The sequence below is a fragment of the Frigoribacterium sp. R86507 genome (genome assembly GCF_044597695.1).
Classification (GTDB): Bacteria; Actinomycetota; Actinomycetes; order Actinomycetales; family Microbacteriaceae; genus Frigoribacterium.
Window position 1 is genome coordinate 337,146 of record NZ_CP139002.1, and the last position, 55,577, is coordinate 392,722.

Below are 55,577 nucleotides of genomic sequence, written 5' to 3' on the forward strand. Positions count from 1 at the left end.
AGCCGCAACCTGATTCACCCGGTGTTGTCCGAACGATGAGCGGATCCTCTGGGGGTTCGTCGACGCGAACAATTACGAGGGCGCAGACGCAAACACGCCCAGCTCGCGATTTTGACGTTTCCGACCATGCCCGGGGCCTTGGCCTCGAAGCCCTTGTGCGCAGTTCCTGCGTGCCCCCTCAGGGTGAGCTCTATGTAGGCATGCTCACCCCGGTTTACCCCGAGCGAGACACCACTGCGCTTCTTGCAGAGCGCCTAAACCACGGTCTCACACTGGCTGCTTTCTTCGGAAAAGAGGGGACCTACTCATTCGAGTCAGTGGTCTGGCTTCCCAATCAGGCCAGAAGTCACCTTCTGGAATGGCTCAAGGTGGCACTGTCAATCTGGCACGAGCAAGACCCTGATCGGGTCCCGTCTTCTGACGTATGGGGGCATGACATTGGCTGGGCATCGCCTGCGGAGCTAGCAGCGAGACAGGAGTTGGACCGTTTCGACGTGGCAGAAGACGCGAGAATTCGGGAGGTGCGAGCTGATCGCCAGCGTCTCGTGGATGCAGTAGCGGCAAGTGAAACAGCCGGAACAAAATGGCGAGCCCTACTGACGGAAACAGGCGACAATCTCGTCAATGAGGTGCGCGTCATGCTCGAAGAACTCGGTTTCACGGTGGTGGATTCCGACTCATTACCTGAGCACAAGGGCTTGAAGCGTGAAGACCTGCGGGTAATGCACGCCGGATGGATCGCCCTTGTCGAAGTGAAGGGCTATACGAAAACAGCTAAGTCCCGAGACCTTCTACAGACAGGCTCCGTTGTGGCGTCTTATGCCGCGACCGAAGGTCGGCCACCGAACGCTCTTTGGTACGTCCCCAACACGGAGCGACTCACTGCCCCAGGGCAGCGAGTTCAGGTATTGCGCGGCCGAGATGAAGACGTCGAGACGTTTCGTGAATCGTTCAATGGATGCGTTATCGACACCCGCGAGCTTTTCGCGCTGAGACAGCAGGTAGCGCTCGGAAATATCGAGAAAGACCAGGCGAGGCAGGCCCTTAAGGATGCGGCGGGCCGTTTTCAAGTCCCGAAAGTTTAGGTCTCTTCTTCCCTGTCCGCATTCGTGTCGGCGGTCGGCTATAACGTCTGCCGGCATGGGAGTACGAGGGGCTGGCGAGGTCGCGGCGAAGATTCTGCGCCGGCCGATCCCGACGCACCCGTTCGCAGTCCCGCCGATCACTGGCACGTTCGGTGTCTGGCAAGTCCGCCGGGTGCGCTCTGCGCCCCTTGGCTGCGTCCTCTCGCGCCCCGAGCTGGGCGGCATCGCCTACCTCTGCTACGCCCACGGCCGAGACGATGCCGGCGGCCGTCCCTGGCTACGCCGAGAGGGCAGCTTGAACACCGCCGTCGCGTGGATGATCCAGCACGAGGCAGAGCTGTCGGCCATGACGGGCCGGCTGCACCCCGAGCCGGACGAGTGGCAGTCGTGACCGCGGTGCTACGAACATGACACCCGGTCCGCCCAACTGCGAGTCTGTTTGTCGCTTTCGACCGAAGGCGACAATCTGGACGGCATTTCGACAAACTAATTCACGGACGACAAAGCGGTTCGTTAGCTGGGCATGTCCACGAACCGCGAGAACATGCCGTGGAACGCCACCGTGATGGTGTCGGTGGGGCCGTTGCGGTGCTTGGCGACGATGAAGTCGGCCTCGCCCTGGCGGGGGTTGTCTTTCTCGTAGGCGGACTCGCGGTGCAGCAGGATGACCATGTCGGCGTCCTGCTCGAGCGAACCGGACTCTCGCAGGTCGCTGATCGCAGGCTTCTTGTCGGCACGCTGCTCAGGGCCACGGTTCAGCTGCGACAACGCGATCACCGGCACCTGCAGCTCTTTCGCCATCAGCTTCAACGCACGCGAGAACTCCGACACCTCTTGCTGACGGCTCTCGACCCGCTTGCCCGACGTCATCAGCTGCAGGTAGTCGATCACCACGAGCTTCAGGTTGTGCTGCTGCTTCAGTCGGCGGCACTTCGCCCGGATCTCGACCAACGTCATGTTGGGGGAGTCGTCGATGAACAACGGCGCATCGTTGATCCGCCCACGCACCTGCGCGATGTTCGTCCAGTCACGCGCGTCGACCGTTCCTTTACGCATGTTCTGCAGCGGCACACTCGACTCGGCCGACATCAGACGCATCGCGATCTCGCTACGCCCCATCTCGAGCGAGAAGAACACCGACGCCTGCCCGTGCTTGATCGACGCCGCCCGCGCCAGGTCGAGTGCCAACGTCGACTTACCGAGCGCCGGCCGCGCCGCCACGATGATCAGCTGACCCGGGTGGAACCCGTTCGTCAACGCGTCGAGCTGCGCGAACCCCGTCGGCACACCCGTCATCTGACCGTCACGACCCTTGGCCGCCTCGATCTCGTCGATCGCGACCGTCACCGCCTCGTTCAGTGGCACGTAGTCCTCGGTCTGCACCCCACCGGCCACGTTGTAGACCTCGGCCTGCGCGTTGTTGACCAGGTCGACGACCTCGCCCTCGCTCGCGTAACCCATCTGCACGATGCGCGTGCCGGCCTCGACCAGACGGCGCAGCACCGCCTTCTCGGCGACGATCGACGCGTAGTACCCCGCGTTCGCCGCAGTGGGCACGACGCCGGTGAGGGTGTGGAGGTACTCCGCGCCTCCTGCCCTCGACAGGTCGGCGGACTTCATCAGCTCGTCGCTGACCGTGATGACGTCGGTGGGCTCACCGTGCGAGTACAGGCCCAGGATCGCGTCGTAGATGACCTCGTGCTTGGGCACGTAGAAGTCCATGCCGCGGACCGTCTCGATGACGTCGGCCACGGCGTCTTTGCTGAGCAGCATGCCGCCCAGCGCGCTCTGCTCGGCGAGCAGGTCGTGCGGCGGGACGCGGTCCATGTTGACGGGGCCACCACGGTCGCGATCGCGGTTGTTCGACGCATCGGGAGCGAGACCGAGATGGGCGATCGACATGGGTCCTCCAGCGAGAGTCGGGTGGGTGCGGGGCAGCACCGAAGACGCTCAAGGCAGTTGTACGACAGACCCCCGACATCCCCCTGCCGAACCGCCGTGATCCACCCCTGACGAGCGCGGGTACACCTTATGGACACCGAGTTCTCCACAGCAAATGCACCTGTGGATAACTCTGGGGAGAACCGGTGAGCAACGCCGGACAACCCTGGGGAGAACTGTGGATCACGCTGTGGACAACGAGATACTTCAGTTCGCTTACCTGCCTCTGACCTGGACTTTCGTTAATCCACACCTGTGTGGAGAAAATTGTCTAAACCGGGGGTTGAGACATCCGATTTGACATCCGCCTGTGCACAAGGGATTTGACTTCGGGGCACGAGAACCGATAGCGACGCAGCCAGTGTTCAGCTTCTGGTAACCCCCGAAGGGGGGCCTGCGAAGAGGCTGGTCAGGGCGCTATCGGGGTCCGGCACCGCGCCTCCTGCCGGCCCCCGGACGACGAAGAACCCCGTTCCGTGCGATGAACCACGAAGCTTCGGGGTTCGTCGCACGGAACGGGGTTCGAGGGGGGAGCAGGTGCCTCAGAAGGGGACGCCGCAGCGGAGGACGACGTTCGCGTACGGGGTCGCCTCGCCCGTCCGGACGAGGAGGCGCGCGCCGCCCGAGAGCCGCTTGAGCTCGTCGTGCGAGACGTAGGCGACGTCGTCGAAGCGGGACGTGATCCAGTCGCCGGCCTCGCGGCCCTGGCTCTCGTCCGCGGCCGTGCAGGCCTCGAACACCACGTCGGCGGTCAGGGCGTCCAGCACGTCGGCGAAGGCGGGCAGGCCGTGGACGACGGCGAGGTCGACCACGGGGACTCCGGGGGGCAGGGGGAGTCCGCAGTCGGCGACGACGACGAGGTCGCCGTGGCCGAGGCCGCTGACGGCGTGGTTCAGCTGGGCGTTGAGGAGGCCTCCGCGCTTCACGAGGCCACCTCAGCCGATGACGCAGCAGCGGCAGGCAGCTCGTCCTCGAGCGTCGGGTACGACGCCTGCGTGCCCACACCCGTCACCGAGAAGGCCCCGACGCGCACGGCGTCCCGAGCGGCCTCGAGCAGCGACGAACCCGCGGCCAGTCCGGCGGCGAGGGCGCCGACGAAGGCGTCCCCTGCTCCGGACGAGTCGACGGCCGCCACCTTCGGCGAGGCCACCAGCACGGTGCCCGACGCATCGGAGACGATCGCGCCGGAGGCACCGCGGGTCATGACGACCGAGGTGACTCCCTGGGCGCGCAGGGAGGCGACGACCGACTCGTCGTCGACCCGCGCCTCCTCGGCTTCGGAAGGCTGCTCAGCAGCCCACGCGGCCAGCAGCAGCCGACCCTCGTGCTCGTTGACGACCAGCGGATCCGCGGCCTTCACCACGTCCGCCGGCACGTCGATCACCGGGGCGAGGTTGAACACCACCCGTCCTCCGGCGTGCTGCACGGCGGCGGCGATGCCGTCCACGGGGATCTCTCCCTGCAGGACGACGACCGCAGCGTCGGACAGAGCAGCAGCGTGCGATCCGACCGCCGCCGCACCGACCGCGCCGTTCGCCCCGGGGACGACGACGATCGTGTTCTCGCTGTCGCCTCCGACGCTGACGATCGCCAGGCCGGTGGGCCCGGGGACGGTGTCGACGCCGCTGACGTCGACACCACTCGAGCGGAGGTAGGGCAGGGCGTCGTCGGCACGTCCGTCGTCGCCGACCGCACCGATCATCACGGTGCGGGCGCCGCGACGGGCGGCGGCGACGGCCTGGTTCGCGCCCTTGCCGCCGGGGGAGAGGGTCATCGACGAGCCGATCAGCGTCTCGCCGGGCAGGGGCAGGCGGTCGACGGTCACGACCTGGTCGACGTTGATCGACCCGACCACGACGACCGTGCCGGCCGCGCCAGCCGAACCTGCGGCCGGAGCCGCACCCGCGCCTCCTACGCCCGAGGCGTCCGTACTAGAACCGGTCATTCGGTGAAGTCACCCACGTTCTCCTTCGTGACGGTGATGACCTCGACGGCCTGGTCCGAGGGGCCCTCGTCGCCGCTGCCACCGTTGACGGCCTTGACGGCCTGATCGACCGCGAGGGCGCCGAGCTCGGCGGGCTGCTGCGCGATCGTGCTCGAGAGCGTACCGGCCTCGATGGCCTTGAGGCCGTCCTCGGTGCCGTCGAACGCGGCGACCTTGACGTCGGTGCCGGCGCGCGAGCCGAGCGCCTGGATCGCGCCGAGGCCCATCTCGTCGTTCTCGGCGAAGACGCCCACGGCGTTCGGGTGCGCCTGCAGCAGGTTGGTGGTCACGTCGAGCGCGGTGGCGCGGTCGAAGTTCGCGGTCTGCTGCGCGACGACGGTGATGTCCGGGTACGCGGCGATGCCCTTGGTGAAGCCCTCACCGCGGTCGCGGCTGGCGGAGGTACCCGCGACGCCCTGGAGCACGATGACCTCGCCCTTCTCGCCGATCGCCTCGGCGAGGGCCTTGGCGGCCTGCTCGCCACCGGCGACGTTGTCGCTCGCGACGAACGAGGCCACGTCGGCACCGTTGACCGCGCGGTCGACGGCGACGATCGGCACGTCGGCCTCGTTGAGCGCCTTGGCGGCGGGGCCTGCGGCGTCGCTGTCCACGGCGTTCAGGATGACGGCGTCGGCGGTCGAGGCCGCGGTCGCCAGCTGGTTGGCCTGGGTGGCCGAGTCGTTCTGGGCGTCGACGATCTCGAGGTCGACGTTCTGCTTCTTCGCCTCGGCGGTCGCGCCGTCACGCAGCTCGACGAAGAACGGGTTGTTCAGGGTGCTGAGCGACAGGACCACCGTGGGGCGGTCCGCCTCTCCGGCGGGGGTGCGGTTGCAGCCGGCGGTGCCGGTCGCGACCAGGGCGGCGATCGCCGTGACGGTGGCGGCCTTGCGGAACGAGGTCAACTTCATCGTGTGTCCTTCGGGTTGGGTTGGGTTGGGTGAAAAATCTTCAGCTGCTGCGCGTCTTGCGGCGCAGCACGTCGACGCCCACGGCGAGGGCGATGACGAGGCCGATGACGACCTGCTGCCAGAACGAGGTGACGTTCAGCAGGTTGAGGCCGTTGCGGATGACGACGAGCACCAGGGCGCCGATGATGGTGCCCGAGATGCGGCCGACGCCGCCGGCCAGGCTCGCGCCGCCGATGACGACGGCGGCGATGGCGTCGAGCTCGTAGCCCGAGGCCGCCTGCGGCTGGGCCGAGTCGAGCCGGCCGGCGAGCAGCAGGCCGGCGAGGGCCGCGAACAGCCCGGCCAGGCCGAAGACGGTGACGACGATGCGCTTGACCGGCAAGCCCGAGAGGCGCGCGGCCTCGGCGTTGCCGCCGACGGCGTACATCGAGCGGCCGATGACGGTGCGGTTGAGGATGAACGAGGCGACGATCGCGGCCAGCACGAGCACGATGATCGGCACGGGCACCGGCCCGATGTTGCCACCGAGGAACGACACCGCCGGGGGAGTCGCGATCGGACGACCGTCCGAGACGACGAGGGTCAGGCCGCGCGCCACGCTGAGCATGGCGAGCGTCGCGATGAACGACGGCAGCTTGCCGTACGCGCTGGCGAACCCGTTGACCAGGCCGGCCACGAGGCCCGTGCCGAGCCCGAGGGCGAGCGCCAGGCCGCCGGGCAGCCCCGCCGTGGCGAAGAACCAGCCCGAGACCATCGCCGACAACGCGGCGACCGAGCCGACCGAGAGATCGATGCCGCCCGCGACGATGACGAAGGTCATGCCGAACGCCAGCACGGCGACGGTCGACACCTGGATGCCGATGTTGAGCAGGTTGCGGCCGGTCAGGAAGTCCGGCGTCGCGATGAACAATGCCAGGCACAGCACGACGAGCCCGACGAGGGCTCCGTTCGCGGCCAGGAAGGTCTTGATGTCGAAGGAGCGTCGCTGCGCCTTCACGGTGGTGGTGGTCATGGGTGTCGTCCTCGGGTCCGTGCTTCTCGGGTCAGTTCGTCAGGGGGACGTCGCGTGCCGCGAGCGTCATCAGGGTGTCTTGGGTGGCGTCGGCCGCGGCGACCTCGCCGGCGACGACTCCGTCGCGCATCACGAGGATGCGGTCGCTCATGCCCATCACCTCGGGCAGTTCGCTGCTGACCATCACGACCGCGCCTCCTGCGTCGGTGATCCGGTTCACCAGCTCGTAGATCTCGACCTTCGCGCCGACGTCGACGCCGCGGGTCGGCTCGTCGAGCAGCAACACCGTCGATCCGGCGATGATCCAGCGGCCGAACACGGCCTTCTGCTGGTTGCCGCCGGACAGCGAGCCGATCTCTTGATCGATGTCACGCATGCGGATCCGCAGGGTCGAGGCGACCTCGTCGGCCTTCGCGCGCTGGCCGGTGAAGTCGACCAGACCGGCCTTCGCGCTGCTGGCGAGCGTCGCGTAGCCGAGGTTGTCGTTGACGGAGGCGCCCAGCACGAGCCCCTGCGCCTTGCGGTCTTCCGGCACGTGGCCGACGCCCGCGGCGATGGCCCCGGCGACGTCGCCCTTCTTGAGGCGCTTGCCGCGCACGGTCACGGAGCCGGAGTCGTACTTGTCGACCCCGGCGATCGCGCGGACGACCTCGGTGCGACCGGCGCCGACGAGCCCGGCGATGCCGAGCACCTCGCCCGCCCGCACCTCGAACGACACGTCGCGGAAGGTCTTCGACGTCAGGCCCTCGACCTGCAGGACGACGGGGGAGTCGCTCTCGCTGCCGGGGGTGCGCGGGTACTGGTGCGCGATGTCGCGGCCGACCATCAGGCGGACGAGCTCGTCCTCGTCGGTCGACGCGGGCACCTCGGCGACGAACGCACCGTCGCGCAGGACGGCCACGGTGTCGCCGATCTCGGCGATCTCGTCGAGGTGGTGGCTGATGAACAGCATGCCGACGCCGCGGGCGCGCAGCTGCTCGACGACGCGGAAGAGGATCTCGGTCTCGTGCCGGGTCAGCGCCGCGGTCGGTTCGTCGAGGATCAGGATGCGCGCGTCGATGCTCAGCGCCTTCGCGATCTCGACCAGCTGCTGGCGGGCGATGCCGAGCTCGCCGACCTTCTGGTCGACGTCGACGTCGAGCCCGATCAGGTCCAGGGCCTCGCGGGCGCGCTTCTTCAGCTCGCGGCGGTCGACCAGGCCGAACCGGGTCGGGAACCGCCCCATCATCACGTTCTCGGCGACGCTGAGCGAGGCGACGAGGTTCAGCTCTTGGTGGATCGTCGCGATGCCGAGCTTCTCGGCGGCGTGCGTGTTCGGCAGGTGGACGGCCTCGCCGTCGACCAGCACGCGGCCGGCGTCGGGCTGGTACACGCCCGACATCATCTTGATCAGGGTGGACTTGCCGGCGCCGTTCTCACCGAGCAGCACCTGCACACGGCCGGGCCGGACGTGCACGGTGACGTCGTCGATGACCCGCACGGGGCCGAACGACTTGCTGACGTTCTCGAGCGTGAGCAGGGGGCGATCGTCGTCGATCGAGTGGGGCATGGGTCAGTTCCTGCCGGGGGTTCGGGGGCGGTTCGGGTCGGGGCGCTCGGCCGGCACACGCGCCGCCGAGCCGGGGGACGAGGAGGCGCGGGTCGCGTCGGTCTCGTGCGTCGCCGATGCGACGGCCGTGGATAAGCGACCCGCGCCTCCTGACGTCCCGCCGGAGGCGCGGGTCGTCGACTCGCGCACGATCAGTTCGCTGGGCAGCACGACGGAGTCGGGTGTGCGCCCGTCGATCACCTCGTGCAGCAGCTGGACGGCGATGCGGCCCATCTCCTCGACGCTGTGCGCGATGACGGTGAGGGCCGGGTCGAGCAGCGAGAACCACTCGATGTCGTCGAACGCGATGACCGAGACGTCGGTGCCCATGCGCATGCCGAGTCGGTTGAGCATGGCGATGGCTCCGACGGCCATGAGGCTGTCGGCGGCGAGCAGCGCGGTCGGCGGCTCGTCGAGCTCGAACAGGGCGTGCACGGCGGCCGACCCGCTGGCGGACTGGAAGTCACCGACGTAGACCAGGTCGGGGTCGGTGCTGAGGCCCAGCTCGGCGGCCGCGGCGGTCCACGCCTCGAGTCGCTCGCGCCCGGTGGACACGCTCTGCGGGCCCGCGACGTACCCGACGCGTTCGTGGCCGAGGTCGACGAGGTGTTGCACGGCGGCGCGGATGCCGGGGACGCTGTCGGTCGTCACGCTCGGCACGTCGACGCCGGGGATGGTGCGGTCGACGAACACCGTCGGCACCTCGCGGGCGAGCAGCGAGTCGATGCTGGCCGAGTCGGTGCCCTGAGGCGCAACGATGACGCCGTCGACGCGGCGCGAGATGAGGGTGTCGAGGTACCGGTCCTGCTGCTCGCGGTTCTCGTTTGCGTTGCCGAGGAGGGTGACGTATCCGAGCTCGAGCAGCGACTGCTCGATGGTGTGGGCGAGGTCGGCGAAGAACGGGTTGCGGACGTCGGAGACGAGCAGGCCGACCGTGTCGGAGCGGGTCGAGCGCAGGGCCCGGGCCTGGGCGTTGGGGCGGAAGTCGAGCTCGCGCACGGCCTGCTCGACCTGGGCCCTCGACTCGGCGGAGGTGGCCGGGTTGCCCGACAGGACGCGCGATGCCGTCGCGGCCGAGACGCCGGCGCGCTGCGCCACGTCCCTGATCGTCACGGTGTTCATCGGGCTCTACCTCGTCGTAGTGGTGCGGGTCGCAGGGTGCGTCCTCTGCGTGGAATCGATTCCATGGAACCGATTCCACGACAGTAGACGAGCCACCCCCTCCTGTCAACGCGAGTCCGCCTGCGCCCATGAACCCGGTTTCGAAACGAACACCCGGTTGCAACCGGGTGCATCGTTCGAAACCGGGTCCATCGCGACACGGGGACGACCCGATGAGCCGACGAGGAGGCGCGGTGCCCGCCCCAGCCGCCCCGCGCCTCCTCGTCCCCGCCCCGTTTGGTCCCCCGCCCCGCCCCGCGTCCTCGTCCCCTCACCGGCCCTCCGCTCCCTACCCCCACCGAAGAACCCGGTTTCGAACCGAACACCCGTTAGCAACTGGGTGCATCGGTCGAAACCGGGTCCATCGCGACACGGGGACGACCCGATGAGCCGACGAGGAGGCGCGGTGCCCGCCCCAGCCGCCCCGCGCCTCCTCGTCCCGCCCTGCCCCCCCGGCCGGCCCGCCCTGCCAGCCCTGCGCGCCCAACCAGCCCGCCCTGCCAGCCCTCCCAGCAAGCAAGCCAGCCCATGAACCCCGTTCCGTGTGATGAACCACGACGCTTCGTGGTTCATCGCACGGAACGGGGTTCGAGAGCGTCCAGCCCCCGGAACGCAGAAGAGCGGCGGCCCCCGAAGGGGACCGCCGCTCTCGCGTACAGCAGGCGCCGAGGCGCCGGGGCGTTACTTGGCCGAGACGACCGTCAGCGTGATCGTCGCGATGACGTCCTCGCGCAGGCGGAGGGTGGCTTCGTGCTCACCCGTCACCTTGATGGCCGAGGGGATCTCGACCTTGCGCTTGTCGATCGTCGCGACGCCCTGGGCGGTCACGGCGTCGGCGACGTCGCCCGGACGGACCGAGCCGAACAGACGGCCGTCGGCACCGGTCTTCACCGTGAGACGGATCTTCTGGGCCTCGAGGCGCTGCTTGAGGTCGTGGGCCTCTTCGATCGTCTTGAGCTCGCGGGTCTCGCGGGCCGTACGGATCTGAGCGACCTGCTTCTCGCCACCGCGGCTCCACGCCACGGCGAAGCCCTGGGGCACCAGGTAGTTGCGGGCGTAGCCGTTCTTGACGTCGACGACGTCACCGGCGGAACCGAGGCCGGAGACCTCGTGGGTCAGGATTACCTTCGACATGGTGGTCCTTCCGATCAGCGGCCGGAGCCGGCGTAGGGGAGGAGCGCCATCTCACGGGCGTTCTTCACGGCACGGGCGATGAGGCGCTGCTCCTGGACGGAGACGCCGGTGATGCGACGGGCGCGGATCTTTCCACGCTCCGAGATGAACTTGCGCAGGGTCGCGACGTCTTTGTAGTCGATGACACCGACGCGGATCGACTTCGCGGGAGCGGCGTTCTTGCCGCCCTTGCCGCGGAGGGGCTTGCGGCGGTCGCCGCTGCTCTTTCCAGCCATTGGTTTCTACTTTCGATGAATGAAGAAGTACTAAAAGGGAACGGCGATGCCTAGAAGGGCGTCTCGTCGTTGTAGGTGCCGTTGCCACCGGGGGTGTTCCACACGTCGCCGCCAGAGGTGTTGCCACCCTGCTGGCCGCCGGCGGGCTGACCCCACGGCTCTTGCGCCTGACCGCCGCCGACCTGAGCCGGCTGGCCACCACGGTTGCCACCGCCGTTGCCGCCCCCGAAGGAGCCGCCACCGGCAGCGCCGTCGCGGGAGGACGCGGCGCGCGTCACCTGAGCGGTCGCGTAGCGCAGCGAGGGGCCGATCTCGTCGATCTCGAGCTCCATGCTGGTGCGCTTCTCGCCCTCTTTGGTCTCGTACGAGCGCTGCTTGAGTCGACCCTGAGCGATGACCCGGCTGCCCTTGGTGAGGCTGCTGGCCACGTGCTCGCCGAACTCGCGCCACACGCTGGCACGGAGGAAGAGCGCCTCGCCGTCCTTCCACTCGTTCGACGCGCGGTCGAACGTGCGGGGGGTCGACGCGATGGTGAAGTTCGCGACCGCGAGCCCGTTCTGCGTGTAGCGCAGCTCGGGGTCACTGGTGAGGTTTCCCACCACTGTGATGACGGTCTCGCCAGCCATCGGACTACTCGGCAGCCTTCTCGGCGGCGGGAGCAGCCGGGGCAGCGGGCGAAGCGGCGGGAGCAGCAGCCGGAGCGGCAGCGGCGTTGGCGGCCTTGCGGGCGGCCTTCTCGTCGCTGACCTTCTTGGCGGCGGCGACCATGGCGATCGCCTCTTCGGCACGCAGGACCTTGGTGCGCAGAACGGCCTCGGAGAGACCCAGCTGGCGGTCGAGCTCGACCGTGGCGGCCGAGTTCGAGGTCAGGTTGACGACGGCGTAGATGCCCTCGGTCTTCTTGTTGATCTCGTAGGCCAGGCGACGACGTCCCCAGATGTCCACGTTGTCGATCGTTCCGCCATCGTTGCGGATGACGTTGAGGAACTTGTCCAAGCTCGGGGCGACCGTGCGCTCATCGATCTCGGGGTCCAGGATGACCATCAGTTCGTACTGGTGCATGACTAACCCACCTCCTTCGGACTTAACGGTCACAGACGGTCTGTGACAGGAGGGTATTCATGTCGCGGCGTCGGCCGTGAGGCAGACGCAACCTTCCCAGCGTAGCCGAGCGCGCCTCCTGAATCAATGCCGCCGCAGCGGCCACCGGCCCTGGAGAGCCGAGGAGGCGCGGGTCGACACCCGCAGGACGGGTTACGCCCCAGCACCCTCGCGTGCGTTCCACCAGGCGAGCAGGCGCTCGGTGGCGACCTCGGCCCCCAGCGGCCCCTCTTCGGTGCGCAGCTCGAGCAGGAAGCGATAGGCCTCGCCGACCTCGCGGCTCGGCCCGATGCCGAGGACGCGTTGGATCTCGTCGCCGTCGAGGTCGGGCCGCAGCGAGTCGATCTCTTCGCGTTCGCGCAGCTCGGCGATCCGCGCCTCGAGGTCGTCGTAGGCGAAGCCGAGCCGGTCGGCCTTGCGCCGGTTGCGCGTGGTCACGTCGGCGCGGGTCAGCATGTGCAACCGCTCGAGCTGGTCACCGGCGTCGCGGACGTACCGGCGAACGGCCGAGTCGGTCCAGCCGCCCTCGGTGTAGCCGAAGAACCGGAGGTGCAGCTCGATCAGGCGGGAGACGGCGGCGATCGTGTCGTTGTCGAAGCGCAGCGCCTTCAACCGCTTCTTGGCGAGCTTGGCGCCGACGACGTCGTGGTGGTGGAAGGTGACGACCCCGCCCGGCTCGAGGCGGCGCGTGGCGGGCTTGCCGCAGTCGTGCAGCAGGGCCGCGAGGCGCAGGGTGAGGTCGGGCGCCTCGCCCGGGTGCCGTTCGCGCTCGTAGCCGATGGCCTGGTCGAGCACGGTGAGGCTGTGCTCGTACACGTCCTTGTGGTGGTGGTGCTCGTCGACCTCGAGGCGCATGGCGGCGAGCTCGGGCATGACGTGGTCGGCCAGCCCCGTGTCGACCAACAGTCGGACACCGTCTCGGGGGGTTTCGGTCTTCAGCAGCTTCGACAGCTCGTCGGCGACCCGCTCGACCGAGACGATCGACAGGGTCTCGGCCCGGGCGGTCATCGCCTCGCGCACCTCGTCGGACACGGTGAAGCCGAGCTGCGCCGTGAACCGGGCGGCCCGCATCATGCGCAGGGGGTCGTCACGGAACGAGTCGACCGCGGTGCCCGGGGTGGCGAGCCGCTCCTTGAGCAGGTCGTCGACGCCGCCGGACGGGTCGACGAGCACGCGCTCGGGCAGACGCAGCGCCATCGAGTTGACCGTGAAGTCGCGACGGACCAGGTCGCCCTCGAGGGTGTCGCCGAACTCGACGACGGGCTTGCGGGTCTCGCCGTCGTAGACGTCACTGCGGTACGTGGTGATCTCGACGGTCTCGCCGTCGACGCGGGCGGCGATCGTGCCGAACGCGCGGCCGACGTCCCAGTGCGCCTCGGCCAGGGGGACGACGATCGCCAGGATCTGGTCGGGGTCGGCGTCGGTCGTGAAGTCGAGGTCGTTGACCGGCCGGCCGATGAAGGCGTCGCGCACCGGACCGCCGACGAGGGCGAGCTCGTGACCGGCCGCGGCGAACGCGGCGGCGAGCTTCTCGATGCGGGGGGTGGCGGCCAGATCGTCCAGTCGCTGCAGGGCCCGTGCGACGCTGTCCATGACGAAAGAGCTTGCCACAGCCGAGGAGGCGCGGGCTGAGTCCCCGACGGCGCCTCACGACCCCGTCGTCCCACCTCGCAGGCGCTTCGCCGCTGCTTCTTGGTCGGCGTTGCCTAGACTCGGCATGCTCGAACGGCCCCTGTCGCCGTCGACACCTGACGCCTATGAGACTCTTCTTCGCCGTGATCGCCGCCCTGTTGGCGGTGTTCGTCGTGTCGGCGGGGCTGCCGGCGACCGCGGCCCGGGCGGCGTCCGCCCCCACCGGCGACGGCATCTCGATGACCGTCGAGCCGGCCTCCGACGGCGTGCTGCGACCCGACGACGACCTCACCCTCGGGGTCACGGTGACGAACGACGGCGACGCCGACCTCGCGGCGACCACGGCCCGGGTCTACCTCGACCGCGAACCGTTCACCACGCGGTCCAAGCTCGCCTCGTGGCTCGACCCCGACGACGTCTCGGGCGACGACTACCTCGGGCGTCAGCTCGTCGAGGTCGACGTGCCGGCGATCGCCGCCGGGTCGTCCGTCGCCCTCGACACCGTCGTCGTGCCCGCCGACCGCCTCGGCCTGACCGGCCGCGCCTTCGGGGCGCGCGCGCTCGGGGCCCGCGTGCTCGACTCGTCGGGCAGCCAGGTGGCGCAGACCCGCAGCAGCGTGGTCTGGTACCCCGCCGACAGCTTCCAGCCGACGCGCGTGGCGGTCGCCGTGCCGATCACGACGCCCGAGAGCGAGACGGGCGTCCTCGACGCCTCCGCCCTCGCCGCCTACACCTCGGACGGCGGGGTGCTGCGACGCGAGCTCGACGCCGTGGCCGGCACGGGCGCGACCCTGGGCGTCGACCCGATGATCATCGCGTCGATCCGCCTGCTCGGCACCGAGGCCCCGCAGTCGGCCGTCGACTGGCTCGCCGAGCTGCAGGCCCTGCCGAACGACATGTTCCCGTTGGCGTACGCGGACGCCGACGTCGCCGGGCTGCGACAGGCCGGCGCGACGACCGTCCCGGCCGTGACCTCGCTCGACACCCTGGTCGAACCCGACCGCTTCGAGGACATGCCCGCGCCGACCGACACGCCCACCGAGACCCCGGGGCAGGGCACGGACGACGGGTCGGGCACCGGCGTCGCCGGATCCGCCCCCTCCGCCCTGCCGAGCGACGGGGCCACCGACCAGCCGACCGGCGAGCCGTCGCCCGCCGAGACGCCCGGCGACGGCGTGGTCCTGCCCACCACCGCCCAACTGCTCGACTTCCCGTGGACGCAGCGCGACGTCGTCTGGCCGCGCGAGTCGTCCGTCGTGTCCGCCGACCTGACCGCGTTCGCCGGCGGCTCGTACACGTCCACCATCGTCTCGAGCGGCAACGTCGACGTCGACGGCGACTCGACCGAGAACGCCGCGGTCACGATCGGTGACGTCCCGGCCGTCGTCTCGGACGACCCGCTGTCCGACCTGGTCACCCAGGCGGCCGAGGCGACGAGTCTCGCCGAGTGGCAGGCCACGATGGCGCGGCTCTCCGCCACCGTCGCGACCATCGCCTACGAGCGCCCCAGCGACGCCCGCACCCTGCTGACCACGCTCGAGCGCGAGTGGCCGTCGACCGGTCAGTTCCTCACCCGCACGCTCCAGAGCGTCGACGGCCTGCCGTGGGTCAGCGGTGCCACCCTGACCGACGCCCTGGCGAGCACCCCGTCGACGGCGACCGTCGTCGACAGTCCCGAGAGCGACGCGCGTCTCGACCAGCTGCGCGACCTGGTGTCCGCCGACGAGAGGGTCGTCGACTTCTCGACCGCCCTCGCCGAGCCGCAGCTCGTCACCGAGTCGGCCCGACTGCGCACGATGGCCCTGGCCTCGCACGCCTGGCGCGACAACGTCGACGGCTTCCCCGCCGAGGTCGCCTCGGCCGTGGCCGACGCGACCGCGACGTCGGGTCTCGTGGCCGTCGTCCAGGGCTCGCCGATCTCCATCCTCGGCGACCGCTCGGCCCTGCCCCTCTACCTCGAGAACAAGACCGACTCGGTGGCGACGGTGATGTTGAACCTGACGCCGTCGAACTCCATCCTCTCGATCGAGCGCAGCCCCATCGAGGTGACGATCCAGCCGCAGTCCCAGACCCGGGTCAGCGTGCCCGTGCAGTCCGTCGCCAACGGGACGGTCTCGGTGCAGCTCCAGCTGGTCAGCCTCTCGGGCGTGGCGATCGCCACCCCGGTCGACGTCCCGCTCTCGGTGCAGGCCGGGTGGGAGACCGCCATCACTTGGATCTTCGGCGTCGCCTTCGCCGCGCTGTTCGTCGGCGGCCTCTACCGCACCTTCCGCAAGCGCCGCAGGGCGCGCGACGAGGCCCGGTCGTCCGGCGACGGTCCGTCAGCCGGTGCGGCACCGTCACCCGATGCGGCCGCCACGCCGCCCGTCCAGGAGTCCATGTGAGCAACCAGGGCGGTCTCGGTCGCGCCAGCATCCTCCTCGCGTCCGGGACGATGGTCTCGCGCGTCCTCGGCTTCGTGAAGGCGGCCGTGCTGGCCGCGGCGATCGGGCAGTCGGCCAGCCGGGCGGCCGACTCGTTCGCCCTCGCGAACCAGCTGCCCAACAACATCTACGCGCTGATCGCGGGTGGCCTGCTCAGCGCCGTGCTCGTGCCCCAGATCGTGCGGGCGGCGACCTCCGACGACGGCGGTCAGCGGTTCATCAACAAGATCGTGACCCTCGGCACCATCGTCTTCGCGGCCGTGGGCCTGGCCGGCACGTTGCTCGCCCCCGTGCTCGTGCGGCTCTACGCGCAGCAGAGCTCGGACGGCGGGGCGGGGTTCACCTCGGACCAACTGGCCCTCGCGACCGCCTTCGCGTACTGGTGCCTGCCGCAGATCTTCTTCTACGCCATGTACTCGCTGCTGAGCGAGGTGCTCAACGCCCGACAGGTGTTCGGGCCCTTCACCTGGGCGCCGGTGCTCAACAACGTCGTGTCCATCGCCGGCCTGGTCGTCTTCATGGTCATGTTCGGCGGAGCCGTCGAGAACTCGACGGTCGACGTCTGGACCGGTGACCGCATCTTCGTCATCGCGGCCACGGCCACCCTGGGCGTCCTGGCGCAGGCGGCGTTCCTCCTGCTGTTCTGGCGCCGCGCGGGTCTGACCTTCCGCCCCGACTTCCGCTGGCGCGGCGTCGGCCTCGGGGCCACCGGCAAGGCCGCCGGCTGGCTGTTCGGCATGGTGCTCGTCACCCAGCTGGCCGGGCTGGTGCAGAGCCGCGTCGCCACCCTGGGCAGCGAGGTGGGTGCCTCGAACGCGGTGCTCGCGAACGCCTGGCTGCTCTTCATGCTGCCGCACGGCATCATCGCCGTGTCGATCGGCACCGCCTACTTCACACGCATGAGCGGCCACGCCTCGCGCGGCGACCTGCGGGCCGTCCGCACCGACATGTCGCAGTCGCTCCGGGCCATCGGCATGTTCATGGTGTTCGCCGCGGTCGCCATGTGCGTCGTGGCCTATCCGTTCGCCCGGTTCTTCGAGGTCGACTTCGCCGGGTCGACCCGCACGGCCGAGGTGATCCTCGGCTATATGCCCGGCCTCGTCCTGTTCAGCGTGCTGTTCATCGTGCAGCGGGTGTTCTACTCGATGCACGACCAGCGCACGCCGTTCTTCCTGCAGCTCGTCCAGTCGGGCATCTTCGTCGCGGGCGTCGCCGTCTCGGCCGCCGTGGTGTCGCCCGAGCACATCGCGATGGCCATCGCCGTCACGACCTCGATCGCGGGCTCCAGCCAGGCCGTGGTCGCGCTCGTCGTCGTCAAGAAGCGGCTGGGCGGAATCGACGGCCGCTGGGTGCTGCGCCGCTACGTCCAGTTCTTCGTCTTCTCGCTCGTCGCCGGGGCGGTGGGCGTCGTCGTCGTGACCGTCCTGGGTGGTTTCTCCGCCGACGGCTTCGCACAATCCGGCCGTGTGCCGGGCGTGCTGACGGTCGTCGTGGCCGTGGCCGTCATGGGCCTGGTCTACGGCGCACTGCTCTGGTTCGCGCGCATCCCCGAGCTGCGGGTGCTGACCACGCCGGTGACCGCACGTCTCGCACCGACCGTCTCGCGCCTCCTGCGTCGCTGACCGCCGCCGCCGGGCGAGCAGGGCACTGCCGACACGGCCCGGCGCGGCCCGGCCAGGAACGGCCAGGCACGGCCAGGCGTCGCACTGCCAGGCCCGCGGGAATGCCCCGTCGGTAGGATGCGTTCCACCAGACGATCGAGGGATCCGACCGCCCGAGCCACCGCTCGCAGGTCGTCTTCCCGCTCGTGAAGTTCTCCCCCAGGAAGGTGCCCATGCGCCAGGTCATCATCATCGGTTCCGGCCCCGCCGGCTACACGGCCGGCATCTACGCCGCCCGGGCCGGTCTGCGCCCCCTCATCGTCGCGAGCTCGGTCGAGGCCGGCGGCGAGCTCATGAAGACCACCGAGGTCGAGAACTTCCCCGGGTTCCCCGACGGCATCCAGGGCCCCGAGCTCATGTTCAAGATGCAAGAGCAGGCCGAGAAGTTCGGCGCCGAGGTGCTGCTCGACGACGTCACCGCCGTCGACCTGACCGGCGACGTCAAGAAGGTTACGCTCGGCAACGGAACCGTGGAAGAGAGCCTCACGGTGATCTTCGCGACGGGCAGCGCGTACCGCAAGCTCGGTCTCGCCGACGAGGAGCGCCTGAGCGGCCGCGGCGTCAGCTGGTGCGCGACCTGCGACGGCTTCTTCTTCAAGGAGAAGGCGATCGCCGTCGTCGGCGGCGGCGACTCGGCCATGGAAGAAGCGACGTTCCTCACCCGCTTCGCCTCGAAGGTCTACGTGATCCACCGCTCGAGCAGCCTGCGCGCGTCGAAGATCATGCAGGACCGGGCCCACGCCAACGAGAAGATCGAGTTCCTGTTCGACAAGCAGGTCACGGCGATCCTCGGCGGCGAGAAGGCCACCGGCGTCACCCTGACCGACACGGTCGACGGCAGCACGACCGACCTCGACCTCGACGGCCTCTTCATCGCCATCGGCAACGACCCCCGCGTGCACCTGGTGCACGGTCAGGTCGACCTGACCTCCGACGGCACGATCGCCGTGCAGGGGCGCAGCTCGAAGACCAACCTGACCGGTGTCTTCGCGGCCGGCGACGTCATCGACGCCACGTACCGGCAGGCCGCCACGGCCGCGGCCTCGGGCACCGTCGCGGCGCTCGACGTCGAGCACTACCTGGCCTCGCTCGACCAGACCTTCCTGGCCGAGCAGACCGTCGGGTCGGCCGAGGGCGTCGAGACGTCCGAGTCCGTGATCGCCTGACCCGCGCCTCCCGAAGACAACCCAGATCACCCTGACGAAAGGAACACCATGAGCAGCGCCAAAGCAGTGACCGACGCGTCCTTCGAGGCCGACGTCCTCAACTCCGACAAGACGATCCTCGTCGACTTCTGGGCCGAGTGGTGCGGCCCGTGCCGTGCCGTCTCGCCGATCCTCGACCAGATCGCCGCCGAGCACGGCGACAAGATCGAGATCGTCAAGCTCAACGTCGACGACAACCCGCAGACCGCCATGAAGTACCAGATCACCTCGATCCCGGCCATGAAGGTCTACCGCGGCGGCGAGGTCGTCAAGACCGTCATCGGCGCCAAGCCCAAGCCGGCCCTCGAGGCTGACCTGGCGGAGTTCATCGCGTAGTCGACGCCGACACCACGACGAGAGCCCGCCCAGCACACGCTGGGCGGGCTCTCGTCGTCCCCCGACCGCACGGGCATAGTCTTGACCGAATCACCCTCTGACAGAACAGGGACATCGATGAGCGACAAGGGCACCAACCTCGACCCGTGGTACGACTCGTACGCCGACCGTACGGCCGGCCTCAGCGCCTCCGAGGTCCGAGCCCTGTTCGCCGTCGCCTCGCGCCCCGAGGTCGTCTCGCTGGCCGGGGGCATGCCCTACGTCTCCGCCCTGCCCCGCGAGCTCGTCACCGGCGCCATCGACCGCGTCATGGCCGACGGGGGAGCGATGGCGATGCAGTACGGCAGCGGCCAGGGCACCCCGGCAATCCGCGAACACATCATGCAGATCATGGCGATGGAGGGCATCCGCGGCAGCGCCGACGACGTGGTCGTCACCACGGGCTCGCAGCAGGCCCTCGACCTCGTCACCCGCCTCTTCGTGAACCCGGGCGACGTCGTGCTCGCCGAGTCCCCGAGCTACGTCGGCGCCCTGGGGGTCTTCAAGGCGTACCAGGCCGACGTCGTGCACGTCCCGATGGACGAGCACGGACTCGTACCCGAGGCGCTGCGTGAGGCCATCGCGACCGTCACGGCACGCGGGGGGCGGATCAAGTTCCTGTACACGATCCCGAACTTCCACAACCCGGCCGGTGTCACCCTGACCTGGGCCCGCCGCGTCGAGATCCTCGAGATCTGCCGCTCGGCCGGCATCCTCGTCCTCGAGGACAACCCCTACGGGCTGCTCTACTTCGACCAGCCGGCCCCCCAGGCGATTCGCTCGATCGACGACGAGGGCGTCATCTACCTCGGCTCGTTCTCGAAGACGCTCGCGCCCGGCTTCCGGGTGGGGTGGGCACTGGCCCCGCACGCCATCCGCGAGAAGCTCATCCTCGCCAACGAGTCCGCCACGCTCTCGCCGAACTCGTTCGGGCAGTTCGTCATCACCGAGTACCTCGACCAGGCCGACTGGCGCGGGCAGATCGAGACCTTCCGTGACCTGTACCGCGAGCGGCGCGACGCGATGATCTCGGCTCTGGGGGAGTACCTGCCGTCGCTCACGTGGAACGTGCCCGACGGGGGCTTCTTCGTCTGGGTCGGGTTGCCGGCCGAACTCGACTCGAAGGCCATGCTGCCCCGAGCCGTCAAAGAGCTCGTGGCCTACACGCCCGGCACGGCGTTCTTCGCCGACGGCGACGGCCGGCAGAACATCCGTCTGTCGTTCTGCTACCCGACGCCCGAGTCGATCCGCACCGGCGTCGCCCGCCTGGCGAACGTCGTCAACGGCGAACTCGACCTGCTGCGCACGTTCTCGCCCGCGAGTCTGTCGAACCCGGCCGCTCGCCCACAGAGCGTCGTGGTCCCGCCACCGAACACCCACTGACCAGCATTTTCGCGGTCTCGCGGCTGTCCTGCCCGCGAGACCGGCCTCCGTCGTGACACAAGGAAGAGACCCCATGGCATCGAGTGAGCTGCGTACCGTCACCGTCCTCGCCGGAGGCATCTCGCACGAACGCGACGTCTCCCTCCGATCGGGGAGGCGCGTGGTCGACAGCCTCGTCACCCACGGCATCGAGGTCGAGCTCCGCGATCCCGACGCCTCGTTGCTCGGCCACCTGACCGCGTCACGTCCTGACGTCGTGTGGCCGGCCCTGCACGGAGCGAGCGGCGAGGACGGAGCGCTGCGCGGTCTGCTCGAGGCGCTCGACGTCCCGTTCGTCGGCAGCACGGCGGCTGCGGCGCGACTGGCCTGGGACAAGCCGACCGCGAAGGAGCTCGCCCGACGCGCCGGCGTCTCCACCCCGCGAGGCATCACCCTGTCGCACGACGCCTTCCGTGAGCTCGGTGCCGTCAGCGTGTTGGCGGCCATCGCGGAGGAGCACCCGGCGCCGGTCGTCGTGAAGCCGGCACGGGGTGGCTCGGCTCAAGGCGTCACGGTCGTCGACGACATCGGTGCGCTGCCGAGGGCCATGGTCGACGCCTACACGTACTGCGACGACGTCATCGTCGAGCAGAAGATCACGGGCACCGAGATCGCCGTCGGGGTCATCGACACCGGTGACGGCCCGCTCGCCCTCCCCGCGGTCGAGATCGTTCCCCGTCAGGGTTTCTACGGTTTCGAGGCTCGCTACAACGCGGGGGAGACCACGTTCTTCACCCCCGCGCGGCTCGACGCCGCAGCCTCCGACGCTGCCGCTCGGGCCGCCGTGACCGTCCATGAAACCCTCGGACTCCGTCACCTCTCGCGGGTCGACCTCATCGTCGACGCCGCCGGGACCCCGTGGTTCCTCGAGGTGAACGTGCTGCCCGGACTGACCGAGACGTCACTCGTCCCGATGGCTCTGGAGTCGGCCGGTTACGAACTGGGCATGTTCTACGCCGCCCTCGCCGAGAAGGCCGTCTCCGACCACCGTCGCTGACCGACGTCCGTGCCGCACGACGTTTCACGTGAAACGTCGGCCACCTCGCAGCCCTGACCACGAGCCTGCCACGTGTCGGACACCGCTGGGCCACAACCCCGTCCAACCATTCGTGGCGCGCGGGGTCAGTCAGTCTCAGCGATTCTGGTGACGATCTCGTGGGGGTCAACAGTGTATGGCCTGATCGTCGGGGACGTCAGGCGATCATCGACGTTGTCCGCGTCGAATCGGCCATGATCAGGTCGATTATCGACTACTGGGGACGGCGAAACACGATGAATGAGGGCCTTGATCCTCCGGCCCTGACATCCCAGGATGCTCGTGCATGCTCACGCTCGGTCGACTAACCCTGGTGCGCCAGGCGACTCAGTGATGTGAGCAGTCTTCAGCACCGACCGACATTGTCTCCCTCCTCTACTGGAGCCTTTGAGGAGCGGGGGAGAAGTGTGCGCGTTCAGCCCTCACCAAGCGGGGGAATCAATGCGCCGCCCCCACGCCATGCCGAGGGCTTGGCCTTCAGCGCGCATGCCTACCCATCTGTTGTCCCGGATCGCGCCGACCACCGACCGGGCATGGCAGTCCACACCGAGAAGGGGGATTGTTTCACGTGAAACACCGGCCCCGCACGGTTGACGTCGATGAGAGCCAGCCACAGAAACAACCGCCCCTGCTCTGAAAAGCAGGGGCGGTTGATGTTTCACGTGAAACCGTGGACCACAGGCCGTGCGAACGAGGAGTCAGTCCTCTTGCTCGTGTCCCAACTGGCCGAGGATGCGATTGAGATCCTGCATGGAGGCGAAGTCGATCGTGATCGACCCCTTACGAGCACCCAAGGACACCTTCACCCGGGTCTCGAACCGGTCACCGAGGCTCTCGGCCACTTCGTCCAAGTGCGCCTGGTGCTTACCCGGGGTCGCCGTGCGCGTCGACTTCGGCTTGGCGCTTCCGCCCGCGGCGATGGCCTCGGCTGCGCGGACGCTGAGGTCTTCGTTGACGATGCGATCCGCGAGTCGAGCCATCAGGACCGGGTCACCTGTGCTCAGGATGGCCCGGGCGTGGCCGGCCGTCAGGACGCCCGAGGCGACCCGACGCTGCACAGCCGCCGGCAGCCTCAACAGTCTCAAGGTGTTGGTGATCTGCGGACGGCTGCGGCCGATGCGGGTGGCCAACTCGTCCTGGGTGATTCCGAAATCGGCGAGAAGTTGCTGATAAGCGGACGCTTCTTCGAGTGGGTTCAGCTCGGCTCGGTGGAGGTTCTCGAGCAGCGCGTCGCGCAGCATCGCGTCGTCTGCCGTGTCTTTGACGATGGCAGGGATCGTCGCGAGACCCAGCTCTTTGGTCGCCCGGAGGCGCCGCTCGCCCATGACGAGCTCGTACTGTGCCGCCCCCTTGCCGCTCTTCTTGACGGGACGGACGACGATGGGCTGCAGCACACCCACTTCTCGGATGGACGTCACCAGCTCGGCGAGCTCTTCGGCGCGGAACTCGGCCCGCGGCTGCTGTGCGTTCGGGGTGATGTCCAACGGATTGAGGTTCGCCAGACGAGCACCCGGCACGGCGATGAGCTCGTCGGCCGTCTGCTGTGCCGTCGGGAAGAAGACGTCGACCGGGCGGTCCTGGCTCTCGTCGGAGACGGGGATGAGGGCTCCGATGCCGCGCCCGAGTCCTGTTCGCTTGGTTGCCATTACTGGGGTGCTCCTCGACGTGCTAGTTCGGCGGCCGCCTCGAGGTACGAGATCGACCCGGGGGAGTTGGTGTCGTAGCTGATGACCGTCTGCCCGTAGCCGGGGGCCTCGCTGATCCTGACCGACCGAGGAATCAGCGTGTTCAGTGCCTCATCAGGGAAATGCTCGCGAACGTCGGCGACGACCTGCTGAGCCAGGTTCGTGCGACCGTCGTACATCGTGAGCAGGATGCTCGACACCTTGAGTTTGGGATTCAGGTGCTTCTCGATCAGCTGGATGTTGCGCAGCAGCTGGCTCAGCCCTTCGAGTGCGTAGTACTCGCACTGGATCGGGATGAGTACCTCACTGGCGGCGACGAACGCATTGATCGTGAGTAGTCCGAGAGACGGGGGGCAGTCGATGAAGACGTAGTCGTACCGCTCGCCGGCCTTCTCGGTGGCACTGAGGTACTCGGACAGCGCTCTGCTCAGCCGCTGCTCGCGAGCGACGAGCGAGACGAGTTCGATCTCGGCGCCGGCGAGGTGGATCGTGGCGGGGATGCAGAAGAGTGTGTCGAACTCGGGACTCTTCTGGACGACGTCGGCGACCTCGCCGTCGTTCACCACGACGTCGTAGACGCTCGGCGTCTCGGCCCGGTGTTCCACGCCGAGGGCCGTCGAGGCGTTGCCCTGGGGATCGAGATCGATGACCAACACCTTCGCCCCACTCCGTGCCAAAGCGGCCGAGAGGTTGACGGTAGTCGTGGTCTTGCCGACGCCACCCTTCTGGTTGGAGACGGTGATCACCCGTGTCGCGGCGGGGGACGGGAGGGGCTCGCGCGACAGGGCCTGCTTGCGTCGATTCAGATCGGCGAGCTCCCGTGCCAGGGGAGTGCTTCTGTCGTCGTCAGCCGAGGAACTCACTGAGGGGGTCTCCGTATCGCCATGTTTCACGTGAAACGACCTGCCCGGAGGTGTGACCACACCGCTCGGAAACGGCTCGGTGATCATCGGGGATCGAAGGCCGAGTCTATCGTCAGGCCCCGACAAAGACAGGGACCCGGCGTCCGTGTGCCCTGATGCGACCCAGCACCAGACCGTCGTCCCGGTTCGATCGGGAGAGAATAATGCCTGATCAGACGGTCCTATGAGCCGGATCGGCCAGATGGTCAGTCCAGGGTGGCGATGAAGACTCGAGTGGTCTCGTCGACGAGTCCGACGCCCAGCTCCCGAGCCTCGACGTCGATCAGGTGGTGGCGGGCGATGACCTTCCGTGCAGCGGCGATCTCGTCGTCGACCCGCGCGCCCTTCATCAACAGCAGTTGCCCGCCGGTCTTCACCAGCGGGGCGGTCAGCGGGATCAACTTGGACAGGGCCGACACGGCACGAGCCGTCGCCTGATCGAGCCAGCCATCCAGCTGCACGTCTTCGGCGCGGGCACGCACGACCTCGACGTTGTCGAGACCCATGCGCTCGGCTTCGGCCGTCAGCCAGTCGACGCGTCGCTCCATCGGCTCGATCAGGACGAGCGTGGCGTCCGGACGAGCAGCCGCGAGCACGAGGCCCGGCAGGCCGGCACCCGACCCGATGTCGCCGACGCGACCGGAGACGAGCAGGGGCGCCAGCAGCCCGCAGTTGATGACGTGGCGGGTCCAGAGACGCGGTAGCTCGAGCGGTCCGATCAGGCCGAGTTCTTCTCCATGTTGGGCGAGGTCGGCGACGTAGCGACGCACGACGTCGAGACGGTCACCGAAGATGGTCGCCGCCACGGCGGGTTCGACCTCGAGGGTCGACGTGTCGGTCATGTCCGTGGGCTCAGGGACGAGTGATGACGGTGTGACGGTCGCGGCCTTCGCCCTCGGACTCCGAGGTGAAACCCCGCGCGGCCACGATGTCGTGGACGAGCTTGCGTTCGTAGGACGACATCGGCGGGAGGGCGGCCGACGAGGCACCGTCCTCGAGCTTCGTGACGGCGACTTCCACCAGACGGCCGAGCTCGGTCTCACGCGTGGCGCGCGAGCCTCCGATGTCGAGGATGAGACGGGAGAACTCACCGGTCTTGGTCTGCACCGCGATGCGCGTCAGCTCTTGGAGCGCGTTGACCGTGTCGGGCTTCGACAGGACGCGCAGCTTCTGCTCGCCACTTGAGTCGACCGAGATGTAGGAGCGACCGCCGCGGACCTCGATGTCGATGTCGCCGTCGAAGTCGCAGATGTCGAGCAGTTCTTCGATGTAGTCGGCTGCGATGTCGCCCTCGTCGAGGACGTCGGCCGTGTCGTCCGAGGCGACCCGCGCCTCCTGGTCGTCGCTCGAGGCGACGACACCGTCGTTCTCGGCGGCAGGCTCGACGATGTCGGTCGTGGAGTCGTCAGAGGTCATTTCTTGGGGCCGTTCTGCTTCTTGGAGCGGTTCTTGCCGACGGGCTGGGTGCGCTGGGTCGTCTTCGGCACGGCGGATGCCGACTCGATCTCGGTCACGGTGATGCTGGGCAGGCCCTTGCGCTGCTGCTTGCGTGCGAGGCGCTCTTCACGCGCCAGTGCCGCCTCGCTGCCGGGGGTGGGCATGTTGCGGATCACCAGGAACTGCTGGGCCATGGTCCAGACGTTGGAGGTGAGCCAGTAGAACATGACGCCCAACGGGAACGACAGACCCGAGAAGACGAACACGAGGGGGAGGAAGTACAAGAGCATGCGCTGCTGCTTGAACATGGGGCTCGCCTTGGTCTCGGGCGACATGTTCTTCGAGACGATCTGCAGCTGGGTGATGAACTGCGACGCCGTCATGATGACCACCATGGCGCCGGCCATCAGGCGGACCTCCCAGGTGGTGGCGCCGAGGAAGGTCTCTTTCAGGGGAGCACCGAAGAGCGCCGACTCACCGAACGAGTTCGACAGCGCCGAGTTCAGCAGGCCGATGCCCACCTTCTCTTGCTGGGCGTTGTGCAGCACGGTGTAGAGGCTGAAGAAGATCGGCATCTGGATCAGCAGCGGCAGGCACGAGCTGAGCGGGTTGGTACCGGTGTCCTTGTAGAGCGCCATGGTCTCGCGCGACATCGCCTCGCGGCTGAACTGGTCGCGCTTGCCCTTGTACTTGTCCTGGATCTTCTTGAGCCGGGGCGCGATCTCCATCATGCGTCGCTGGCTCTTGATCTGCCGGACGAAGATCGGGATGAGGCAGGCCCGCACCACGAGGACCAGGCCGACGATCGAGAGCACCCACGTGCTGCCGGCCGCGGTGTCCATGCCGAACGCCGTGAGGACGTTGTGGAAGCCGACGAGGATCGCCTCGACGACCCATCTCAGGGGCCAGAGGATGGTGCCGATGAAGTCCATGGTGTTCGGGTCAGCCCTTTCCGTGGCTCTGTGCGACGATGCGGCCCGCCCCGACGAGGTCGGGGGTGGTGGTGCCGGATCGCGGTGTCACGAAGCCGGACTTCGTGACGCGGTACTTCTGTGTACGGGGCTCGGGGACGTCGTCGACGCCTCCGGCTGCCCAGGGGTGACACCGGGCGATGCGCCAGCTGCCCATGGCCACGCCCCGCACCACGCCGTGCAGCTGGATGGCCTCGAGGGCGTACCTGGAACACGACGGGTAGTAGCGGCAGACGTCGCCGTAGAGCGGGGAGACGACGGCGCGGTAGACGCGGAGCACGAGGACGCACGCATTGCGGGGAAGCAACGCGACGAACTGCACCGCTCTTGTCACGCTTTCACGCCCCTGTCGACGACCTCGGAGATGTCCGACAGCAGGGTAGACCACGCAACGTCGGGGCTGCCTGGCAAGGCTCTGATCACGACGTCGATCCCCCGGGGGAGCGTCGGCAGCATGTCGTGGCAGACCCCTTTTAGTCGACGACGGACCGTGTTGCGGACGACCGCGTTGCCCACGGTCTTGGCCACGATGAAGCCGAACCGGACCAGGTCGTCGTCACGACGACGGACGTAGACGACCGAATGCGCCGTGCCCGACTTGCGGCCACGGCGCACGGTGGTTCGGTAGTCGTCTGCGCGGACGATCCGGTTGGCCCGGGCCAACACGAAGGTGGCTACGCCGAGAGCTCGGTGCGGCCCTTGCCACGACGGGCGGCGAGGATGGCGCGACCGGCGCGGGTGCGCATGCGGGCACGGAAACCGTGCTTCTTGGCGCGACGACGGTTGTTCGGCTGGAACGTTCTCTTGCTCATGGTGGTCCTCCAGGAAAGCGGACCAGGCCTGTTGCCACGATCCGAGAAGTCTTGTACAGCCAACGCGGCTGAAATCAACTGATTAAAAGTACGCGTGATCGGAGCCGTGGTCAAACGGCGTCTTCTGGAGGCGCTTGTCCACAGTGTTGAAAACTCCGGTTGCGGACTCCACACCCGGTCGAACTAAGGTGGGTACTTCTCGCGGTACTTCCGCGTGACGACGGGGAACACGCAGCGATCCCGGCCCGAACGGCGCCAACTGATCGGTGGAGAAAGCTGTGCATAACTCGTCCCGCACTCGTACCCTTCGAACACCGGCGGGTGAACGCGACCCGCACGCGGAGGCGGCCGGATCCGTCCGCTGCCGAACCGCGAGAAAGAGACTCCCAGTGGCGCACACCGTCGACCCGGTCCAGGACCTGTGGCGTTCCGTCCTCGCGACGCTGACGACCGACGACCGCATCACGCCGCAGCTGCACGGCTTCATCAGCCTCGTGGAGCCCAAGGGCGTGCTGGGCGGCACCCTCTACCTCGAAGTGCCCAACGACCTGACCCGGGGCATGCTCGAACAACGGATCCGTGAGCCGCTGCTCGAGTCCATCGCGGGGCTGGGCGACACCACGGTCTCGAGCTTCGCCATCACCGTCAACCCCGACATCACCCCCGACACCCTCACCCAGCAGGTCGAGCAGTCGGAGCCGGTCCACTACATCGAGGCGCCCTTCGTGCCGGCGCCGGTCGAGACGAGCGCGAGCGGCAAGCGCAACGACTCCCGACTGAACCCGAAGTACAGCTTCGACAACTTCGTCATCGGCGCGTCGAACCGGTTCGCCCACGCCGCGGCCGTCGCCGTCGCCGAGGCTCCGGCGAAGGCCTACAACCCGCTCTTCGTCTACGGCGAGTCGGGGCTGGGCAAGACCCACCTGCTGCACGCCATCGGCCACTACGCCGAGACCATGTACCCGGGGATCCGAGTCCGGTACGTCAGCAGCGAAGAGTTCACGAACGACTTCATCAACTCGATCGCCAACAACCGGTCGAGCCTCTTCCAGCAGAGGTACCGCGAGATCGACATCCTGCTGATCGACGACATCCAGTTCCTGCAGGGCAAGGACAGCACCCAAGAGGCGTTCTTCCACACCTTCAACACCCTGCACGACCACGACAAGCAGCTGGTGATCACCAGCGACCTGCCGCCCAAGCACCTCACCGGCTTCGAGGACCGCATGCGGTCGCGCTTCGAGTGGGGCCTGATCACCGACGTGCAGGCTCCCGACCTCGAGACCCGCATCGCCATCCTGCGCAAGAAGGCCCAGAGCGAGAAGCTGCAGATCCGCGACGAGGTCCTCGAGTTCATCGCGACCAAGGTGTCGAGCAACATCCGCGAACTCGAAGGCACCCTCATCAGGGTCACGGCCTTCGCCAGCCTCAACCGGACCGCCGTCGACCTCGCCCTCGTGCAGACCGTCCTGAAGGACCTCATCACGCTCGACGAGGACAACATCATCGCGCCGGTCGACATCATCAACCACACGGCGGACTACTTCAAGCTCACGGTCGACGACCTGTACGGGTCGTCCCGTTCGCAGGCGATCGCCACCGCCCGACAGATCGCCATGTACCTGTGCCGCGAACTCACGAGCCTGTCGCTGCCCAAGATCGGTCAGCTGTTCGGCAACCGCGACCACACGACGGTCATGTACGCCAACAAGAAGATCAGCGAGCTGATGAAGGAACGCCGGTCGATCTACAACCAGGTGACCGAGCTGACCAGCCGCATCAAACAGGACACCCGCTACAAGTGACGGGTCGACGGGCCAGGCCGGCTCGTCCGCCACGACCGTCCCGTCCGGGCGCCGACCACGTGTCGGTGCCCGTTCGTCGTTCCAGGGGGGCACCGGACGCGTCTCGACGGGCACTGTGGAGGCACGTTCCACACAGTGTGGATAACTTGTGGAAACTCGTGGATAACCTCGACGACGTTGTTCACGGATCCGGGGGACCTGTGGGATCCCACTCGACGCCGACGACCGACCACCAGGATTCTTGTCATTCCGTTCCACACCCCGTCCACAAGTCACACGCGTGTAGTTCCGTGGAGCCACGGGGTTTTAAACAGGTTATCCACACTGTGCACAACGGTTAAGACTGTTAATCCTGGTTACAAGAAATTGATGGAGAGACAACCTTGTGGATCGATCCGGGCCCGGGCCCTCGGCTTTCGCCCACCGGAAGGGCGGACCGCGATGCTGTGCCACTATTAACCGGCCATCCACGAGAGCGAAGTCGATAGGGGTCCCCGCGTGAAGTTCCAGGTCAACCGTGACGTCTTCAGCGATGCGGTCTCCTTCGCCGTCAAGCTGCTGCCCCAGCGCACCACCTTGCCGATCCTCAGCGGTGTGCTGATCGAGGCCGACGCCGACGGACTGACCCTGTCCTCCTTCGACTACGAGGTCTCGGCCCAGACGAGCATCCCCGCCGAGATCGACGAACCGGGGACGATCCTGGTCTCGGGCCGACTCCTCGCCGACATCGCCAGCCGTCTGCCGAACGCACCGGTCACCTTCTCCACAGAAGAGAACCGCATCGCCGTCAGCTGCGGATCCGCGAACTTCTCCCTGCTGAGCATGCCGGTCGAGGAGTACCCGACCCTGCCCACCGTCGGTGACCGCTCGGGTGTCGTCCCCGGCGACTCCTTCGCCCTCGCGGTCTCCCAGGTCGCGGTCGCCGCGTCCCGCGACGACGTCACCCCGGTCATCACCGGCGTCCAGCTCGAGGTCACCGAGAACGCTCTGTCGCTGGTCGCCACGGACCGCTACCGAGTCGCCGTCCGTGGCATCGAGTTCGATCCCGGCACCGTGGCCAGCACGACCACGACGACCGCTCTCGTCCCGGCACGCACGCTGCAAGAGGTCGGAAAGACCTTCGGCAACGCCGGCACCGTCTCGGTCTCGATCACCGGATCCGACGAACGCGAGCTCATCGCGTTCCAGGCGGACAACAAGACCGTCACCTCGTTGCTCATCAAGGGGAACTTCCCCCCGGTGAAGCGGCTCTTCCCCGACACCGTCGAGAACTACGCCGTGATCAACACGGCCGAACTCGTCGAGTCGGTCCGCCGCGTCTCGCTCGTGCTCGAGCGCGAGGCGGCACTCAGGTTCACGTTCACGATCGACGGCCTCACCCTCGAGGCCATCGGAAGCGAACAAGCGCAGGCGTCAGAGTCGATCGATGCGTTGTTGACGGGAGAGGACACGGTGGTCTCGTTGAAACCGCAGTTCCTCCTCGACGGTCTCGGAGCGGTTCATTCCGAGTTCGTCCGCATCTCCTTCACCAAGACGGAGAACCCGAACAAGCCCGGTCCCGTGCTGATCACGAGTCAGTCCTCGAGGGACCAGGCCGGTGCTGACAGCTACAAGTACCTGCTGCAGCCCAACCTCCTCCTGCGCTAAGAGCGCTCTGCACGCAACGGTGCCGCCTCCGGGCCCCACCGCCACGAACAAAGGATCCTCATGCACATCGGCCTCGTCGGTCTCGGCAAAATGGGCAACAACATGCGCGCCCGCCTGCGCGACAACGGCATCGAGGTGACCGGTTACGACGCGAACCCCGCCGTCTCCGACGTCGCCAGCCTCGCCGAGCTCGCCACCACGCTCCCCGCCCCCCGCATCGTCTGGGTCATGGTGCCCGCGGGCGACATCACCGCCGGCGTCATCGAAGAGCTCTCGAAGGAGCTCTCCGAGGGCGACCTGGTCATCGACGGTGGCAACTCGAAGTTCACCAGCGACTTCGCCAACGAGAAGCTCCTCGGCGGCAAGGGCATCAAGTACGTCGACGCCGGCGTCTCGGGCGGCGTCTGGGGCAAGGACAACGGCTACGGCCTCATGGTCGGCGGTTCCGCCGAGAACGTCGCCCTGGCGCAGCCGATCTTCGACGCTCTGCGTCCCGAAGGTCCCCGCGAAGAGGGCTTCGTCCACGCCGGTGACACCGGTGCGGGTCACTACGCCAAGATGGTCCACAACGGCATCGAGTACGCGATCATGCAGGCCTACGGCGAGGGCTACGAACTGCTCGAGGCCCGCAGCGACCTGATCAAGGACGTCACCGGCACCTTCAAGGCTTGGCAGCGCGGCACCGTCGTTCGCTCCTGGCTGCTCGAGCTCATGGTCCTCGCCCTCGAGGCCGACCCCAAGCTCGCCGAGATCTCGGGCTACGTCGAAGACAGCGGCGAGGGCCGCTGGACCCTCGAAGAGGCGATCAACCACGCCGTCCCCATGCCGACGATCAGCGCCTCGATCTTCGCGCGCTTCGTCTCGCGTCAGGGCGAGGGTTCGCCGACCATGAAGGCCGTCGCCGCACTGCGCAACCAGTTCGGCGGCCACGCCGTCAAGAAGGCCTAGCGCCTCCACCGGCCCGCGTGCGAGTACTGCATCTCAGCCTGACGGACTTCCGCAACTACACGTCTGCCGAAGTCAGCCTCGCGCGCGGGCCGAACCTCTTCGTCGGCAGCAACGGCCAGGGGAAGACGAACCTGGTCGAATCCCTCGGCTACCTGTCGAGTCTCGGATCCCACAGGGTGTCGTCCGACTCAGCGCTCATCCGCCAAGGGTGCGATTCTGCCGTCGTCCGGGCCCGGTTGCTCGCCGACGACCGCGAACTCCTGGCCGAGGTGCAGATCAACCGGTCGTCGCCGAACCGGGCGCAGGTCAACCGTGGCGCCATCAAGCCTCGCGAGTTGCCGCGTTACTTCACGAGCGTCCTCTTCGCTCCCGAAGACCTGGCGCTCGTCCGGGGCGAGCCCTCCGGTCGACGACGCTTCCTCGACGAGCTCCTGGTGGCCCGGTCGCCCCGGTTCGCCGGCGTTCAGACCGACTACGACCGGGTGCTCAAGCAACGCAACACGCTCCTGAAGTCGGCCCGCGCCTCCGGGGTGAAGGCCGGTCAGCTCGGCACGCTCGACATCTGGGACGAACGCCTCGTGGCCCTTGGCAGCGAACTCGTGGTCGCGCGCGACCGGCTCGCGGCCGACCTGGCCCCCGAGGTGGCTCGTGCCTATGCGGCAGTGGCCGGCGCGGACCACGCCGCGCGGTTGTCGACGGTGCTCAGCATCCGCGGCGCGGCGCCCGACGACGAGACGACCGCAGCCGAGGGTCCGACCGAGTCGATCCCCGCCGACGAGGTGCCCGAGGTCTTCCGCCAGGCGCTGGCCCGCGTCCGACCGACCGAGCTCGAGCGCGGCCTGACGCTCGTCGGACCGCACCGCGACGACCTGTTCCTCTCGCTCAACGGCCTCCCCGCGCGCGGATACGCGAGCCACGGCGAGTCCTGGTCGTTCGCCCTGGCGCTCAAACTGGCCTCGGCCGCGGTGGTGCGGGTCGACTCGCCGACGGGCGACCCGGTGATCGTGCTCGACGACGTCTTCGCCGAGCTCGACGGATCCCGTCGCGAACGCCTGGCCGACGCGGTCGCCGGCTACGAGCAGGTGCTGATCACGGCGGCGGTCGAGGGTGACGTCCCCTCACGGCTCAAGGCCCACACGGTCCGCATCGCCAAGGGGACGATCGTCGACGACGCCCCCGTCGCCGACGGCCCGGGAGCCGACGCCGTCGCCCCCGTCGCCGTCGCCGACGGGCCCCGCGAGGCCGACACCGAGGAGGCGCGGTGAGCGTCGACGACGCACCGCAGCCTCCGGCGCCCACGCCACCCGCGCCTCCTGAACCCGAGGCGCAGCCCGACAGCGAGGCCCAACGGGTCTACCTGCGGTTCCGCCGCGTGTTCGGCGACCCCAACTCGCGGTCGCGCGACGCCCGGAAGCGCAAGTCGATCAAGCTGGGTTCACCGAGCCAGCCGTTCGGCACCGGACGCGAGCCCCGGGGCATCGCCGACGTGCTGTCGGCCGTCACCAACGAACTCGGCTGGAACAGCCCGTTGGCGCAGTCCGAGCTGATGACCGCCTGGCCCGACATGGTGGGCACAGAGCTGGCCGCTCACTCGGATCCGGTCTCGATCGACGATGGCACGTTGACCGTGCAGTGCGACTCGACGGCCTGGGCGACCCAGCTGCGCCTGATGCGAACACAGGTCACGACGACCATCGTGCAGAGGTACCCGGACGCCGGCATCCAGTCGGTGCGTTTTCTGGCACCCAACGCCCCGACCTGGAAACGCGGCCCCAGATCGGTTCCAGGGCGGGGCCCTCGCGATACTTATGGTTGACGAGGGTGAATCGTCCAAGTGCGATGGGAAAATCCGTCTGAGGGCGGATTTCGCCCCGCGACGGACAGGCCTGCGGTAGACTCGGAAGGTCGTCCGGGGGCCGCTCAGACAGCGGTCGCGGCCGGTCGGCACACCTTCGTCCCGTCCGGCAGGAGCCCCTACGCACATGTCAGCTGATCCCACCGACGCCCAGCCCGACGACACCTACGGCGCCAGTGCGATCCAGGTCCTCGAGGGTCTCGAGGCCGTGCGCAAGCGTCCCGGCATGTACATCGGCTCGACCGGCCCGCGTGGTCTGCACCACCTGGTCTACGAGATCGTCGACAACTCGGTCGACGAAGCCCTCGCGGGTCACTGCGACCACATCGAGATCACCATGCGCGAAGACGGCGGCGTGCGCGTCGTCGACAACGGCCGCGGCATCCCGGTCGACGTGCACCCCGTCGAGGGCCGGTCGACCGTCGAGGTCGTCCTGACCGTGCTGCACGCCGGCGGCAAGTTCGGCGGCGGCGGTTACGCAGTGTCGGGTGGTCTGCACGGCGTCGGCAGCTCGGTCGTAAACGCACTGTCCAGCGAGCTCGACGTCGAGGTCCGCCGACAGGGCAACGTCTACCGCCAGAGCTTCACCGACGGTGTCCCCGTCGCACCGCTGGCCAAGGGCGAAGAAGACGACACGACCGGCACGACGATCACCTTCTGGCCCAACGCCGAGATCTTCGAGACCGTCGAGTTCGACTACGAGACGCTGCGCACACGGTTCCAGCAGATGGCCTTCCTGAACAAGGGTCTGCGCATCGAGCTCAGCGACGAGCGCGTACAAGAAGACGACGCCGAGCCGCGTCACGACGTCTTCCACTACGAGAAGGGCCTCGTCGACTACGTCGAGTACCTCAACACGACCAAGAAGGTCGAGACCGTCCACGACGACATCATCGCCTTCGAGCAAGAAGACACCGAGAAGAAGATCTCGCTCGAGGTCGCGATGCAGTGGAACACCTCGTACCAAGAGAGCGTCCACACCTACGCGAACACGATCAACACGCACGAGGGCGGCACCCACGAAGAGGGCTTCCGTGCGGCGCTCACCACGCTCATCAACCGTTACGCGCGCGAGAAGAACTTCCTCAAGGAGAAAGACGACAACCTATCGGGCGACGACGTCCGTGAAGGCCTGACCGCCGTCATCTCGATCAAGCTCGGCGAGCCGCAGTTCGAGGGCCAGACGAAGACCAAGCTCGGCAACACCGAGGCCAAGTCGTTCGTGCAGAAGGTCGCCGGTTCGCAGCTGAACGACTGGTTCGACCGCAACCCCAAGCAGGCCGCCGAGATCGTCCGCAAGGGCATCCTCGCGTCGCAGGCCCGTCTCGCCGCGCGCAAGGCGCGTGAGCAGACGCGCCGCAAGGGCGTGCTCGAGTCGAACGGCATGCCCGGCAAGCTCAAGGACTGCCAGAGCAAAGACCCCTCGCGCAGCGAGATCTTCATCGTCGAGGGCGACTCGGCCGGCGGTTCGGCGGTGCAGGGGCGCAACCCCGAGACCCAGGCGATCCTGCCCCTGCGCGGCAAGATCCTCAACGTCGAGAAGGCCCGTCTCGACCGTGCCCTCGGCAACAACGAGGTGCAGGCCATGATCAAGGCCTTCGGCGCCGACATCGGAGAAGACTTCGACCCCGACAAGGCGAGGTACCACAAGATCGTCCTGATGGCCGACGCCGACGTCGACGGCCAGCACATCACGACGCTGCTGCTCACCCTGCTCTTCCGCTACATGCGCCCGCTGATCGACCTCGGTTACGTCTACCTGGCGCAGCCGCCGCTCTACAAACTCAAGTGGAGCAACGCCGCCCACGAGTACGTGTACAGCGACGCCGAGCGTGACGCGGTGCTCGTCTCGGGGCGCGCTGCCGGCAAGCGCATCCCGAAAGAGAACGCGATCCAGCGCTACAAGGGCCTCGGCGAGATGGATTACAAAGAGCTGTGGGAGACCACGATGGACCCCGACACCCGCACGCTGCTGCAGGTGACCCTCGAGGACGCCGTGGCCGCCGACACCATCTTCGACACCCTGATGGGCGAGAACGTCGAATCGCGCCGCAACTTCATCCAGCAGAACGCGAAAGACGTCCGCTTCCTCGACATCTGATGCGCGCCTCCGGCTGACCCGGAGCACGCCCGCGCCCCGACGAGCACCACGGGGCAGACCACGACAAACGGAGAATCATGGCCGACGAGCCGACAGACACCCCCGAGGGCATCGACGCCGAGGGTACCCAGACCTTCGCTGAGGCACCGAAGCGCGACAGCATCGAGCAGGTCGACCTGCAGCTCGAGATGCAGCGTTCGTACCTCGACTACGCGATGAGCGTCATCGTCGGCCGGGCCCTGCCCGAGGTGCGAGACGGCCTCAAGCCCGTGCACCGCCGCGTCATCTACGCGATGTACGACGGCGGCTACCGCCCCGACCGTGCGTTCTCCAAGTGCTCGCGTGTCGTCGGCGACGTCATGGGCCAGTTCCACCCGCACGGCGACACGGCGATCTACGACGCGTTGGTGCGTCTCGTCCAGCCGTGGAGCCTGCGTTACCCGCTCGCGCTCGGCCAGGGCAACTTCGGCTCGCCCGGAAACGACGGCGCCGCCGCCCCGCGGTACACCGAGACGAAGATGGCTCCGCTCGCGCTCGAGATGGTTCGCGACATCGACGAGGACACCGTCGACTTCCAGGACAACTACGACGGTCGCACCCGCGAGCCCGCCATCCTGCCCAGCCGGTTCCCCAACCTCCTGGTCAACGGCTCGGTCGGCATCGCCGTCGGCATGGCGACGAACATCCCGCCGCACAACCTGCGCGAGGTCGCGTCGGGCGCCCAGTGGTACCTCGAGAACCCCACCGCGTCGCGCGAAGAGCTGCTCGAGGCGCTCATGCAGCGTGTCAAGGGCCCCGACTTCCCGACAGGCGCGCAGATCCTCGGTGTCCGCGGCATCCAGGACGCCTACCGCACGGGCCGCGGCTCGATCACGATGCGCGCGGTCGTCAACGTCGAAGAGCTCCAGGGCCGCACCTGCCTCGTCGTCACCGAGCTGCCGTACCAGGTCAACCCCGACAACCTCGCGATCAAGATCGCCGAGCTCGTCAAGGACGGTCGCATCGGAGGCATCGCGGACATCCGCGACGAGACCTCGGGTCGCACCGGCCAGCGACTCGTGATCGTGCTCAAGCGCGACGCCGTCGCCAAGGTCGTGCTGAACAACCTCTACAAGCACACCAGCCTGCAAGAGAACTTCGGCGCGAACATGCTCGCGATCGTCGACGGCATTCCTCGCACCCTCGCGCTCGACGGATTCATCTCGGCATGGGTCGACCACCAGATCGAAGTCATCGTCCGCCGGACGCAGTTCCGCCTGAAGAAGGCCGAAGCCGACGCGCACATCCTGCGCGGCTACCTGAAGGCGCTCGACGCCCTGGACGAGGTCATCGCGCTCATCCGCCGGTCACCGACCGTCGAGGAGGCGCGCGCCGGTCTCATGGACCTCCTCGACGTCGACGAGATCCAGGCCTCGGCCATCCTCAACCTGCAGCTGCGTCGCCTGGCCGCCCTCGAGCGTCAGAAGATCCAGGAAGACGCCGACAAGCTCGAGCGCGAGATCGCCGACTACCAGGACATCCTGGCCAAGCCCGAGCGCCAGCGCACGATCGTCAGTGACGAGCTCGCCGAGATCACCGACAAGTTCGGCGACGACCGTCGCACCGAGATCATGTTCGGCTTCGACGGCGACATGAGCGTCGAAGACCTGATCCCCGAAGAAGAGATGGTCGTCACCATCACCCGGGGTGGCTACGTCAAGCGCACCCGCAGCGACAACTACCGCAGCCAGCACCGCGGCGGCAAGGGCGTCCGTGGTGCCCAGCTGCGCGCGGACGACGTCGTGGACCACTTCTTCGTCACCACCACCCACCACTGGTTGCTGTTCCTGACGAACAAGGGCCGCGTCTACCGTGCCAAGACGTACGAGCTGCAAGAGGCCGGCCGTGACGCCAAGGGCCAGCACGTGGCCAACCTGCTCGCCATGCAGCCCGACGAACAGATCTCGCAGGTGCTCGACATCCGCGACTACGAGGTGGCCGACTACCTCGTGCTCGCCACTCGCGACGGCCTGATCAAGAAGACCTCGCTCACCGAGTACGACACGAACCGCACCGGTGGCATCATCGCGATCAACCTGCGCGACGACGACGAACTCGTCTCGGCCCTGCTGGTCGACGAGCACGACGACCTGCTCCTCGTGTCCCGTCACGGCATGTCGCTGCGCTTCACAGCCACCAACGAGTCGCTGCGCCCCATGGGCAGGTCGACCTCGGGCGTGAAGGGCATGACCTTCCGCGACGACGACACGCTGCTCAGCGCCTCCGTCGTCGGTGAAGAGGGTTACGTCTTCGTCGTCACCGAGGGCGGCTACGCCAAGCGCACGGCCGCCGACCAGTACCGCGTCCAGAACCGTGGTGGCCTCGGCATCAAGGTCGCCAAGCTCGCGGAGGCGCGGGGCGACCTCGCCGGCGCCCTGATCGTCGGCGAGGACGACGAGGTGCTCGTGGTCCTGTCCGGAGGCAAGGTGGTCCGATCGGCCGTCTCCGAGGTGCCGGCCAAGGGCCGCGACACGATGGGCGTCGTCTTCGCCCGCTTCGCGAGCGACGATCGCATCATCGCGGTGGCCCGCAACAGTGAGCGCAATCTCGCGGCCGAGGTCGACGAGAGTGCGGACGCCGTGGCCGAGGCCGTAGTGTCTGTCGAGTCCGTCGAGTCCGTCGACGCCGACACCGAGATCCCCACGACCGACGCCACGTCGGTCGACGCCGAGTCGACCGACGACGAGGCCACCGGAACCGCCGGAGAGGAAACGAACAATGAGTAGTGTCGCCGAGAGACTGCAGAAGAAGGCGAAACGACCGTCCGGCACCAAGCAGGTCCGCCTCAAGCTGGTCTACATCGACTTCTGGTCGGTCGTGAAGCTGGCCTTCCTGATCTCCGTCGCGATCGGCATCATCACGGTCGTCGCCACCTTCCTGATCTGGGCCATCCTCAACCAGACGGGCATCTTCGACGACCTCGACGCCTTGCTGCGTGACATCCTCGGCGACTCGAGCTTCTCGATCCAGGACACCTTCAACGTCGGTCAGATCATGCTCTTCTCGATCGTCGTGGCCATCCTCAACGTGGTCGTCGGTACGGTCCTCGGGGCCATCGTCGCCGTCCTCTACAACCTGAGCGTGCGCATCACCGGCGGTCTGCTCGTCGGTTTCACCAACAACTGATCCATCACTCGCGTCGGTGGAATCCGCCGATTCGAGTTCGCCGTCGTGGTGCTGTAGGCTTTACGACGGTCCGGGGGCTATAGCTCAGGCGGTTAGAGCGCTTCGCTGATAACGAAGAGGTCATAGGTTCAAGTCCTATTAGCCCCACGCAGTACCGGTCTCATCTCGAGCTCGTCTCACGACGGGCACAGGGTGAGATCGTGCTCGTTCCCCCGGTGACCGGGGGGTCGGGGCCTTAGCTCAGTTGGTAGAGCGCCTGCTTTGCAAGCAGGATGTCGGGAGTTCGATTCTCCCAGGCTCCACTCGATTGCCTTGCCCCTGTCCGCTGACTCCGTCCGCGGACAGGGGCAATTCTCGTTCTGTGCCCTTTGCTGCGCCGCCGCCCCTGCGGCGCAGGGGCGGCGTGCTGGTTCGGGGGCCCTCCGGGCCCGTGTCGGCTTCGCCGACGTGCGTGCAACGTCGGGCCGTAGGCAGTGTCTGTGCTGGTGCTGGTGCTGGTGCTGGCCCGTGCCGGTTCAGCGTCGGCTGCTGCAGTCGTCGGCGGCAGGGACGACGAAGGGCCCGCTTCCAGGGGGAGGCGGGCCCTTCGTGGGGTACGGGGGACTAGGCCTTGGTGTCGGCGTCGTCGTCGGCGACCCAGAGCTCGTCGTCGGCACGCAGCGTCTGCACGGCTGCGAAGACAAGGGCGCCGAGAGCGATGACACCCACGCCGATCAGCAGGACGCCGCCGACGCCGGGGCCCGACTTCTGCTGGCGCGGCACGTACTTCGCCGCGGCCTTCTTGCCCTGCTTCTTGGCGTTCTTCACGGCCTTCTTGACCTTCGGGTCGTTCGCGAGGTCGAGGTTGCCGAGAGCAGACGAGAACGCCGGGTACACGTCGTGCTTCAGGCGGTCCTGTGCGACCGACGCGTAGTGCGACCCGGTCGAGAGGCCTTGCGAGACCACGGGACGGACGTTGGAGTCCACCGCGTGCTTGATCTGGGGGACGACCTTCTTGTTCGCGATCTTGACGGCGTCGTCGCGGTAGCCGCCGATGACCTTGCCGGCGTGGTCGATCACGCCGCGCTGCTCACCCCACACCGCCGCAGCGTGCTTCTTGAACTTCTTGAGTTCTTTCTTCTGCTTGCGTGACAGGGCCATGAACGTTCCTCCAACGAGTAGGCAGTGGAGCCAGAGTTGCTGGCCCGTCCCAGTGTGGCACGGAGGTTCCTGACAGGTCACGGAACGGTGCCTGGGGAGTCGCTGGTGCGCGGAGGTGGCTGTGGAAGAATGACGACATGTCAACGCACACCGCTGTCGCCACCCTCACCACCAACCTCGGCACCATCAAGGTGAACCTCTTCGGCGACCACGCCCCGAAGACCGTCGCCAACTTCGTCGGCCTCGCCACCGGCACCAAAGAGTGGACCCACCCGGCCACCGGCAAGGTCAGCACCGACAAGCTCTACGACGGCGTCGTCTTCCACCGCATCATCAAGGACTTCATGCTCCAGGGCGGCGACCCGCTCGGCCAGGGCGTCGGCGGTCCCGGCTACCAGTTCGACGACGAGATCCACCCCGAGCTGAACTTCAATGCCCCCTACATCTTCGCGATGGCCAACGCCGGCACGCGTGGCGGCAAGGGAACCAACGGCTCGCAGTTCTTCATCACGACGGTCCCGACCCCGTGGCTGCAGGGCAAGCACACCATCTTCGGCGAGGTCGCCGACGACGAGTCCAAGAAGGTCGTCGACGCGATCGAAGCCGTCAAGACCGACGCGCGCGACAAGCCGCTCGAGGACGTGGTGCTCGAGAGCGTCACCATCGACGAGGTCTAGGTGACCGATCCGCACGATCGGTCGAACTACTGCTACCGGCACCCCGATCGGCAGAGCTTCGTCCTCTGCCAGCGGTGCGGTCGCACCATCTGCGGCGAGTGCCAGACGCCCGCCGCGGTGGGCGTGCACTGCCCGGAGTGCGTGAAGGAGGCGCGGGGTAATGCACCGCGCCTCCAACCGCAGGTGGTCGGCCGCGTTCGTAGCGCCTCCCGGCGTGGGGCCCCCGTCGTGACCTACGGCATCATTGCCGTGACCGTCGCGGTGTTCCTGTTGCAGCTCGTGACGGGGATGGGCAACGGCGTGGTCACGCGGGCCCTGGCCTTCTACCCACCGCTCGAGATCGTGCAGCCCTGGCGCGCCGTGACGACGATGTTCGTCCACGGCAGCATCCTGCATATCCTCTTCAACATGTACTCGTTGTACATCTTCGGGGCAGAGCTCGAACGACAGTTGGGACGAGGTCGGTTCGCCGCCCTCTACTTCCTCTCGGGCATCGGCGGGTCGGCTGCGGTCGCCCTGCTGGCGCCGGGCAGTTTCGTGGTCGGCGCCTCCGGGGCGATCTTCGGTCTGATGGCCGCGTTCTTCGTCATCGCCCGCAGCCTCGGCGGCCGCAGCATCCAGCTCCTGGTGCTCGTGGGCATCAACCTCGCGATCGGTTTCATCGTGCCCGGCATCGCCTGGCAGGCCCACCTCGGGGGCATCGTCGTGGGCGGGGCCGTCGCGTTCCTGTTCTCGAAGACCCGTCACCGCTCGAAGCACGCCCTCCAGACCGCCGTGCTCGTCGCCATCGGCGTGATCGTGGTCGCGGCGCTCCTGGCCAGATCGGCGCAGATCGCCGGACTGTTCTGAGACGATCGGCCCACGAACGACGAGAGGCGGCTCCCCATCGGGGAGCCGCCTCTTCTCGTCGGCCGACGCGATCTCATCCGCCCGAGTTATCCACAGGAAAGTTATCCACAGGGTTTCCCACAATGGGGATAGTTACAGGCGTGTAAGTTCGAAGGTGCGTTCTAGCGCCAGCGGGTGGTCATCAGGAAGCCGATGAACATGATGCCGAAGCCGACCAAGATGTTCCACGAGCCGAGCGACGCCACCGGCAAGGTGCTCTGGCTGACGTAGAAGACCACGATCCAGGCGAGACCGACGAGCATGAAGCCGAACATGACCGGCTTGAACCACACGGGGTTCGGTGCGTCCTCTGCGGTGCGGGCGGGCTTCGTGCTGCTGTTCGTGTCTTTGGCCATGGCGCACAGTGTACCGTGAGGCCCTTTTCGGTCCTGAAAAGGCCGTCATCCCCGTCCGGGGGAACGACCACGTTCTCCACATGCTCTCCACACGTTGTCCACCGGTTGTCTCCGCCGTCTCGGATGCACCGAAGCCCGCCTAGAATCGAGTCATGACGGACCACGGGGGCGAGGCCCTGATCTCTAGACGCACGACGCGTCGGCCTCGATCACGCGCCTCCTTCGTCAGCGTCCTCGGAGAACTGCTCATCACCGCCGGTGTGCTGGTGCTGCTCTTCATCGGGTGGCAGCAGTGGTTCAACGACCTCGTCGTCGCCGACGCCTACAAGGGTGATGCAGCACGACTGAGCGAACAGTTCGACCAGGCGGCGACGCCGGCCCCCGAGCCCTCGACCGACGGCTCGTACGGCGAACCGCCCGTGGGTGCGGCGCCCGGAGAGGCCGAGACGTTCGCCAATTTCTACGTCCCGCGGTTCGGCACCGACTACGCGGTCCCGATCGCCGGGGGCACGAGCACCGTGCGCACCCTCAACAAGATCGGCATCGGCCACTACGACGAGACCCAGATGCCCGGTCAGGTCGGCAACTTCGGCATCGCCGCCCACCGGACCACGTACGGGGCGCCCTTCAACAAGATCGCCGACCTGCAAGAGGGCGACAAGATGTACGTCCAGACGCAGGACGGCTGGTTCACCTACTCGTTCCGCAACCTGCAGTACGTCCAGGCCACGCAGGTGTCCGTGCTGCAGCAGGTGCCCGACGCCCCCGACGTGTCGGCGACCTCGGGTGACCGCCTGATCACCCTGACGAGCTGCAACCCGATGTTCACCGCCCAGGAACGCATCGTCGCCTACGGTGTGTTCGACTCGTGGCAGCCCTTGTCGGCCGGTGCACCCGCCGAGCTCGCCGCTGCCGGAATCGGAGGCTGACCGTGTACTCCGCCCTCTGGCGCATCCTGCCCGGCCCCTGGTGGGTGAGGCTCGTGCTCTTGCTCGTCCTGATCGCCGCCGTGCTGTTCGCCCTCGTCGAGTGGGTCTTCCCCTACGTCAACGAACTCCTGCCCACCCCCGACGTCACCGTGGAGCAACCATGACGCGCATCCTGGTCCTCGACAACTACGACAGTTTCGTCTACACGCTGAACGGTTACCTCCAGCAGTTGGGGGCCGAGACGGACGTCGTGCGCAACGACGCCTTCGAGGCGGCCGACACCGCCGACCGCATCGCCGAGTACGACGCCGTGCTGCTGTCGCCCGGCCCGGGGACGCCCGCGGCCGCCGGCGTCTCGATCGACGTCGTGCACGCCGCCCTCGCCGCCGACAAGCCACTGCTGGGCGTCTGCCTGGGGCACCAGGCGATCGCCGAGGCCCTGGGGGCCACGGTCACCCACGCCGACGAACTGATGCACGGCAAGACGTCGAAGGTCGAGCACGACGACAGCGCGTTCTACGACGGGGTCCCTCAGCCGTTCACCGCGACGCGATACCACTCGCTCGCCGTCGTGGACGAGACGGTGCCCGAGACGCTCGAGGTGACCTCGCGCACCACGGGTGGCGTCATCATGGGCCTGCGACACCGCGCCTCGCCCGTGTACGGCGTGCAGTTCCACCCCGAGTCGGTGCTCACGCAGGGCGGTTACCAGATGATCGGCAACTGGCTGTCGGTCGCAGGCCTGCCGGAAGCGGCCGTGACGGCCAGGGGGCTCGACCCGCTCGTCGACCTGGGCTGACCGTCGCGCTCTCGGCACCGGACTCGCGGGGTCGAACCCGTAGAGACGAGCTCTGATCTCCGAGGGATCAGCCGGTGCAGATGCGCAGGGTGACGGCCGAGCCCTGAGCCACGTCACCGGGCGGAACGCTCATGCCCGACACGGTCTCACCGGTGCACCCGGGGTCGGACTGCGGGGTGACCGTCAGACCCAGCTGGTCCCGGAGGGTCGTGATGGCCTCTTCGGAGGGCTGCCGGGTGACGTCGGGAAGCTGCACGAGGCCGTTGGACACCACGAGGTCCACGTCCGAGCCGAGGGCCACCTGCGAGGCCGCTGCCGGATCGGACGAGAGAACGGACCCCTCGGGCACCGTGGGCGAGTAATCGGTGCTCTGCTGACCCCGCTCGAGACCGGCGTCGGTGACGGCCTGCCACGCGGCGTCGACGGTCTGCCCGGTGACCGCGGGCATCGCGACGAGTTGCGGCCCGGACGAGACGGTCACCGTGACCGCGAACTCTTTCGGGACGGACGTTCCGGGCAAGGGATCGGTCGAGACGATGTCGCCGGCGTCGATCGTCGGGCTGCTCGCGTCGGCACGGACGACCGTCAGCCCCAGGTCGTCGAGGCGGGCGGACCCGGTCTCGAAGCTGACCCCGACGAGGTCGGGGATGCGGGAGGACTGGGCGTTGTCGACCGTGGGCGGGGTGAGGTTGACCACCCAGAAGACGACGGCCACGATGACGACGGCCACGAGCACGATGCCCGCCCAGATCCAGGCCACGGGGGGCCGGGTCTGGGTTCGTTGAGGTCGTCCCGTGTCGTCGGACTGCAGCTCTTTCAACGCGGCCTCGCTGCCGGCGCTCGAGTGCGGGTTGACGCCGAAGAGCGTGGAGCCGGCGTCGACGGCATGAGGACGTCGGGCCGGCGCGCGACCGGCACCGGCGGCCTCGAGGTCGTCACGGAACTCGGCGGCGCTCTGGAAGCGGTCGAAGCGGTCTTTGGTGAGCGCGTGCAGGACGACGGCGTCGAGCGCGGGACTGACGCCGCGCTCGACGGTGCTCGGCGGGACGGGAGGCTCGCTGACGTGACGGTAGGCGACCGCGACGGCGCTGTCGCCGGTGAAGGGCGGCTTGCCCGTGAGCAACTCGAAGAGCATGACGCCGGTCGAGTAGAGGTCGGTGCGGGCGTCGACGGTCTCACCACGCGCCTGCTCGGGGCTGAAGTACTGGGCGGTGCCGAGGATGGCCGTGGTCTGCGCGACGGTGGCCGCGGAGTCGCTGATGGCTCGGGCGATGCCGAAGTCCATCACCTTGACCTGACCGGAATTGGTCAGCATGACGTTGCCGGGCTTGATGTCGCGGTGGACCACGCCCGCCCGGTGCGAGTACTCGAGGGCCGTCAGCACGCCCGCGGTGACCCGGACGGCCTCGTCGGGGTCGAGCGGACCCTCGGCGACGATGTCCTTGAGCAGGCGCCCCTCGACGTACTCCATGACGATGAACGGGACGACCACGTCCAGCCCACGGCTGTCGCGGACGACCTCTTCGCCGGCGTCGAACACCCGGACGATGGTCGGGTGCGCCATGCGGGCGGCGGCCTGGGCCTCTTGGCGGAACCTCGAACGGAAGGCCGGATCGGTGGCCAGGCTGGGCTTCATCAGCTTGACGGCGATCTTGCGCCCGAGCCGGGCGTCCGTGCCGACGTGGACGTCGGCCATGCCACCGCGGCCGATCAGGTCACCGATCTGGTACCGGTTGGCGAGGAGATGGATGCTCTCTCTCACACCTTCAGCCACGCCTGTTCTCCCAACGACCCACCCCTGTCTGGCGACACGGTCGGAGCCAGTGTACCGGGGCGGGCTCCCCCGGACTGGGTACGCGTATCGGTCGCGGGGATGATTGTCAGGGCTTCGTGACCCCGGTGCTCATCCCAGGGACACGATGTCGGTCAACCGTTCGGGTCCCCTGTGCCTGAGCTGGCGCTGGGGTCTGAACTGGGATCGGCTTCTTGCGGCGCCGTCACCGTGATGGTGACACCCGGCGACGGCTCGGATGCGATCTGACCGCAGTTGGCCACGTAGCTGACGGTCAGGTTGCCGGCGGCCGAGGCCGTCACCGTGAGGGACGTCGCATTGGCACCGAGGCCCCCGGCCGACTGACCCGAGGTGTCGGTCCCGCCGGTGATCGTGTACGAGTAGCCGGTGAGCGAGTAGCCGGTCGGGCACCCGGTGTAGGCGGGCCAGTTGATGGTGGCGGTCTCGCCTGCGGCGATCTGACCCGGCGTCGCCGTGGGCGTCGAGGGCTGGGCAGGGGTCGGGGCCGCGCGGTAGATGTAGATCGTCACCGAGGAACCCTTCTCGAGCGCACCCGTGGGGTCGATGCTCGCGACGGTGCCGACCTGGTCGGGGCTCGGCGCGCTCGATCCGGCGTCCGCCGAGTCGACCTGCAGGCCGAGCTCTTCGAGGGCTGCGCGTGCCGCGGCCTCGGTCAGCCCCACGTAGTCGCCCGAGGACACCGTCACCGACGTCGGGGTCGGGGTCGGTGTCGGGGTCGTGCGGGTCGGTGAGGGGGTGGAGCTCGTCGTCGACGGCGCGGGAGCCGGGTCGTCTGTGTTGCCGATCGCGAAGACGATGCCGACGACGAGGGCGATGACGGCCAGGACGGCGAGGACGATCAACGGCCAGAACCAGGGGCTGCGCTTCTTCTCGTCGGCGGGCTCGTCGTCGCCGTCGCGGAGGGCGTCGGGATCGGCCGAGCCGGCCACGTAGCCCGCGGCCGCACCGCCTGCGGCGCTCTGTGCCCGGGTGGCCATCGGATCGAAGAGCTGCGTCGTGGCGTCCTGGGCGTTGAAGGCCTGGGTCGCCGCATCGGCGGGCGTGGCGGCTGCCGCACCGATGGCCGGCACAGCGATGGTCGCTGCGGCGACGTCGCCGCGGCGAAGGGCACGGGCCGCCTGGGCGAGGGCAGAGGCCGTCGCGGGCCGCTCACCGGGCTTCTTCGCGATGCAGGACAGGACGAGGCGGCGCACGGGCTCGGACACCGTCGACGGGAGGTCGGGCGGCTGCTCGTTGATCTGTGCCATGGCGATGGCGACCTGGGACTCGCCCGTGAACGGGCGACGACCGGCCAGGGCCTCGTAGGCGACGATGCCCAACGAGTAGATGTCGGTGCTGGGAGACGCCGGGTGGCCGCTCGCCTGCTCGGGCGAGAGGTACTGCACGGTGCCCATGACCTGGCCCGTGGCCGTCAACGGCACCTGGTCGGCGATGCGTGCGATGCCGAAGTCAGTGATCTTCACCCGGCCGTCGGGGGTGACGAGCAGGTTGCCGGGCTTGATGTCGCGGTGCACGAGACCGGCGGCGTGGGCGGCCTGCAGGGCCGACGCGGTCTGCGCGACGATGTCGAGGACCTTGTCGGTGGGCAGGACCCGATCGCGCTCGAGGACCGTCGACATGGCCTCGCCGGGGACGAGCTCCATCACCAGGTAGGCGCTGCCCTCTTCCTCGCCGTAGTCGAAGACGTTCGCGATGCCCTCGTGGTTGACGAGGGCCGCGTGGCGGGCCTCGGCGCGGAAGCGCTCGAGGAAGCCCGGGTCGCCCAGGTACTCGTCCTTGAGGATCTTGATGGCGACCGTGCGGCCGATGACGAGGTCGGTGGCTTCCCAGACCTCGCCCATGCCGCCGATGGCGACTCGGGTCGACAGCTGGTAACGCCCACCGAAGGTGACTCCGCCGGATGGTCTCATTTGTTCAGCACCGCCTCTAGTACTTTCTTCGCGATCGGTGACGCGACACTGTTGCCGAATGCGGACTGGCCCTGTCCGCCGCCGTTCTCGACGACGACGGCGACCGCGACCTCGGGGTCAGCAGCAGGCGCGAACCCGGTGAACCAGAGGGTGTACGGCTCGCCGGGGCCGTTCTCGGCCGTTCCTGTCTTGCCGGCGACGTCGACACCGTCAATTCTTGCATTGCTCGCCGCACCGTTCGCGACGTCCTGCACCATCATGTCGGTCATCGTGGCCGCAGTCTGGGAGCTGATGGGCTTGCCGTACTCGGAGGGCGAGAAATCCTCGACCGGGCTCAGGTCTGGGTTCAGGACGCTCTCGATCAACGTCGGGTTCATCTCGGTGCCGCCGTTGGCGATGGCGGCCGAGACCATGGCCATCTGCAGGGGCGTCACGCGGTCGGACCCCTGGCCGAACGACTGGAGCATGAGGGTGGCGTCGTTGATGGCCTGACCCTTGGAGTCCTCGATGGGGAACTGGCTGGGCGTGACGGCCTGGGGGACGCCGATGGAGTCGTCGCCGAAGCCGAACTTCTCGGCCTGCTCTTGCAGCGCCTTCGCCCCGAGGGCCTGGCCGAGCTGAGCCATGGGGATGTTGCACGACAGGCGGAGGGCCGTCGCGATCGTGGCCGTCTCACCGCCGCCGCAGCTTCCGCCCTCGGCGTTGTTGATGTTGGTGCTGGTGCCGGGCAGCGTCAGCGTCGACGGGTTGGGGAACGCGCTGTCGGGCGTGTAGTCGCCGCTCTCGAGCGCCGCCGCCGTCGTGATCAGCTTGAAGGTCGATCCCGGTGCGTAGAGGTCGCCCTGGATCGCCCGGTTCTGCAGCGGGGCCGAGGGATCGGCGATCAGCGAGTCGTAGGCGTCCGTGACGGTCTGACGGTCGTGGCTGGCGAGCGGGTTGGGGTCGTAGCTGGGCTTCGAGACCATGGCGAGGATCTTGCCGGTCTTGGGATCCATCGCGACGACCGAGCCCGAGTTCGAGCCGAGGGCGTCGTAGGCGGCCTGCTGCACCGTGGGGTCGAGGGTGAGGTTGACCGTGGCCCCCTCGGGGTCCTGACCCGTGAGCAGCGAGTTGACCTGGTCGAAGAACTGCGAGTTGGCGTTGCCCGTGAGGTACCGGTTCATGGCGTCCTCGATGCCCCGGGACCCCTGGCCCAAGGTGTAGTAGCCGGTGACGGGCGCGTAGAGGTCGGGCTGTGAGTACGTGCGCTGGAACTCGTACTGGTCGTCGACGGGGGTCGACTGCGCGATCGCCTGGCCGCCGACCAGGATGGGGCCGCGCTGGGCCGAGTAGCTCGCCAGCAGCGCCCGCGAGTTGCGGGCGTCGGCGTTCAGCGCGTCGGCCTGGAACGCCGTGATGTAGGTCGTCGAGAGGAAGAGCGCGACGAACATGGCGAGCACCACGTAGCTCACGCGTCGGAGTTCTTTGTTCATCAGCCGATCACCAGCCTCGGTTGGTTGCGCACGGAGTCGGACAGTCGCAGCAGCAGGGCCACGATGATCCAGTTGGCCACGAGCGACGAGCCGCCCGCGGCGAGGAAGGGGGCGGTGAGGCCCGTGAGCGGGATCACCCTCGTCACACCGCCCATGACCACGAAGACCTGCAGGGCCACGACGAAGGCGACGCCGACCCCGAGCATGCGACCGAAGTCGTCCTGGCCCACGAACCCGATGCGGAATCCGCGGGAGACGAGCAGCAGGTAGAGCGCCAGGATGGCGAAGAGCCCGGTCAGGCCGAGCTCTTCACCGAGCGAGGCGAAGATGTAGTCGCTCTCGGCGAGCGGGGTCGTCTGGGGACGGCCCTGGCCGAGGCCCGTGCCGATCAGTCCGCCGTTCGCCAGTCCGAAGAGGCCTTGGACGAGCTGGAACGACCCGCCGACGGCGTCGTACTCGGACTGGGCGAACGGGTTGAGCCAGGCGGCGAAACGGCCCTGCACGTAGCCCAGGAAGGTGCTCGCGACGAGGGCGCCGCCGACGAACAGCCCGACGCCGAGGATGATCCAGCTCGCGCGGCCGGTGCCGACGTAGATCATCACCAGGAAGAGGCCGAAGTAGAGCAGCGAGGTGCCGAGGTCGCGCTGGAAGATGAGGACGCCCATGGCGACGAGCCAGACGATCAGGATCGGCCCGAGGTCGCGCGGTCGTGGGAACCGCATGCCGAGGATCTTCGGCCCCATCAGCGAGAGGTTGTCGCGGGCGGTGACGAGGTAGCCGGCGAAGAAGATCGCCAGCGTGATCTTGGCGATCTCACCCGGCTGGAACGAGAACGGGCCGATGTCGATCCACACGCGGGCGTTCAGCCCCTCGCGCCCGATGCCCGGCAGCAGGGGGAGGAGCAGCAGCACGATCGACACGAACATCGCGATGTAGCGGTAGCGGGAGAGCACCCGGTAGTTGCGGATCACGAGCAGCACGGCGAGGGAGATCACCATGGCGAGGACGGTCCACACCATCTGCTTGATGCCCAGGGCACCCCAGCCCTCGCGGCCCTCGGCCAGGTCGAGTCGGTAGATCATGGCGATGCCGATGCCGTTCAGGGTGACGGCGATCGGCATGACGAACGGGTCGGCCTCACGGGCGACGACGCGCAGGACCACGTGGAAGATCAGGGCGAGGCCGAGCACCATCGAGCCGGCGATCAGCACGGTCGGGTCGACCTCGCCGGTCGCGCCGAGCTGGACCAGCACCATCGCTCCGGCGGCGACGCCGCAGGCGATCAGCAGCATGAGCAGTTCGAGGTTGCGCAGACGCGCGGGCTCGCGCAGGCGCAACGTGATCGCCTGCGTCATGTTCGTGGGACGCGACGCCTTCGCGGACGGCTTGCGCGCGCCTCCTACGCGACCGATGACCTCGGTCGCGTCGCCGCCGGGTGCGTCAGGGGTTGCTGGCATCGGCCAACCTCTCGACGATCGCCCGGGCGTCCGCGAGGGAGCCGGCGTTGATGGTGTCTTCCACGGTGGTCTGCGTGTAGTTGGGCAGGTCGTCGACCTGGACGTCGGTGGTCTCGTAGACGCTCGAGAGGCCGATCGGCCCGAGGCTCTGCTGGACGCCCTTGTAGATGACGACCGTGCCCCGCTCTTCGCCCACGTAGTAGTGGTCCTGCGTCCACTGGTAGGTCAGCACGAGCCCGGCCACGAGCGCGGCGATCGCCACGACGAGGGCGGTCAGCCAGGTGATGCGGCGACGGCGACGGCGACGCTTGTCTTCGGCGATGAGCTCGGCGAGGTACTCGTCGCTCTCGGGCTCGAAGTGGCTGTCCTCCGGCGTCGTGGCGACCTTGAGCGGGTGCAGCAGGATCGTCGGCAGGCGCAGCTGCTTGCGGCCGGCGTCGCTGTCGAAGCTGAGGGGCGCGGCGGCCGACCCGACCGTGACGGGCTCGTCGAGGGCCGAGTCGCCCGATTCGTCGACGTCGACGATGACGACGGTCACGTTGTCGGGGGCGCCGTGGTCGAGCGTCTCTTTCACCAGGCGCCGGGCGGTCTGCTCGGCGTCGAGGCCCATGGCCAGCGCCTTCTTGATGCGCTCCTCGGCGAGGTAGCTGCTGAGGCCGTCCGAGCAGATCAGCCAGCGGTCGCCGGGCTGTGTGCCGAGGGTGGCCGTGTCGATCTCGGGGGCCGCGTCGACGTCGCCGAGCACGCGCATCAGCACGCTGCGTCGCGGGTGGACCGCCGCCTCTTCGGGCGTGATGCGACCGCTGTCGACCAGGCGCTGCACGAAGGTGTGGTCGGCGGTGATCTGGCTGAGCTCGCCCTCCCGGAACAGGTAGATGCGCGAGTCGCCGATGTGGGCGATCGCCATGCTGTCACCGACGCGCAGCATGGCGCTGACGGTGGTGCCCATGCCGGTGAGCTCTTGGTGCTCGAAGACGGTCTCGGCCAGCAGCTGGTTCGCCGCGATCAGCGACGACTGCAGCGCGAACTCGGCGTCACCCGGCGAGGTGTAGACGCGGTCGGTCTCGCGGATCCGTCGGATCGCGATGGCCGAGGCGACGTCGCCGCCCGCGTGCCCGCCCATGCCGTCGGCCACGACGAAGAGCTGAGTGCCGGCGTAGCCGCTGTCTTGGTTGTTGGACCGGATCTTGCCCACGTTGGACAGAGCGGCACTCTTGGCGTGCGTCGTCATGAGGGCCTACCGCCGGAGCTCGAAGCTCGTCTGCCCGATCGTCACGGTCGCGCCCGTGGGCACGGGGGTGGGGACCGACACGCGATCACCGGCCAGGAACGTGCCGTTGGTGGAGTCGAGGTCTTGGACGACCCAGCGGCCGTTCCAGAGCATGAGGCGCGCGTGGTGGGTCGAGGTGTAGTCGTCGCGGATCACGAGGTTGCTCTCTTGCGAACGCCCGATCGTGAGCGGCCCGTCGCCGAGCGGCATCTCGAGGCCCGCCTTGGCGCCCTTGGTGATGACGAGGCGCGTGGCGCGGCCGTCACCCTGCGGGGTCGGCGCCGGCGCGGCGGGCGCGGCCCGCGGAGCGGGTGTAGGAGGCGCGGTGGCGGTCGAGCTCGCCTTGCCGGGTGTGGCGTCGGCGGGCATCTTGCGCGCCCGCTGCCCGAACAGGTCGCTTCTCAGCGCGAAGACGATCACGAAGACGAACAGCCACAGGACGGCCAGGAAGCCGAAGTGGAGCACCAGGAGGGTCAGGGCTGAGGTCATCGTCGGCCACCCGTCGAGTCGGGCCCGTCGAAGGGGTCGGGCGTCGATGACTGGGGGAGCACGCGGAACACGATACGCGTACGACCGATCTGGATCACCGAATCGGGCTGCAGCGGGGCCTTCGTCAACGGGTTGCCGTTGAGTTTCGAGCCGTTCGTCGAACCGAGATCGCGGACCTGGGCGCGAGACCCGTCCCACAGGATCTCGACGTGCTGGCGGGACGTCCCCGTGTCTTGCACGGTGATGTCGGCGTCGCTGCCGCGGCCGATGATGGTGCGGGCTCCGCTGAGCTCGCGGCGCTTGCCGTCGATCTCGACGAACGGCTTCCACTGCACCTCGCCGCGCAGGTTGCGCGAGTCGACGGTCATGATGCCGACGCTGAGCGAGTCGTCCTCACGCAGGCGGATGCCGAGCGGACCGGCGAACTGGTACCCCTGGGCGGTGGCGTGGCGCTGCGTCAGCTGGGTGAGCTCGTCGATCAGGGCCGGACCGATGGCCGACATCTTGTCGTAGTCAATCGGAGCCAGGCGGACCTGCAACTCGTTGGGCACGAGGATCCGGTCACGCGAGACCACGGCAGCCTTGGTGTCGAGCTCGCGGCGCAGCGCGTTCGTGATCTCGAGTGGTTGCACGCCCGAACGGAACGTCTTGGCGAAGGCACCGTTGACGGCACGCTCCAACCCGCGTTCGAAATTGTCGAGCAGTCCCATGGGTCTCCAGGTTCGGGGTCTCTGGTCGCCCGATCTTAGCCCGAACGAGTGAAAGGTACTCACCGCTGCTCTTCCGGGCCTCTGACGCGTGCTAAAGTCTACGAGTTCGCGCGAGTGGCGGAATTGGCAGACGCGCTGGCTTCAGGTGCCAGTGCTCGAAAGGGCGTGGGGGTTCAAGTCCCCCCTCGCGCACGAACGTGAAGGCTCACCTCCGGGTGGGCCTTTTCACTTTCTCCGGCCCGCTTCGGGCCCGCTTCCGGGCCTGCTCACCGGCCCGTGGGTGCTTGGCTGGTGCGATGAGCCAGCAGAGCGGGGTCGTGTTCGAGTTCGACGAGGTGCTCTTCGACGAGTTCCCGAAGGCCCCGTGGGTGCCCCGCAACCAGCGCATCGTCGTCGACTCCGACCGCCGCGTGGTGGGTCGCCGCGACGGCGTCGTGGTCAGCGTGACCGACCTGCCACCGGTGTACGTGCACGCCGACATCGGGCCGAGGGTCAGCAGCATGCAGTCCTTCGTCACCGTCGGCGACCACGTCTCGTGGATCGTCCGGACCGTCGAGGGCACGCGGTTCACTTCGTCCGCCGACGACCTCGACGAGGAGGCGCGGCTCGAGATCGCGAGGGACGCCACCCTCCACGGGTTCCTCGACGACCTCGAGTGCATGGTCATCGCCGACCTGTCGGACATGCGATTCGGACAGGACCGCGAACTGACGCGCTGCCGTCTCGAGGTGACCCGCGCCTCCGGGGGGCCGGTCGCCTGGGCGCTCGTCGTCGACGGCACGGGGCACCGCATCGAGTCGGACACGGTCGAGGCGGCGGAGTTCGTCGGCCGGCAGCTCGACGACATCGCGGTCGACGGCGACCCGCTCGCCCTCGAAGCCGTGCTGCCGCTCTGAGGCGTCTCGGCCCGATCAGCCCGTGAGGACGGTCACGGAGAGCCTCCGGCCGATCGCGAGGCGACGACGGCGGCGAGCCAGCCAGGGATCGCCTCGGCGGGCCGTGGGTACGACTCGAGATCGTCGAGGTACGCCTGGTCGTCGATCCAGGTGTGAGGAGCGCGGTGGTCGAAGTCGAACGAGGTGCCGAGCTTGCCGACGGCGGTCACCCGGAAGTGGGCGCTGAACCACGTTCCGACGTCGGCTCGGTACATGAGCCGTCGGAGGTCGGAGGCGGCGGCGCCCGCCTCGTCCGTGTCGGGAGTGGACGACTCGTGACCGGCTTCGTCGAAGAAACCCACGGATGCCACCCGGACGCCTCCGACCTCGGAGAAGTCGAACTCCGCCCGGACGGAGCCTCGAGGCATCATGCGGTGGACGGCGAGACCCACCCGACGGACGGCATCACGCTCGGTCGGGACGCCGCCGCCGACGGTGTCGTGTTCGCTCATCGCTCGGCCTCACCGCTACCGTCGGCTCGGCCGACCAGGTCGTGGCCGGTCGGGGCGCCGGCGAGGATGGCAGCCAGCCAATGCGGGGTGTTCTCGGGGGTGCGGGGGAACTCGTCGAAGTCGGCTCGGTAGGCCTCGGCGGCGAAGTGGCCCAACTCGGGCTCGTGGTCGTAGTCGTACGACGCGGACATCTTGCCGGCCGCCGTGACCGTGAACACCGCGGTGAACCAGGTCCCCGCATCTCGACGGTGCATGGCGTCGCGGAGGACTTCGGCCGCCTCGAACGCGTCGACAGGCCCGATGATCGATTCGAGCGAACCGTCGAGTCGATGGACACGGGTCCGGCCGGCGAGGACGCCGCCAGCCACGCTTACCTGCATCTCGACACGATCGTGTTCTGAGTTCAGAGTCGGATACAGCAGACGACCGATGGCGCGCAGCTGGACGCGTTCGGCTTCGAGTCCCGTCGGCTGCCCGTCGGGAGAAACGGAGCGGCTCTCGTCAGCGCCGGTCATCGTGTCGTCATCGCGGGACGAGGGGACCGTCGTCACGGCCGACGCGGTCATGTCGGGTGGGCGCCCCCGCGAGGATCGCGGCGAGCCACTCGGGAGTGTTCTCGGCCGTCCGGGGAAAATCCTCGAAGTCGGCACGATGTTCCTGGGCGCCGAAGTGGCCTAGTTCGGGTTCGTTGTCGTAGTCGTACCGTGCGCTGAGTTTTCCGGCAGTCGTGACGGTGAAGACGGCGGTGAACCATGTTCCCGCCCCTGGCTTGTACATCAGGCGCCTCAGTCGACGAGCCGCCTCGAACGTGCGTCGCGCGGGAGCAGCCGACTCCTGGGAGCCGTCGGCTGCGAAGAGCGAAGTCTCGCCGGCCATCACGCCCCGAGCCATGCTGGTCGTCATGACGATCCGGTCGAGGCCGGACGGGAGCAGCCCGTACAGCTGTCCGCCGATCTCTTGCAGGATCGCGCGCTCGGCCTCGACGCCCGTCGTCAGCTGGTCATCTGCC

General features: G+C 68.2%; 54 protein-coding genes and 3 tRNA genes (2 of these 57 cut by a window edge). 25 read left to right on the forward strand and 32 right to left on the reverse strand.

Annotated features, from left to right (window positions below):
• Nucleotides 1-1,085 carry the 3' portion of a hypothetical protein gene (locus SJY14_RS01645; protein ID WP_396599601.1) on the forward strand. It extends 166 nt beyond the left edge of the window, so only the last 1,085 of its 1,251 coding nucleotides appear in the window; its start codon lies beyond the left edge, outside the window; it ends in the stop codon at nucleotides 1,083-1,085.
• A 172-nt stretch (nucleotides 1,086-1,257) separates the two neighbouring features.
• A complete protein-coding gene (locus SJY14_RS01650) occupies nucleotides 1,258-1,476 on the forward strand; it encodes a hypothetical protein (RefSeq protein WP_396599602.1) in 219 nt (72 codons plus the stop codon).
• A 122-nt stretch (nucleotides 1,477-1,598) separates the two neighbouring features.
• Here SJY14_RS01650 and dnaB read toward each other — a convergent pair whose 3' ends face one another.
• The 12 genes from dnaB to SJY14_RS01710 form a co-directional block, all read right to left on the reverse strand.
• Complete coding sequence (gene dnaB / locus SJY14_RS01655) at nucleotides 1,599-2,987, reverse strand: replicative DNA helicase (protein ID WP_054145742.1); 1,389 nt, start codon at nucleotides 2,985-2,987, stop codon at nucleotides 1,599-1,601.
• A gap of 581 nt (nucleotides 2,988-3,568) precedes the next feature.
• Complete coding sequence (gene rbsD, locus SJY14_RS01660; protein ID WP_396599603.1) at nucleotides 3,569-3,952, reverse strand: D-ribose pyranase; 384 nt, start codon at nucleotides 3,950-3,952, stop codon at nucleotides 3,569-3,571.
• Entirely contained in the window at nucleotides 3,949-4,971 is a 1,023-nt protein-coding gene (locus tag SJY14_RS01665; RefSeq protein ID WP_396599604.1) for a ribokinase, read from the reverse strand. Before SJY14_RS01665 ends, rbsD begins: the two co-directional genes overlap by 4 nt.
• Complete coding sequence (locus SJY14_RS01670) at nucleotides 4,968-5,918, reverse strand: substrate-binding domain-containing protein (RefSeq protein ID WP_054145739.1); 951 nt, start codon at nucleotides 5,916-5,918, stop codon at nucleotides 4,968-4,970. The genes SJY14_RS01665 and SJY14_RS01670 overlap by 4 nt, the downstream gene beginning before the upstream one ends.
• 40 nt (nucleotides 5,919-5,958) lie before the next feature.
• Complete coding sequence (locus tag SJY14_RS01675; protein ID WP_043595333.1) at nucleotides 5,959-6,930, reverse strand: ABC transporter permease; 972 nt, start codon at nucleotides 6,928-6,930, stop codon at nucleotides 5,959-5,961.
• A gap of 31 nt (nucleotides 6,931-6,961) precedes the next feature.
• Nucleotides 6,962-8,479 (reverse strand): sugar ABC transporter ATP-binding protein, encoded by a 1,518-nt coding sequence (locus SJY14_RS01680; RefSeq protein WP_396599605.1) that lies wholly within the window; start codon nucleotides 8,477-8,479, stop codon nucleotides 6,962-6,964.
• 3 nt (nucleotides 8,480-8,482) lie between these two features.
• The gene (locus tag SJY14_RS01685; RefSeq protein ID WP_396599606.1) at nucleotides 8,483-9,640 is read right to left on the reverse strand and encodes a LacI family DNA-binding transcriptional regulator; all 1,158 of its coding nucleotides are present in this window, start codon (nucleotides 9,638-9,640) and stop codon (nucleotides 8,483-8,485) included.
• 720 nt (nucleotides 9,641-10,360) lie between these two features.
• Nucleotides 10,361-10,813 (reverse strand): 50S ribosomal protein L9, encoded by a 453-nt coding sequence (gene rplI, locus SJY14_RS01690; protein ID WP_056058172.1) that lies wholly within the window; start codon nucleotides 10,811-10,813, stop codon nucleotides 10,361-10,363.
• 14 nt (nucleotides 10,814-10,827) lie between these two features.
• Nucleotides 10,828-11,088 (reverse strand): 30S ribosomal protein S18, encoded by a 261-nt coding sequence (gene rpsR, locus SJY14_RS01695; protein ID WP_043595327.1) that lies wholly within the window; start codon nucleotides 11,086-11,088, stop codon nucleotides 10,828-10,830.
• A 50-nt stretch (nucleotides 11,089-11,138) separates the two neighbouring features.
• The gene (locus tag SJY14_RS01700) at nucleotides 11,139-11,714 is read right to left on the reverse strand and encodes a single-stranded DNA-binding protein (protein ID WP_043595325.1); all 576 of its coding nucleotides are present in this window, start codon (nucleotides 11,712-11,714) and stop codon (nucleotides 11,139-11,141) included.
• Nucleotides 11,715-11,718: 4 nt separating this feature from the next.
• Nucleotides 11,719-12,150, reverse strand: coding sequence for a 30S ribosomal protein S6 (rpsF, locus tag SJY14_RS01705; protein ID WP_071257498.1), 432 nt, complete (start codon nucleotides 12,148-12,150; stop codon nucleotides 11,719-11,721).
• Between the two features lie 192 nt (nucleotides 12,151-12,342).
• Nucleotides 12,343-13,782 (reverse strand): CCA tRNA nucleotidyltransferase, encoded by a 1,440-nt coding sequence (locus tag SJY14_RS01710; protein ID WP_396599607.1) that lies wholly within the window; start codon nucleotides 13,780-13,782, stop codon nucleotides 12,343-12,345.
• 164 nt (nucleotides 13,783-13,946) lie between these two features.
• On the opposite strand from SJY14_RS01710, the gene SJY14_RS01715 reads away from it, so the two are divergent.
• The 6 genes from SJY14_RS01715 (at nucleotide 13,947) to SJY14_RS01740 (ending at nucleotide 21,904) form a co-directional block, all read left to right on the forward strand.
• The gene (locus SJY14_RS01715) at nucleotides 13,947-16,205 is read left to right on the forward strand and encodes a DUF6049 family protein (protein ID WP_396599608.1); all 2,259 of its coding nucleotides are present in this window, start codon (nucleotides 13,947-13,949) and stop codon (nucleotides 16,203-16,205) included.
• Nucleotides 16,202-17,866, forward strand: a complete 1,665-nt coding sequence (gene murJ, locus SJY14_RS01720; protein ID WP_071257494.1) for a murein biosynthesis integral membrane protein MurJ — start codon at nucleotides 16,202-16,204, stop codon at nucleotides 17,864-17,866. Before SJY14_RS01715 ends, murJ begins: the two co-directional genes overlap by 4 nt.
• Before the next feature lie 212 nt (nucleotides 17,867-18,078).
• Nucleotides 18,079-19,071, forward strand: coding sequence for a thioredoxin-disulfide reductase (gene trxB / locus SJY14_RS01725; RefSeq protein WP_071257492.1), 993 nt, complete (start codon nucleotides 18,079-18,081; stop codon nucleotides 19,069-19,071).
• A 48-nt stretch (nucleotides 19,072-19,119) separates the two neighbouring features.
• On the forward strand, nucleotides 19,120-19,446 hold the full coding sequence (trxA, locus tag SJY14_RS01730) for a thioredoxin (protein WP_043595317.1): 327 nt from the start codon (nucleotides 19,120-19,122) through the stop codon (nucleotides 19,444-19,446).
• Between the two features lie 117 nt (nucleotides 19,447-19,563).
• Nucleotides 19,564-20,868 carry a PLP-dependent aminotransferase family protein gene (locus SJY14_RS01735; RefSeq protein WP_396599609.1) on the forward strand — a complete coding sequence of 435 codons (1,305 nt, stop codon included), beginning with the start codon at nucleotides 19,564-19,566 and terminating at the stop codon, nucleotides 20,866-20,868.
• A gap of 73 nt (nucleotides 20,869-20,941) precedes the next feature.
• Complete coding sequence (locus tag SJY14_RS01740; protein ID WP_396599610.1) at nucleotides 20,942-21,904, forward strand: D-alanine--D-alanine ligase; 963 nt, start codon at nucleotides 20,942-20,944, stop codon at nucleotides 21,902-21,904.
• Nucleotides 21,905-22,641: 737 nt separating this feature from the next.
• On the opposite strand, the gene SJY14_RS01745 is transcribed toward SJY14_RS01740, so the two are convergent.
• From SJY14_RS01745 to rpmH, 8 genes are all read right to left on the reverse strand, one after another.
• Nucleotides 22,642-23,589, reverse strand: coding sequence for a ParB/RepB/Spo0J family partition protein (locus SJY14_RS01745; RefSeq protein WP_071257486.1), 948 nt, complete (start codon nucleotides 23,587-23,589; stop codon nucleotides 22,642-22,644).
• Complete coding sequence (locus tag SJY14_RS01750) at nucleotides 23,589-24,578, reverse strand: ParA family protein (protein ID WP_143048743.1); 990 nt, start codon at nucleotides 24,576-24,578, stop codon at nucleotides 23,589-23,591. The genes SJY14_RS01745 and SJY14_RS01750 overlap by 1 nt, the downstream gene beginning before the upstream one ends.
• Nucleotides 24,579-24,736: 158 nt before the next feature.
• Entirely contained in the window at nucleotides 24,737-25,372 is a 636-nt protein-coding gene (gene rsmG / locus SJY14_RS01755) for a 16S rRNA (guanine(527)-N(7))-methyltransferase RsmG (RefSeq protein ID WP_055975779.1), read from the reverse strand.
• Between the two features lie 10 nt (nucleotides 25,373-25,382).
• Nucleotides 25,383-25,946 (reverse strand): protein jag, encoded by a 564-nt coding sequence (locus SJY14_RS01760; RefSeq protein WP_396599611.1) that lies wholly within the window; start codon nucleotides 25,944-25,946, stop codon nucleotides 25,383-25,385.
• On the reverse strand, nucleotides 25,943-26,899 hold the full coding sequence (yidC, locus tag SJY14_RS01765) for a membrane protein insertase YidC (RefSeq protein WP_396599612.1): 957 nt from the start codon (nucleotides 26,897-26,899) through the stop codon (nucleotides 25,943-25,945). Before yidC ends, SJY14_RS01760 begins: the two co-directional genes overlap by 4 nt.
• 10 nt (nucleotides 26,900-26,909) lie before the next feature.
• Complete coding sequence (yidD, locus tag SJY14_RS01770) at nucleotides 26,910-27,272, reverse strand: membrane protein insertion efficiency factor YidD (protein ID WP_071257481.1); 363 nt, start codon at nucleotides 27,270-27,272, stop codon at nucleotides 26,910-26,912.
• Nucleotides 27,269-27,604 (reverse strand): ribonuclease P protein component, encoded by a 336-nt coding sequence (rnpA, locus tag SJY14_RS01775; protein ID WP_396599613.1) that lies wholly within the window; start codon nucleotides 27,602-27,604, stop codon nucleotides 27,269-27,271. Before rnpA ends, yidD begins: the two co-directional genes overlap by 4 nt.
• Nucleotides 27,605-27,612: 8 nt before the next feature.
• Nucleotides 27,613-27,750, reverse strand: a complete 138-nt coding sequence (rpmH, locus tag SJY14_RS01780; RefSeq protein WP_043595303.1) for a 50S ribosomal protein L34 — start codon at nucleotides 27,748-27,750, stop codon at nucleotides 27,613-27,615.
• Nucleotides 27,751-28,139: 389 nt separating this feature from the next.
• Between rpmH and dnaA the strand changes: the two genes are divergently transcribed.
• From dnaA to SJY14_RS01830, 10 genes are all read left to right on the forward strand, one after another.
• Nucleotides 28,140-29,555 (forward strand): chromosomal replication initiator protein DnaA, encoded by a 1,416-nt coding sequence (gene dnaA, locus SJY14_RS01785; RefSeq protein WP_043595301.1) that lies wholly within the window; start codon nucleotides 28,140-28,142, stop codon nucleotides 29,553-29,555.
• Between the two features lie 498 nt (nucleotides 29,556-30,053).
• Complete coding sequence (gene dnaN / locus SJY14_RS01790) at nucleotides 30,054-31,202, forward strand: DNA polymerase III subunit beta (protein WP_396599614.1); 1,149 nt, start codon at nucleotides 30,054-30,056, stop codon at nucleotides 31,200-31,202.
• 60 nt (nucleotides 31,203-31,262) lie between these two features.
• Nucleotides 31,263-32,150, forward strand: a complete 888-nt coding sequence (gnd, locus tag SJY14_RS01795) for a phosphogluconate dehydrogenase (NAD(+)-dependent, decarboxylating) (protein WP_055975773.1) — start codon at nucleotides 31,263-31,265, stop codon at nucleotides 32,148-32,150.
• 17 nt (nucleotides 32,151-32,167) lie between these two features.
• Entirely contained in the window at nucleotides 32,168-33,415 is a 1,248-nt protein-coding gene (gene recF, locus SJY14_RS01800; RefSeq protein WP_071257477.1) for a DNA replication/repair protein RecF, read from the forward strand.
• Nucleotides 33,412-33,966: a DUF721 domain-containing protein gene (locus SJY14_RS01805; RefSeq protein ID WP_083396528.1), complete on the forward strand. Its 555-nt coding sequence runs from the start codon at nucleotides 33,412-33,414 to the stop codon at nucleotides 33,964-33,966. The genes recF and SJY14_RS01805 overlap by 4 nt, the downstream gene beginning before the upstream one ends.
• Nucleotides 33,967-34,132: 166 nt before the next feature.
• Nucleotides 34,133-36,106, forward strand: a complete 1,974-nt coding sequence (gyrB, locus tag SJY14_RS01810; protein WP_071257475.1) for a DNA topoisomerase (ATP-hydrolyzing) subunit B — start codon at nucleotides 34,133-34,135, stop codon at nucleotides 36,104-36,106.
• A 77-nt stretch (nucleotides 36,107-36,183) separates the two neighbouring features.
• A complete protein-coding gene (gene gyrA, locus SJY14_RS01815; protein WP_396599615.1) occupies nucleotides 36,184-38,871 on the forward strand; it encodes a DNA gyrase subunit A in 2,688 nt (895 codons plus the stop codon).
• Nucleotides 38,864-39,271, forward strand: a complete 408-nt coding sequence (locus SJY14_RS01820) for a DUF3566 domain-containing protein (RefSeq protein WP_043595295.1) — start codon at nucleotides 38,864-38,866, stop codon at nucleotides 39,269-39,271. The genes gyrA and SJY14_RS01820 overlap by 8 nt, the downstream gene beginning before the upstream one ends.
• Nucleotides 39,272-39,344: 73 nt before the next feature.
• A tRNA-Ile gene (locus SJY14_RS01825) sits at nucleotides 39,345-39,418 on the forward strand.
• A gap of 82 nt (nucleotides 39,419-39,500) precedes the next feature.
• Nucleotides 39,501-39,573 (forward strand) — tRNA-Ala (locus tag SJY14_RS01830).
• A 301-nt stretch (nucleotides 39,574-39,874) separates the two neighbouring features.
• On the opposite strand, the gene SJY14_RS01835 is transcribed toward SJY14_RS01830, so the two are convergent.
• Nucleotides 39,875-40,411 carry a hypothetical protein gene (locus tag SJY14_RS01835; RefSeq protein WP_071257473.1) on the reverse strand — a complete coding sequence of 179 codons (537 nt, stop codon included), beginning with the start codon at nucleotides 40,409-40,411 and terminating at the stop codon, nucleotides 39,875-39,877.
• A 137-nt stretch (nucleotides 40,412-40,548) separates the two neighbouring features.
• Here SJY14_RS01835 and SJY14_RS01840 point away from each other — a divergent pair, with 137 nt between their 5' ends.
• Both SJY14_RS01840 and SJY14_RS01845 read left to right on the forward strand, forming a co-directional pair.
• Complete coding sequence (locus SJY14_RS01840) at nucleotides 40,549-41,088, forward strand: peptidylprolyl isomerase (protein ID WP_054145712.1); 540 nt, start codon at nucleotides 40,549-40,551, stop codon at nucleotides 41,086-41,088.
• Complete coding sequence (locus SJY14_RS01845) at nucleotides 41,089-41,937, forward strand: rhomboid family intramembrane serine protease (protein ID WP_396599616.1); 849 nt, start codon at nucleotides 41,089-41,091, stop codon at nucleotides 41,935-41,937. It begins immediately after the preceding gene.
• A 161-nt stretch (nucleotides 41,938-42,098) separates the two neighbouring features.
• Here the strand turns inward: SJY14_RS01845 and SJY14_RS01850 are convergent, their stop codons facing one another.
• Nucleotides 42,099-42,332, reverse strand: coding sequence for a cell division protein CrgA (locus SJY14_RS01850; RefSeq protein WP_071257469.1), 234 nt, complete (start codon nucleotides 42,330-42,332; stop codon nucleotides 42,099-42,101).
• A 152-nt stretch (nucleotides 42,333-42,484) separates the two neighbouring features.
• Between SJY14_RS01850 and SJY14_RS01855 the strand changes: the two genes are divergently transcribed.
• The 3 genes from SJY14_RS01855 to SJY14_RS01865 are packed head-to-tail and all read left to right on the forward strand — an operon-like array spanning nucleotide 42,485 to nucleotide 44,060.
• Nucleotides 42,485-43,261: a class E sortase gene (locus tag SJY14_RS01855; RefSeq protein WP_396599617.1), complete on the forward strand. Its 777-nt coding sequence runs from the start codon at nucleotides 42,485-42,487 to the stop codon at nucleotides 43,259-43,261.
• 2 nt (nucleotides 43,262-43,263) lie between these two features.
• Nucleotides 43,264-43,425 carry a hypothetical protein gene (locus SJY14_RS01860; RefSeq protein WP_396599618.1) on the forward strand — a complete coding sequence of 54 codons (162 nt, stop codon included), beginning with the start codon at nucleotides 43,264-43,266 and terminating at the stop codon, nucleotides 43,423-43,425.
• Nucleotides 43,422-44,060 (forward strand): anthranilate synthase component II, encoded by a 639-nt coding sequence (locus SJY14_RS01865; protein WP_396599619.1) that lies wholly within the window; start codon nucleotides 43,422-43,424, stop codon nucleotides 44,058-44,060. The genes SJY14_RS01860 and SJY14_RS01865 overlap by 4 nt, the downstream gene beginning before the upstream one ends.
• Nucleotides 44,061-44,127: 67 nt before the next feature.
• On the opposite strand, the gene pknB is transcribed toward SJY14_RS01865, so the two are convergent.
• The 7 genes from pknB to SJY14_RS01900 form a co-directional block, all read right to left on the reverse strand.
• The gene (gene pknB / locus SJY14_RS01870) at nucleotides 44,128-45,834 is read right to left on the reverse strand and encodes a Stk1 family PASTA domain-containing Ser/Thr kinase (protein ID WP_396599620.1); all 1,707 of its coding nucleotides are present in this window, start codon (nucleotides 45,832-45,834) and stop codon (nucleotides 44,128-44,130) included.
• A 152-nt stretch (nucleotides 45,835-45,986) separates the two neighbouring features.
• Nucleotides 45,987-47,783 (reverse strand): serine/threonine-protein kinase, encoded by a 1,797-nt coding sequence (locus SJY14_RS01875; protein WP_396599621.1) that lies wholly within the window; start codon nucleotides 47,781-47,783, stop codon nucleotides 45,987-45,989.
• Nucleotides 47,780-49,255, reverse strand: coding sequence for a penicillin-binding protein 2 (locus SJY14_RS01880; protein ID WP_071257459.1), 1,476 nt, complete (start codon nucleotides 49,253-49,255; stop codon nucleotides 47,780-47,782). The genes SJY14_RS01875 and SJY14_RS01880 overlap by 4 nt, the downstream gene beginning before the upstream one ends.
• The gene (locus SJY14_RS01885; protein WP_054145704.1) at nucleotides 49,255-50,610 is read right to left on the reverse strand and encodes an FtsW/RodA/SpoVE family cell cycle protein; all 1,356 of its coding nucleotides are present in this window, start codon (nucleotides 50,608-50,610) and stop codon (nucleotides 49,255-49,257) included. The genes SJY14_RS01880 and SJY14_RS01885 overlap by 1 nt, the downstream gene beginning before the upstream one ends.
• 85 nt (nucleotides 50,611-50,695) lie before the next feature.
• Nucleotides 50,696-51,943 carry a PP2C family serine/threonine-protein phosphatase gene (locus SJY14_RS01890; protein ID WP_071257456.1) on the reverse strand — a complete coding sequence of 416 codons (1,248 nt, stop codon included), beginning with the start codon at nucleotides 51,941-51,943 and terminating at the stop codon, nucleotides 50,696-50,698.
• 6 nt (nucleotides 51,944-51,949) lie between these two features.
• Nucleotides 51,950-52,471 carry an FHA domain-containing protein gene (locus SJY14_RS01895; RefSeq protein WP_396599622.1) on the reverse strand — a complete coding sequence of 174 codons (522 nt, stop codon included), beginning with the start codon at nucleotides 52,469-52,471 and terminating at the stop codon, nucleotides 51,950-51,952.
• Entirely contained in the window at nucleotides 52,468-53,181 is a 714-nt protein-coding gene (locus SJY14_RS01900) for a DUF3662 and FHA domain-containing protein (RefSeq protein ID WP_054145701.1), read from the reverse strand. The genes SJY14_RS01895 and SJY14_RS01900 overlap by 4 nt, the downstream gene beginning before the upstream one ends.
• 108 nt (nucleotides 53,182-53,289) lie before the next feature.
• Here SJY14_RS01900 and SJY14_RS01905 point away from each other — a divergent pair.
• Both SJY14_RS01905 and SJY14_RS01910 read left to right on the forward strand, forming a co-directional pair.
• Nucleotides 53,290-53,373, forward strand: a tRNA-Leu gene (locus SJY14_RS01905).
• A 104-nt stretch (nucleotides 53,374-53,477) separates the two neighbouring features.
• Nucleotides 53,478-54,077 carry a hypothetical protein gene (locus SJY14_RS01910; RefSeq protein WP_396599623.1) on the forward strand — a complete coding sequence of 200 codons (600 nt, stop codon included), beginning with the start codon at nucleotides 53,478-53,480 and terminating at the stop codon, nucleotides 54,075-54,077.
• Between the two features lie 32 nt (nucleotides 54,078-54,109).
• Here SJY14_RS01910 and SJY14_RS01915 read toward each other — a convergent pair whose 3' ends face one another.
• The 3 genes in view from SJY14_RS01915 to SJY14_RS01925 are tightly spaced (at most 7 nt apart) and all read right to left on the reverse strand, a layout consistent with a single transcriptional unit that may run on beyond the window.
• Complete coding sequence (locus SJY14_RS01915; protein WP_396599624.1) at nucleotides 54,110-54,568, reverse strand: hypothetical protein; 459 nt, start codon at nucleotides 54,566-54,568, stop codon at nucleotides 54,110-54,112.
• On the reverse strand, nucleotides 54,565-55,083 hold the full coding sequence (locus SJY14_RS01920; RefSeq protein ID WP_396599625.1) for a hypothetical protein: 519 nt from the start codon (nucleotides 55,081-55,083) through the stop codon (nucleotides 54,565-54,567). Before SJY14_RS01920 ends, SJY14_RS01915 begins: the two co-directional genes overlap by 4 nt.
• A gap of 7 nt (nucleotides 55,084-55,090) precedes the next feature.
• Nucleotides 55,091-55,577, reverse strand: partial view of a hypothetical protein gene (locus SJY14_RS01925; RefSeq protein WP_396599626.1) — the 3' portion only. It continues 32 nt past the right edge of the window; 487 of the gene's 519 nt are visible here — the last part of the coding sequence; its start codon lies beyond the right edge, outside the window; the stop codon is at nucleotides 55,091-55,093.

Excerpts from the sequence above, each read along its gene's own strand:
- dnaB (WP_054145742.1), bottom strand. The coding sequence starts at position 2,987 with ATGTCGATCGCCCATCTCGGTCTCGCTCCCGATGCGTCGAACAACCGC.
- SJY14_RS01665 (WP_396599604.1), bottom strand. The coding sequence starts at position 4,971 with ATGACCGGTTCTAGTACGGACGCCTCGGGCGTAGGAGGCGCGGGTGCG.
- SJY14_RS01670 (WP_054145739.1), bottom strand. The coding sequence starts at position 5,918 with ATGAAGTTGACCTCGTTCCGCAAGGCCGCCACCGTCACGGCGATCGCC.
- SJY14_RS01675 (WP_043595333.1), bottom strand. The coding sequence starts at position 6,930 with ATGACCACCACCACCGTGAAGGCGCAGCGACGCTCCTTCGACATCAAG.
- SJY14_RS01680 (WP_396599605.1), bottom strand. The coding sequence starts at position 8,479 with ATGCCCCACTCGATCGACGACGATCGCCCCCTGCTCACGCTCGAGAAC.
- SJY14_RS01685 (WP_396599606.1), bottom strand. The coding sequence starts at position 9,640 with ATGAACACCGTGACGATCAGGGACGTGGCGCAGCGCGCCGGCGTCTCG.
- rplI (WP_056058172.1), bottom strand. The coding sequence starts at position 10,813 with ATGTCGAAGGTAATCCTGACCCACGAGGTCTCCGGCCTCGGTTCCGCC.
- rpsR (WP_043595327.1), bottom strand. The coding sequence starts at position 11,088 with ATGGCTGGAAAGAGCAGCGGCGACCGCCGCAAGCCCCTCCGCGGCAAG.
- SJY14_RS01700 (WP_043595325.1), bottom strand. The coding sequence starts at position 11,714 with ATGGCTGGCGAGACCGTCATCACAGTGGTGGGAAACCTCACCAGTGAC.
- rpsF (WP_071257498.1), bottom strand. The coding sequence starts at position 12,150 with ATGCACCAGTACGAACTGATGGTCATCCTGGACCCCGAGATCGATGAG.
- SJY14_RS01710 (WP_396599607.1), bottom strand. The coding sequence starts at position 13,782 with ATGGACAGCGTCGCACGGGCCCTGCAGCGACTGGACGATCTGGCCGCC.
- SJY14_RS01715 (WP_396599608.1), top strand. The coding sequence starts at position 13,947 with ATGAGACTCTTCTTCGCCGTGATCGCCGCCCTGTTGGCGGTGTTCGTC.
- trxB (WP_071257492.1), top strand. The coding sequence starts at position 18,079 with ATGCGCCAGGTCATCATCATCGGTTCCGGCCCCGCCGGCTACACGGCC.
- trxA (WP_043595317.1), top strand. The coding sequence starts at position 19,120 with ATGAGCAGCGCCAAAGCAGTGACCGACGCGTCCTTCGAGGCCGACGTC.
- SJY14_RS01735 (WP_396599609.1), top strand. The coding sequence starts at position 19,564 with ATGAGCGACAAGGGCACCAACCTCGACCCGTGGTACGACTCGTACGCC.
- SJY14_RS01740 (WP_396599610.1), top strand. The coding sequence starts at position 20,942 with ATGGCATCGAGTGAGCTGCGTACCGTCACCGTCCTCGCCGGAGGCATC.
- SJY14_RS01745 (WP_071257486.1), bottom strand. The coding sequence starts at position 23,589 with ATGGCAACCAAGCGAACAGGACTCGGGCGCGGCATCGGAGCCCTCATC.
- SJY14_RS01750 (WP_143048743.1), bottom strand. The coding sequence starts at position 24,578 with ATGATCACCGAGCCGTTTCCGAGCGGTGTGGTCACACCTCCGGGCAGG.
- rsmG (WP_055975779.1), bottom strand. The coding sequence starts at position 25,372 with ATGACCGACACGTCGACCCTCGAGGTCGAACCCGCCGTGGCGGCGACC.
- SJY14_RS01760 (WP_396599611.1), bottom strand. The coding sequence starts at position 25,946 with ATGACCTCTGACGACTCCACGACCGACATCGTCGAGCCTGCCGCCGAG.
- yidC (WP_396599612.1), bottom strand. The coding sequence starts at position 26,899 with ATGGACTTCATCGGCACCATCCTCTGGCCCCTGAGATGGGTCGTCGAG.
- rpmH (WP_043595303.1), bottom strand. The coding sequence starts at position 27,750 with ATGAGCAAGAGAACGTTCCAGCCGAACAACCGTCGTCGCGCCAAGAAG.
- gnd (WP_055975773.1), top strand. The coding sequence starts at position 31,263 with ATGCACATCGGCCTCGTCGGTCTCGGCAAAATGGGCAACAACATGCGC.
- gyrB (WP_071257475.1), top strand. The coding sequence starts at position 34,133 with ATGTCAGCTGATCCCACCGACGCCCAGCCCGACGACACCTACGGCGCC.
- gyrA (WP_396599615.1), top strand. The coding sequence starts at position 36,184 with ATGGCCGACGAGCCGACAGACACCCCCGAGGGCATCGACGCCGAGGGT.
- SJY14_RS01820 (WP_043595295.1), top strand. The coding sequence starts at position 38,864 with ATGAGTAGTGTCGCCGAGAGACTGCAGAAGAAGGCGAAACGACCGTCC.
- SJY14_RS01835 (WP_071257473.1), bottom strand. The coding sequence starts at position 40,411 with ATGGCCCTGTCACGCAAGCAGAAGAAAGAACTCAAGAAGTTCAAGAAG.
- SJY14_RS01840 (WP_054145712.1), top strand. The coding sequence starts at position 40,549 with ATGTCAACGCACACCGCTGTCGCCACCCTCACCACCAACCTCGGCACC.
- SJY14_RS01850 (WP_071257469.1), bottom strand. The coding sequence starts at position 42,332 with ATGGCCAAAGACACGAACAGCAGCACGAAGCCCGCCCGCACCGCAGAG.
- SJY14_RS01855 (WP_396599617.1), top strand. The coding sequence starts at position 42,485 with ATGACGGACCACGGGGGCGAGGCCCTGATCTCTAGACGCACGACGCGT.
- SJY14_RS01865 (WP_396599619.1), top strand. The coding sequence starts at position 43,422 with ATGACGCGCATCCTGGTCCTCGACAACTACGACAGTTTCGTCTACACG.
- SJY14_RS01875 (WP_396599621.1), bottom strand. The coding sequence starts at position 47,783 with ATGAGACCATCCGGCGGAGTCACCTTCGGTGGGCGTTACCAGCTGTCG.
- SJY14_RS01880 (WP_071257459.1), bottom strand. The coding sequence starts at position 49,255 with ATGAACAAAGAACTCCGACGCGTGAGCTACGTGGTGCTCGCCATGTTC.
- SJY14_RS01885 (WP_054145704.1), bottom strand. The coding sequence starts at position 50,610 with ATGACGCAGGCGATCACGTTGCGCCTGCGCGAGCCCGCGCGTCTGCGC.
- SJY14_RS01890 (WP_071257456.1), bottom strand. The coding sequence starts at position 51,943 with ATGACGACGCACGCCAAGAGTGCCGCTCTGTCCAACGTGGGCAAGATC.
- SJY14_RS01895 (WP_396599622.1), bottom strand. The coding sequence starts at position 52,471 with ATGACCTCAGCCCTGACCCTCCTGGTGCTCCACTTCGGCTTCCTGGCC.
- SJY14_RS01900 (WP_054145701.1), bottom strand. The coding sequence starts at position 53,181 with ATGGGACTGCTCGACAATTTCGAACGCGGGTTGGAGCGTGCCGTCAAC.
- SJY14_RS01910 (WP_396599623.1), top strand. The coding sequence starts at position 53,478 with ATGAGCCAGCAGAGCGGGGTCGTGTTCGAGTTCGACGAGGTGCTCTTC.
- SJY14_RS01915 (WP_396599624.1), bottom strand. The coding sequence starts at position 54,568 with ATGAGCGAACACGACACCGTCGGCGGCGGCGTCCCGACCGAGCGTGAT.
- SJY14_RS01920 (WP_396599625.1), bottom strand. The coding sequence starts at position 55,083 with ATGACCGGCGCTGACGAGAGCCGCTCCGTTTCTCCCGACGGGCAGCCG.